Here is a 57,671-nt window from a genome sequence, read left to right as displayed (position 1 = left end):
GAATTGCTAAAAGCATTCTTCTTAAAATTAAACCTAAAGTTAGTTGACTTTAAAATAGAATTTGGTAAAGATTCAGAAGGAAACATAATATTGGCAGATGAAGTATCACCAGACACTTGTAGACTTTGGGATGTAAACACAAATGAAAAATTAGACAAAGACAGATTTAGAAGAGACCTTGGAGACCTTGTAGAAGGTTATACAGAAGTACTTTCGAGAATGAATAATAAATAGGAGGCAAATGTATGTGTGGAGTTTTAGGGATTTACTCTAATAAAGATGTAACTAAAGAACTATATTATTCTTTATATTCTATGCAACACAGAGGGCAGGAAAGCTGTGGTTTAGCTCTTTTAGATGATGGAGAAATTAAGTACAAAAAAGATATGGGATTAGTTGGAGATGTTTTTAAGGAAAGTGAATTATCTAAGTTAAAAGGAAATATAGGTATTGGACATGTTAGATATTCAACAGCTGGAGGAAGTCATGTTTCTAACTGTCAGCCTTTAGTTGGAAGTTGCAGAAAAAGACAATTAGCTATAGCTCATAATGGAAATCTAGTAAATGCAAATTATTTAAAAGATATGCTAGAAGAAGATGGATATATGTTCCAAACTAATTCAGATACAGAAGTAATTTTATATATACTTGCAAGATATTACAAAGGTGATATAGTAGAAAGTTTAAAAGTAACAATGGACTATATCAAAGGTGCATATGCTCTTGTAATAATGAGTCAAGATGAATTGGTTGCAGTTAGAGACCCACATGGATTTAGACCTCTTGTACTTGGTAAAAAGGGTGATGAATATATATTTGCATCAGAAAATTGTGCAATAGACATACTTGGCGGAGAAGTTGTAAGAGATGTAGAGCCAGGAGAAATAATAGTAGTTAAAGATGGCGAATTAAAATCATATTTTTACTCAGAAAATTATAAACCAGTTAAGAAAAGTTGTATATTTGAACACATATACTTTGCAAGAAATGATGCAACTATAGATAATGTAAATGCATATGAATTCAGAATTAAATGTGGGGAAAGATTAGCTCAAGATGAAAATGTAAAAGCAGATGTAGTAGTTCCAGTTCCTGATTCAGGTTGGCCAGGGGCTATTGGTTATGCAAATGCTAGTGGATTAAAAATAAGTGAAGGTCTAGTTAAAAATAGATATGTAGGAAGAACATTTATAAAACCTACACAAGAGGAAAGAGAAATAGCTGTAAAAATAAAACTAAATCCTCTTTCAACAGTAATAAAAGGAAAATCTATAATTTTAGTAGATGATTCAATAGTAAGAGGAACTACATCTAAACAGTTAGTAAAATCTTTAAGAGAAGCAGGAGCAAAAGAAATTCATCTTAGAATAACATCTCCTCCAGTCGCTTACTCTTGTTATTATGGAATAGATACTCCAAATCGCTCTAAGTTAATTGCATCAAGTAACAACGTAGAAGAAATGAGAGAATATATTGGATGTGATAGTTTAAAATTCCTAGATATAGAAGGAATGTTAGATGCAGCAGAACATAAGTCTACTTTCTGTAAAGCTTGTTTTGATGGAGAATACCCAGTTAAAAAAATTGATAAGGAGGAACTACTTTCATGTTAACATATAAAGAATCAGGTGTAGATATAGATGAAGGAAATAGAGCAGTAGACCTTATAAAAGGGAAAATTAAAGGAACTTATGATGGAAATGTAGTTGGAGATTTAGGAAACTTTAGTGGATTATACAGTTTAAAAGATTTTGTAGGAATGAAAGAACCAGTTTTGCTTGCATCTACAGATGGTGTTGGGACTAAGTTAAAAATAGCTCAAATGATGGACAAGCATGATACTGTTGGAATAGATTTAGTTGCAATGTGTGTAAATGATTTAATATGTCAAGGTGCTAAGCCATTATTTTTCCTTGATTATATAGCTCTTGGAAAATTAGTTCCTGAGCATATAGAAAAAGTAGTTGGCGGAATAGCAGATGGTTGTAAGATGTCTGGTTGTGCACTAATTGGTGGAGAAACTGCTGAAATGCCTGGAATGTATGGAGATGATGATTATGATTTAGCAGGATTCTCTGTAGGTATAGCAGACAAAGAAAAGATTGTTTCTGGAAATGATGTTAAATCAGGAGATGTATTAGTTGGTATATCTTCAAGTGGAGTACACAGTAATGGATTTTCTTTCATAAGAAAGATATTCTTAGAAACTTATGATTATAAGATGGAACAATATGTAGAAGAACTAGGAATGACCGTTGGGGAAGCACTTTTAACACCAACTAAAATATATGTTAAGTTAGCTTTAGATGTATTAGCTAAACATGATATAAAAGCTATAGCTCACATAACTGGTGGAGGGCTTATAGAAAATATAACAAGAGTTATACCTAAAGGATTAGGATTAGATATAAATAAAAAATCTTGGGAGAAACCTCCTATATTCAAAATGATAGAAGGTTTTAATGCTGTAGATGAGAGAGAACTTCATAAGAGTTTTAACATGGGTATTGGACTAGTTTTAATAGTAGATAAAGAAAATGCCAACGATGTTGTAAACTTTATAAATAATAGAGAAAATGACAATGCTTCTTATGTAGATAAAAAGTATAGTGAATTATTAGAAGATAAAGCATATATAATTGGTGAAGTAGTAGATAGTCATGAAGGTGTAGAATTATGCTAAATATAGGAGTTTTAATATCTGGTGGAGGAACAAATTTACAAGCAGTTATAGATGGTACTGAGTCTGGAAAGATAAAAGGTCAGGTTAAAGTAGTTATCTCAAGTAAGCAAGATGCTTATGGTTTAGAGAGAGCTAAAAATCATAACATAAAGGCAATTTGTGAAACTAATGAAGACAAGATAATAGAAATTCTTAAAGAAAATAAAATAGATTTAGTAGTTTTGGCTGGTTATTTAAAAATAATCAGCCCAAAGCTGGTTAATGAGTTTAGAAACAAAATGATAAACATACATCCATCATTAATTCCTTCATTTTGCGGAGCTGGATTCTATGGAGAAAGAGTCCATCAGGGAGTAATAGATTATGGGGCTAAAGTAACTGGTGCTACAGTTCATTTTGTGGATGAAGGTGCTGACACTGGACCAATAATAATGCAAGATGTAGTTAAGGTAAATCAAGATGATGATGCAAAAACACTTGCAAAAAGAGTGTTAGAAGTTGAACATAGGATTTTGGAAGAGAGTTTAAGTCTTTTTTGTGAAAATAAATTAAAACTTCAAGGTAGGAGAGTGTTTATAAATGAGTAAGAGAGCTTTAATAAGTGTAACTGACAAAACAGGTGTAGTTGAATTTGCTAAAGAATTAAATAAGCTAGACTATGAAATTATATCTACAGGAAATACTTTTAAGACATTAAAAGAAAATGGAGTTAATGTAATGCAAGTTGAAGATGTTACAAACTTCCCAGAAATATTGGATGGAAGAGTAAAAACATTAAATCCATATATACATGGTGGAATACTTTACAAAAGAGACAAAGAATCTCATGTAGAAACTGTAAATGAACATAAAATACATTCAATAGATTTAGTAGCTGTAAATCTATACGATTTTGAAGGAACTTTAAAAGCTGGAAAAAGCCACGATGAAATGATAGAAAATATAGATATCGGTGGACCATCTATGATACGTTCTGCTGCTAAAAACTATAAAGATGTAATAGTAGTAGTAGATATAAAAGATTATGATTCTATAATAGAAAAATTAAAAACAGACACAATGACATTAGAAGATAGAAAAAAATTATCATATAAAGCTTTCTCAACTACAGGAAGATATGATGCTTTAATATCTAGCTATTTTGCTGGAGAAGTAGGAGATACATATCCTGACATATTAAATTTAACTTTCCAAAAAGAACAAACTTTAAGATATGGAGAAAATCCACATCAAAATGGTTTCTTATATTCACAATCAAATGCAAAAAATCCAATCTTAAATTATGAACAACTAGGTGGTAAAGAACTTTCTTTCAACAACTTAAATGATTTACATGGTTGCTTAGAAGTTATGAGAGAATTTAAAGATAGTGAAGACGTAGTTTCAGTAGCTATAAAACATGCTAATTCATGTGGTGTAGGATTAGGAAAAGATGCTTTTGAAGCATATACAAAATGTTATGAAGCAGATAAAGTATCAATCTTTGGTGGAATAGTAGGAATAACTTCTACTATAGACAAAGCTACAGCAGAGAAATTAAATGAAATATTCTTAGAAATAGTAGTAGCATACGATTTTGAACCAGAAGCATTAGAGATACTTAAACAAAAGAAAAATCTAAGAATCTTAAAATTAGCTAAGATAGAAAATAGTTTACAACCATATGAAATGAAATACTTAGATGGAAAATTATTGATACAAGATAGAAATAATATATTAGCAGAAAAAAGCGAAAATGTAACAAAAGCAAAACCAACAGATGAACAACTTAAAGATATGGAATTTGGTATGAGAGTAGTAAAAAACATGAAATCAAATGCAATTGCAATAGTAAAAAATGGTCAAACTCTAGCTTTAGGTTGTGGACAAACATCAAGAATTTGGGCATTAAAAAATGCTCTTGAAAACAATAAAGATAAAGATTTTACAGGAGCTGTTTTAGCATCAGATGCATTTTTCCCATTTGATGATTGTGTAACATTAGCTCATGAATATGGAATATCAGCAGTAGTTCAGCCAGGTGGCTCTATAAAAGATAAAGATTCAATAGAAGCTTGTGATAAGTATGATATGGTTATGGTATTTACAGGAATAAGACACTTCAAACACTAAGGAGGATATTATGAAGATATTGGTTGTAGGCGGTGGCGGAAGAGAACATGCTATATGCTGGAAATTAAGCAATGAAAAAAATGTAGAAAAAGTTTATTGTGCGCCAGGTAATGCAGGAATCGCAAATGTAGCAGAATGTGTAAATATAGGTGATACTGATGTAGAAGGACTTTTAAAGTTTGCCAAGGATAACAACATAGGTCTAACAATAGTAGGTCCAGAAGTACCACTAGTTATGGGAATAGTAGATGAATTTGAAAAAGAAGGTTTAAGAGTATTTGGACCTAATAAAAAATGTGCTCAACTTGAAGGAAGTAAAGCTTTTTCAAAAGATTTTATGATAAAGCATAACATACCTACTGCAAAATATAAAGAATATACAAACTTAGAAGAAGCTATATCAGAAATAGATAGCTTTGGGTATCCAGTAGTAATAAAAGCGGACGGATTAGCTGCTGGAAAAGGTGTTGTAATACCTGAAAATAGAGAAGATGCTATAGCAACTTTAAAAGAAATGATGTCAGATAAGAAATTTGGAACTGCTGGAGATAAAATAGTAATTGAAGAATTTTTAAAAGGTATAGAAACTTCCATCTTGGCATTTGTAGACAATGATACAATAGTTCCTATGGCAAGTGCAAAAGACCATAAAAAGGTAAACAATTATGAACAAGGACCGAACACAGGTGGAATGGGAACTTTTTCACCTAGTGAAATCTATACAGAAGAATTAGCAAATAAAGTAAAAGAAACAGTACTAGAAAAAACATTAGAAGGATTCAAAAAAGATGGACTTAACTTTAAAGGTATTTTATTTGTTGGTCTTATGATAACTGATGATGGAGAGAAAGTACTTGAATATAATGTAAGATTTGGAGACCCTGAAACACAATCTGTTTTATTTAGATTAGAAACAGATTTACATGAAATAATGGAAGCTATACTTGACAACAAGTTAAAAGACATAGAAATAAATTATAGTGATGATGAAGCTGTATGTGTTATGCTTACATCAGGAGGGTATCCAGACAGTTATGAAAAAGGAAAAGTTATAACTGGTCTTGAAAATTTGGATGATGATATAGTAGTATTCCACAGTGGTACTAAGATGCTTGATGGTAATTTAGTTACTAATGGAGGAAGAGTAATTGGTATAACTGCAAAATCAACTACAGTTAAGGATGCAGCAGAAAAAGTTTATGAAAATATAAAGAAAGTAAACTTTGAAGGGATGCACTATAGAACAGACATAGGAAGATAATTTTTCTAAAATGGAGGATAAGGTATGTTGAATACTGAAAATAAAGACTCAATGGTTAGAAGAGTACTAGTTGAAAAAAGAGAAGGTTTTGACCTTGAGGCTAAAGCTTTAAAAAAGGATTTAGTGGAAAGTTTACACATAAGTAGTATAGAAGATTTAAGAATATTAAATAGATATGATGTAGAAGGAATATCAGAAGATGTTTACGAAAATGCAGCAAAGACAATCTTTTCTGAGCCAAATCTAGATGTAGTATACTATGAGGAAATACCAGAATTAAATGGAGAAAGAGTATTTGCAATAGAATTCCTACCTGGTCAATATGACCAAAGGGGTGACTGGGCAGCTCAATGTGTCCAAATAGTAAATCAAGGTATAAGACCTGCTATCAATACAGCAAAGGTTTATATATTATCAGGTAAAATAACTGATGAAGAATTTAGCAAAATAAAAGATTACTGCATAAATCCAGTGGATAGTAGAGAAGCATCTTTAGAAAAACCAGAAACATTAAAAATGGAAACTGAGATACCAACATCAGTTGAAATATTAGATGGATTTATAGATTTAAATGAAGATGGATTAAAATCATTTGTAAGTGACAAAGGGTTAGCAATGACTTTAGGAGACTTACAACATGTTCAAAAATACTTTAAAGATGCAGAAAAGAGAAACCCAACTATAACAGAAATAAAAGTTTTAGATACTTATTGGTCTGATCATTGTAGACATACTACTTTTATGACTGAAATAGAAAATGTAAAAATAGAAGATGGTAAGTTTAATGATATAGTAAAAGAAGCGTATCAAATGTATCTTAACTCAAGAGACAATGTATATGTAAACAGACACAAAGATATATGCTTAATGGATATAGCTACAGTTGCAGTAAAAGAATTAAAGAAAAATGGTAAGTTAAATGATTTAGACGAAAGTGAAGAAATAAATGCATGTAGTATAAATGTAGATGTTGAAGTTGATGGAAAGATGGAAAAATATTTAGTAATGTTTAAAAATGAAACTCATAACCATCCAACTGAAATAGAGCCATTTGGTGGAGCAGCTACTTGTTTAGGTGGAGCTATAAGAGACCCATTATCAGGAAGAAGCTATGTTTATCAAGCAATGCGTGTTACAGGAAGTGCTGACCCAAGAACAACTTTAGAGGACACTTTACCTGGAAAGCTTATGCAAAGAAAAATAACTACAGAAGCAGCTCATGGATATAGCTCATATGGTAACCAAATAGGTCTTACAACTGGACAAGTTGCAGAAGTATATGACGAAAACTTTGTTGCAAAGAGAATGGAAATAGGTGCGGTTATAGCAGCAGCACCAAAAGAAAATGTAGTAAGAGAAAGACCTGAAGCAGGAGATGTAATAGTTCTTCTTGGAGGAAAAACAGGAAGAGATGGCTGTGGAGGTGCAACTGGTTCATCTAAAGAACATAGTGAAGAGTCAATATTAACTTGTAGTGCGGAAGTTCAAAAAGGTGATGCTCCTAACGAAAGAAAAATACAAAGATTCTTTAGAAATAAAGAAGTTGCTCAAATGATAAAAAGATGTAATGACTTTGGAGCAGGAGGAGTTTGTGTTGCTATAGGTGAGATTGCTGATAGTTTAGATATAAATTTAGACTTAGTTCCTAAAAAATACGATGGACTTGATGGAACAGAACTTTCAATATCAGAATCACAAGAGCGTATGGCAGTAGCTATAAAAAAAGAAAATAAAGATAAATTTATACAATTAGCTGTAGAAGAAAACTTAGAAGCTACACATGTAGCTACAGTAACTGACACAGGATATTTAAGAATGTTCTGGAATGGAAAGGCAATTGTTGATATAAATAGAGAGTTTTTGGATACAAATGGAGTAAAACAAACTACTGATGTTCATGTTGCTAAAGTAGATGAAGAAAATACATTCTTTGCTTCTAATGAAATAGTAAAAGATGTTAAATCTGCAAGTATGAAAGATAAATTTACAAAAGTATTATCAGACCTTAACGTTTGTTCTCAAAAAGGATTAGTAGAGATGTTTGATAATACAATTGGTGGTAATACAGTACTTATGCCATTTGGTGGAAAGTACCAAGCTACTCCAACTCAAGGTATGGTTGCTAAGATACCAGTTCTTGGTGGAGAGACTAATACTTCTACAATAATGACTTATGGATATAATCCAAAAGTAGGAAAATGGAGTCCATTCCATGGAGCTTTATATGCAGTAGTAGAATCTGTATGTAAATTAGTTGCTATTGGAGGAAATTACAGCACAACAAGACTTACATTCCAAGAATACTTTGAAAAACTTGGTAACAATCCAGAAAAATGGGGGAAACCATTCTCAGCACTTTTAGGAGCATTTTATGCACAAAGTAAGTTTGAGATACCTGCTATAGGTGGGAAAGACAGTATGTCTGGTACATTTAAGGACATTGAAGTTCCACCAACATTAGTTTCATTTGCTGTTGATACAGTAGACGCTAAGAAAGTAGTATCTCCAGAATTTAAAAAAGCAGATTCAAAAGTAGTAATGTTATGTGTAAATAAATCAGAAAATGATGTTATAGACTTTGAAGAATTAAAGAAAAACTTAGATAAAGTAAGAGAACTTATACATGGAAATAAAGTTTTATCAACATATGCATTAGGATTTGCAGGTGTGGGAGAAGCAATAAGTAAAATGGCTTTTGGTAACAAAATAGGATTTAAGTTTAGTGAAGAAGCTGAAAAAGTATGTACAGATGATAAATTATTTGAAGCTAGTTATGGAAATATAGTACTTGAATTAGCAAATGATGATTTGAGCATGTTAGATGAATATAATTACATAGTGCTTGGAAGTACAGTTAAAGATGCTAGTATATTCATTAAAGGCGAAGAACTTTTATTAGATGAATTATATAAAGCGCATTGTAGTACTTTAGAGCCTATATTCCCAACTAAAACAGAAGAAGTAAAATCAAAAATAGAGACTATAAGCTATATATCACAAGGAGAGGCTAAAAAATCATCATTAAGTATAGCTACTCCAAGAGTATTTATACCAGCATTCCCTGGAACAAACTGTGAATACGATTCTGCAAGAGCATTTGAAAGAGCAGGGGCTAATGCAAATATAAGAGTATTTAAGAATTTAACTTATAAAGACATAGAAGATTCTATAGATACAATAGTGAATGAAATAAAATCTTCTCAAATAATAATGTTACCAGGAGGATTTAGTGCTGGTGATGAGCCAGATGGTTCTGGTAAATTTATAGCTACTGTATTTAGAAACCCTAGAGTTCAAGAAGCTATAAATGAGTTTTTAACTCAAAAAGATGGTCTAATGTTAGGTATCTGTAATGGATTCCAAGTGTTAATTAAGTTAGGTTTAGTTCCATATGGAGAAATAAGAGTTCCAAGTGAAAGTGCACCAACACTTACTTACAATAATATTGGCCGTCATCAAGCTAAGATTGCTAGAACTAGAATTTCATCTAATAAATCTCCTTGGTTAGCTCAAACTAATGTTGGAGATATTCACAATATAGCAATTTCTCATGGAGAAGGTAAATTTGTTGCTAGTGAAGATGTTATGAGAGAATTAATTGCTAATGGACAAGTAGCAACTCAGTATGTTGATTTTAATAATGAAGCTACTTATGATATTGAGTTTAATCCAAATGGTTCATTCTATGCTGTTGAAGGTATAACTAGTGCTGATGGTAGAGTGTTTGGTAAAATGGGACATTCTGAGAGAATTGGTGGGGAAGTATTTAAGAATATCATAGGTGAAAAAGACCAAAAGATATTTGAATCTGGAGTTAAGTATTTTAGATAGGATTCTGATAATTAATTGGTAATTAAAACATATATTTTAAATATTTAGACTTAGAGAGATGTAATAATATGATGATAATCATTTGATATTACATCTCTTTTTTACTTACATAAAAATATATTCTACGCAAGTCAAAATATAAGCTATGTTATAATTAATTATTAAGAGGAATTGAATATTTACTGGAGGATGAAAATAATTAATGAAAATATTAATAACAGGGTCTAATGGCCAATTAGGAAAAGAATTGGTCAACCAATTAAAATCAATCAATCAAAGTATGAATCAACCAAAATATACTATATTAGCTACAACAAGAGATGATTTGGATATATCTAATCAAATTAATGTAGATGATTTTATTTTATATAACAAACCTGATGTAGTTATAAACTGTGCAGCATACACGAAGGTTGATGTATGTGAAGATAATATAGAAATTGCATATAAAATAAACGCATTAGGAGCAAAAAATCTAGCAATCGCATCAGAAAGAGTTAATGCTAAACTTGTTCATATATCAACTGACTATGTATTCAATGGTTTTTCTAAATATCCATATAGAGAAGATAATAAAACTGAACCTAATTCTGTGTATGGAAAAAGTAAACTTATGGGAGAAAAATTTGTGGAACAATTCTCACATAAGTACTTTATATTGAGAACAGCATGGCTATATGGTGATGGGAATAATTTTGTAAAGACTATGATAAAACTTTCTTTAGAAAACAAAGAAGTTAATGTGGTTAATGACCAGTTTGGAAGTCCAACAAGTACAGTAGACTTAGCAAAGGTTATAATAAGAATCATGGAGACAGAGAATTATGGAGTTTATCATGCCACCTGTGAAGGTCAATGCAGTTGGTATGATTTTGCTAAAAAGATATTTGAATTAAAAAATATAGATATAAAAGTAAATCCAATTAAAAGTAGTGATTTTAAAAGTAAGGTTCAAAGGCCACAATACTCTGTACTAGATAATTTTATGTTAAAATTAATAGGATTAAATTCGTTTAGAGTATGGGAAGAGTCTATTGAAGAGTATCTAAAAGTATATGACATAGATAGGAAATAAATATACTGATTGTAGAAAATAAAATAAGATATTACATAAAATATAAATATTTCTTTTATTTATCCGATAATCATAATATGACAAAAACAATTTTAAGGATGGAATAAATATGAAGGGAATTATTTTAGCAGGAGGGTCTGGAACAAGACTATATCCTATAACAAAATGTATATCAAAACAAACACTTCCAATATATGATAAACCAATGATATATTATCCTATGTCAGTTCTTATGTTGGCAGGGATACAAGATATACTAATAATATCCACACCAAGAGATATAACAGCATTTGAGGAACTATTTGGAGATGGAAGTTCATTAGGACTTAAAATAACATATGCAACTCAGGAGAAACCAAATGGGATTGCAGAAGCATTTATAATAGGAGAAGAATTTATAGGAAATGATAGTGTATCTCTTGTATTAGGTGATAATATATTTTATGGGTATGGATTTAGTGAAAGATTAGAGAATGCAGTTAAAAGAACTGGAGCAACTATATTTGGATATCATGTTAGTAATCCAAATGCGTTTGGTGTTGTAGAATTTGATAAAGATTTTAATGTTTTATCAATAGAAGAAAAACCTAAAATACCTAAATCTAATTATGCTATACCAGGGTTATACTTTTATGACAATGATGTTGTAGAAATAGCAAAGCTTGTTGAACCATCAGATAGAGGTGAATTAGAAATAACTTCGATAAATAATGAATATTTAAGAAGAGGAAAATTAAAGGTAGAACTTCTAGGAAGAGGTATGGCTTGGCTTGATACTGGTACACATAAAGGTCTATTAGATGCTTCTAACTATGTAGAAGTGGTTCAAACAAGACAAGGATTGTACATAGCATGTCTAGAAGAGATTGCATATACAAAAGGATACATAAGTAGAGAACAATTAATGAAATTAGCCAAACCACTGATAAAAACTGAGTATGGTCAATATCTATTAAATTTGGCTAGTGAAGATATGTAATTATGGTAAATAAAATTTATTATAAATTTTATTAAGGGAGTTTGTTATAATGGGAAAATTTAATTTTATAAAGACAAAAATAGACGGATTATATATAGTCGAACCAAATGCGTTTTGTGATGAAAGAGGATATTTTATGGAAAGTTACAATAAGAAGGATTTTATGGAGCAGGGTCTTGATATGTGTTTTATTCAAGATAATGAGTCTAGCTCGAGAAAAGGTGTTTTAAGAGGAATGCATTTTCAAACTAAATATCCTCAAGGAAAATTAGTCAGAGTTACAGAGGGAGAAGTTTTCGATGTTGCAGTTGACCTAAGAAAAGATTCACAAACATTTGGAGAGTGGGAAGGAATAATACTGTCTGATAAAAATAAAAAGCAACTTTATATTCCAGAAGGATTTGCACATGGATTTTTAGTTTTATCAGAAAAAGCAGTATTTAGTTATAAGTGTACAAATTATTATTACCCAGAATTTGAGAGTGGTTTTATATGGAATGATAAGCAAATATCGATTGAGTGGCCTTTACAAGGAATTGAAGAACTATTCCTATCAGCAAAGGACAAAAAACAAAAAAGTTTTAAAGATATTTGTATAGAACGTTAATAAAATTTATTAGAATTAACATTTAGGAGAAAAATATGAAAAAAATACTAATAACTGGAGGAGCAGGATTTATTGGAAGTAATTTTGTACATTATATGCTTAATAAGTATGTAGATTATTTTATTGTTAATCTAGACTTGTTGACTTATGCTGGTAACTTGGAAACATTAAGAGAAATACAAGACAAGCCCAATTATAAATTTGTTAAGGGAGATATTTCAGATAGAGAACAGGTATATAATTTATTTGAAGAAGAAAAATTTGATATGGTTGTTAACTTTGCTGCTGAATCTCATGTGGATCGGTCAGTTGAAAATCCACAATTATTTATCCAAACAAATATTATAGGAACTCAAGTGCTTCTAGATGCATCTATGAAATATGGAGTAAAAAGGTATCATCAGATTTCTACAGATGAAGTCTATGGTGATTTACCAATTGATAGAAAGGATTTATTTTTTACAGAACAATCTACTATCAATCCAAGTTCTCCTTATTCAGCCTCTAAAGCATCAGCAGATTTATTGGTGAACTCTTACTATAGAACATATGGCTTGCCAACAACTATATCTAGATGTTCAAATAATTATGGACCATATCATTTCCCTGAAAAATTAATACCTATTATGATTTTAAATGCCTTAGAAGATAAAGATTTGCCAGTGTATGGTAATGGAGAAAATGTAAGAGATTGGTTATATGTATACGACCATTGTACTGCTATAGACTTAATAATACATAAAGGTAATATAGGTGAGGTTTATAATATAGGTGGTCATAATGAAAGAAGTAATATAGAAGTAGTAAAAACTATACTAAATCTTTTAGGTAAATCTGAGGATTTAATATCCTATGTAAATGATAGACCTGGTCATGATTTAAGATATGCTATTGATCCATCTAAAATAGAGAATGAGTTAGGTTGGAAGGCAAAATATGATTTTGATTCAGGTATAAAAGAAACAGTTAAATGGTATATAGAGCATGAATATTGGTGGAAATCTGTTCTATCAGTTTAGATTGGATGTTTATAAAATTTAGAAAGGGGAGTTTTATATTGAATGAGATAAGTTCATTAATTAATATATTGGCATTGACTCAATTATCTGGTAGCAACACTACAAATCAGTGTAACTGTACATATAATAATTCATCTGGATTTGATATGATTATGATGACATTGTTAAAAGGATTGTCACAAAATAATCAACAGACTTCTAATGGATATAATTTATTGTCTAATTCTGAAAATTTATTTAACGAGCTTGATAATGTAGTAAATAATACAGCTAGTAGGTTTATAGATGTTGATACAAAAGATAAAAATGTAAAGTCAAGAATTGAAAATGCTGTAGAGCAAGCATCAAATAAATATAATGTGGATGCGAATCTTATAAAAGCAATAATTAAAGTTGAATCGGATTTTAATCCAAATACTGTATCTTCTGCTGGTGCGAAGGGTCTTATGCAACTTATGCCAGAAAATTGCAGAGATTTGGGTGTTACAGACCCTTTTAATATAGAGCAAAATATAGATGCTGGAACTAGACACATTAAGGAATACATTGATATGTTTGGAGGGAGCATAGAAATGGGATTAATGGCATATAATGGTGGTCCTGGAAGGATGAAAAGTAGAGGGGTAGAATCAATTTCTGACTTGTATAAAATGCCAAAAGAAACACAAAATTATATTCCTAAGGTTATGAAATATTATAGAGGGTAGGCTTTATTATGGGTATAAATATAGATAAACTAAACATAAGTCCAAGTAGAAATATAGAGGTTAAGAAACTGAAAGAAAATAATAAATTTTCTGATAATTTAAACTCTGTAAAACAATCTTCTTCAATAGAAGATATAAAACGAAATCTGGAAAGTGTAAAAAAGGCAGGGGAAAGGCTTGTACTTACTCAAAACTATAGCGATATTAGTATATATAAAAATGCAGTAAAAGAATACCTAAAATCTGTTGTAGATAACATGTATTCACTTGATAAAAATAGTAGCTTTTGGGAGCATCAGTATTATAAGAATGTAAAGATTGTTGACAATAAACTTGAGGATATGACTAGTAAGTTACTTAGTGAAGAAAAAGAAAACATAGATATTGTTTCTACTGTTGATATGATACAAGGCTTGTTGATAGATATGTATAGATAAGGTTATACAAGGAGAAAAGTTTTATGAATAGCAAAAAAGAGGATATATATGAATTGAATTTTGGGCAACTAATAGAAGAAAAGACTGGTGTTATAGAAGAAAATCAAAATGTTTTTAATGCAAAAGTAAACGTAGCTGTTTCTATAGGAAACACAACAGAAACAATAAAAAAAATATTAGATTTAAAAGAAGGCTCTATAATAAAACTAAATAAGAATGTGGATGAAAAATTAGATATATATGCAAATGATAGATTGTTTGCTTATGGAGAAAGCATTATTACAAATGAGAAATTATCTGTAAGATTATCTAAAATAGAAGATTCAGATATAAATTAGCATTTTAAATAGTATCCCTTTAGGCTATTCTGTATGAGTTTAGCTAAGGGGATATTTTTATAAAAAATTTAAAATATGCTTGAATCATATAAATGTTTTTGTTTTCTGAGCGATAACTAAATTATAAGTATGTAATTTTGGAGGTGAAACTATGGATATTAAAAATGTAAGTTCAAATATTGTAGTGAATAATTATTTAAAGAATACATCAGGTGTAAAAAAAGTGGAAGAGGTTCAAAAAACTAGTAAAACAGACAAGATAGAGCTATCTAAATTTGCAAAGGAAATGGCAAGTGTATCAAATATGAGTGATGAGACTATTAGAAATAAAAAAATCGATGAAATAAAAAATGCATTGGAAAATGGAACTTACAAAATAAAACCAGAAGAAATTGCGAAAAAAATGATAGAGGATATGCGAGGATAAAGTCATGATTGCAGACTTAAAAGTTATAATATATGAAGAAAAAAAGATACTTAGTAATATGATGGAATTATTAAAAGAACAATTTGATTATATAGTTGTAAAAGATATAGAAAATTTAAATAGGTTAAATCCTAAGCTAGAAGATATTAGTAGAGAACTTGCATCTATAGAGATAAAGAGAAGACAACTTTTTAGTGATGATATTTCAATGAGTGAAGTTGTTGAAAATAGTAATGATGAATATTTAAAAGAAATATATACAGACTTAAAGCACATTATTGCTTTAGCTAAAAATCAACAAGAATCAAATGATTCTCTAATAAAGAAAGAACTTATTTTTACGAAAAAAATGATTAATTTTATAAAACCAGCTGATAAACAAATTACAACTTATAATTCTTATGGAAATATTAGAAAATAAATATTGGGAGGAGAAATATGGCAGGATTATTTTCCATTTTAAATACAGCTAATTCAGGAATGAATGCGCATCAAAAATCAATACAGACAATTTCTCATAATATAAGTAATCTAGATACAGAAGGTTATTCTAGGCAAAGGACAGAATTTGCCACAAATAGTCCGATGTATATGCCTAGTTTGAACAATGCAATTGGAAGAGGTCAATTAGGTACAGGTGTACATGTAACAAATGTAACAAGGGCTAGAAATAGTTTTTATGATTATCAATTTAGAGCAGAAGCTCATAAATATGGTAATACAGTTTCAAAGTATGACTATTATAATACTATAGAAACTATAATAAATGAACCATCAGATTATGGTATATCTGCAGGTATAGACGACTTTTTTAAAGGATGGGAATCATTAGCAAAAGATATCAATAGTGATAGTAAAAAAAGTCTAGTGGTAGAAAATGCATCAAATCTAGCAACTTTAATAAGTGAGAGTTATAAGAAACTTGATAAGTTAAAAGGAGATATAGATGATAATATAGACTCTGAGATAAAACAGATAAATGACATGTTAAAAAGTCTTGAAGATTTGAATAAATCTATTGATGTTATATCTGGTTCTGGCTCTACTCCAAATGATTTGCTTGATGAAAGAGATAGAATATTAGATGACTTAAGTTTTAAATTAGACCTTGAAAATGGTGATGTTAAAAGTATGCTTGCAGATGGTAAATTAGAACTTAATGAATTAAAAAATGCAGATGGAACTTGGAAAACAGGTGTATCAGGAACCTTACAAGGCTTGTTTGAGATGCATGGTAAGATTGATACATATAAAAGCGATTTAAAAGACGTATCTGATGGATTAGCTAAACAAATAAATGATGTTTATAATACATCTGCTGGAATAACAGTAACAGATTTTTTTATAACGTCAAATGTAGCTGGTGAAGATATCATAAAGGTAAATCCAGCTATAAAGAGTAACCCAAATGAATTAAAGCTTACTGCTGATGAGGCTTCAAAGATTGCTAAGCTAAAAGATGAAAAAATAGATATTGGGGCAGTTGGTGGAAAAGTAAGTACAATAAGTGACCACTATAAAGCTTTTGCAGAAGTAGTAGGTTTAGATTCTAAAAAGGTGAATCAAGATGAAGTGAATCAACGTAAAATTATAAATAATATTGATAGCTCACGAATGAGTGTTTCTGGTGTATCTTTGGATGAAGAAATGACAGAGCTTATAAAAGTACAACGTTCCTATCAAGCTAGTGCAAAAGTTATGTCAACAGCTGTGCAACTGTTGGATGTTGTAATAAATGGAATAATTTAATAGAAGGGGGAATTTATAATGAGAGTTAGTACAGGTATGATGTCTAGCAGTTATCTAAACTCGCTACAAGATAATCTACAAAGATTAGATAAGGTTAATAGACAAGTTAATACAACAAAAGAAATAAACAAACTATCCGATAATCCATATAAAGCAATAAAAATATTGAACTCAAAAAGTGAAATAAAAACTATGGAGACTTATGTTGAGAATTGTAAAGATACAGCAAGTTGGTTAGAGACTACTGATACTTCATTAGATCAGCTTGGAAAGTTGTTGTCAGATATAAAGAAAAATTTAGTAGCAAGTGGTGATGGTGCATATTCAGAGGATGAACTAAAGACTCTTAGCAACTCAACTAATGAAAAAATGAAAGAAATTGCAAATGCTTTAAATGCAACACATGAAGGAAAATACATATTTTCAGGTTCAAATACAGGTGTACCTCCTGTTGAATGTATAGATAATGCTGATGGTTCAGTGAGTTTAAAGTTTAATTCTAGTCTAAATCTTAATAAATTAAATGACTCTTTGAGTATGGATATAGCTCAAGGAATAAGTGTAGATTATAATGTTAAATTGAGTAGTCTTGGATTTGACCCAACACAGGCTGACCCCTTTAAAGAGTTAAATAATATATCAAAAAAATTAGCAAATCCAGATGCTGATGCTATAAAAGAGCTGACAACAACTTGTTTAGGTGACATGGAACAACTAATAGAAAATACAGTAAATGTTAGGTCTATATATGGTACAAAAGCAAATACAGTAGAGGCTATGAAGGAAAAAAATGATGATAGTTTGATACAATTGAAGGATATTTTATCGCAAAATGAAGAGATAGATTATGGAGAAAAGCTTGTTCAATTAAAGGCAGCAGAATTAACTTATCAAGCTTCTCTACAAACAGGAGGAAAGTTATTTAATGTATCTATATTAGATTACATATAGTAAAATAACGCATATATGATGAAAGTTACATTGAAAAAAGGTATACTAGGATTTGAAAATCTAAGAGAATATGAACTTTTAGATATAGAAAATAATGATATTTTAAAAGAGTTTAATTCTACTGAGGAAGATTGTATAGGATTTATTGTTGTATCACCATTTGAAATTATTAAAGAATATGAGATAGTCTTAAATCAAGATACAATTGAAAAACTAGAAGTGAAATCTCCAAATGATATTATGTTATTGAACATAATCACTCTTGGACAGACGCTTGAAGAATCAACTGTGAACATGAAAGCTCCTATAGTAATAAATGTAAGAAATAATTTTGGAATGCAAATAATTTTACAGGATGAGAAATATTCAATAAGGCATCCATTACTGAGAGGTGATGGTGGATGCTAGTCATTTCAAGGAAAAAAGATGAAGCAGTACTTATAGGAGAGAACATAGAAGTCAAAGTTGTAGGAGTAGATGGAAATAATGTCAAACTAGCCATATCAGCTCCTAACAATATAAATATACTAAGAAAAGAAATATATGAGAAAGTAAAGAGTGAAAATATAAAGGCTACAAATAAAAATATAAAAATTTTAAAATCATTAAAATAAAATTCTTGGAGGAAGTAATATATGTATGGAGAAAACCCTTATAGTTCTTATAAGCAAAATGCTGTTTTTATGGCATCAAAAGAACAATTGTTGCTTATGCTTGTTGATGGGGCAGTAAAATATACAAAAATAGCCAGAAGAGCTATTGTAGATAAAAATACACAAAGAGCACATAGAGAGCTTATAAGAGTACAGGATATATTTACAGAATTAATGGTTACATTGGACCAAAATGCAGGACAATGGGCAAAAGATATGTACAAAGTTTATGATTTTGTAAGATATGAACTTTCAAGAGCCAATATTAGAAAAGACATTCAGATAATAGATAATGTGTTACCTGTAATAGAGCAAATTAAAGATACATGGCATGAAGCTGATAAAAAAAGTAAAGAAGAAAGAAGTAGGTATAAATAATGGATTTAAATTTAGATAAACTAAATGAGTTATCAAAAGAAGAACTACTATTAATGCTTGTAGATGCTACAGTAGAATATACTAATATATCAAGAGTAGCACTTTTAAATAAGGATTATTTGAAAGCACATAGTGAACTTGTGAGAGTTCAAAATATATTTACAGAATTAATGACTACATTAGACCAAAATGTAGGACAATGGGCAAAGGATATGTATAAGGTTTATGAATTTATAAAAGCTGAATTAATAAGAGCTGATGTAAATAAAGATATTAAAATAATTGATGACATATTGCCAATAGTAGAACAGATTAGAGATACATGGCATGAAGTTTATAGTAAATTAGAAGTATAATTATGGATGGGGGGATAAATATATGTCAAGTATAAGTCCTATAAGAGTTACAGGCCTTTCAGGAAATTTTGATATGGAAGGTATAATAGAAGCTAGTATGATTAGAGATAAGGAAAAAGTTGATAAAGCAAAACAGGCTCAACAAATCGTTAAATGGAAACAAGAAATATATAGAAATGTTATACAAGAATCAAGAGATCTTTATGCTAAGTATCTAAATATAGATTCTCCTAACAGTATAATAAATAAAAACTCATATTCTGCTACAAGAATAAATAGTTCTGATGAAAGTATTATAGTAGCAAAAGGCTCAGCTGGTGCAAATAAAATAAATTACCAATTTGCAGTTTCTCAAATGGCTGAACCAGCAAAAGTGACTATTAAATTAAACGCAAGTACTCCTCTTGTTCAACAGTTTCCACCAAATGCTAATGGAGCTAGTTCTTTAACTATAGGAGACGTAAATATACCAATATCTGAACAAGATACTACAAGTACTATTGTAAGTAAGATAAACTCACTTTGTGCAGATAATGATATAAAGGCTTCTTATAGTGAGATGACAGGTGAACTGATTATTTCAAGAAAACAGACTGGTTCGTCATCAAACATTGATTTAAAAGTAAATGGAAATGACAATTTAGCTCAGCAAATAGCTAATGATAATGGTATCACATTTGCAACTGATGCTGGTGGGAATAAAGTGGCAAGTGTATATGGAAAAAATCTAGAAGCTGATGTAACTGATGAACATGGAAGAGTAACACATATAAGTAAAGAACAGAATTCATTTAATATAGATAATATTGACTATAATGTAAATTCAAAAGGAACTGCAAAGCTGACTTCTGTTACTGATACTGAAGAAGCCACTAAAAATATGAAGGCATTTGTGGATGATTATAATAAATTGATGGACAAGGTCTATAGTTTAGTTACTACCAAAAAACCAAAAGATTATCCGCCTCTTACAGATGACCAAAAAGAAGATATGACAACTGAAGAAATAGAAAAATGGGAAAAGAAAGCTAAAGAAGGTATACTTAGAAATGATGATGAGTTAAGAGCTTTTGTTGAAGATATTAGGTCTGCATTTTTTGGAGATGGAAAAAATATTACTACTTTAAGAAAACTAGGAATCAATGAAAGTGAAAATTACAACAAAAAAGGTCAAATATCATTTGATGCAGATGCTTTTTCAAAGGCTCTTATAGATGATAGTGATAAAGTATACAAGACACTAGCGGGTTATTCTTCAAATTATGATGATAAAGGAATGTTTGAAAAGCTGAAAGATATTGTATATGATTATACTGGAAGTTCAGTTTCTAAATTGACTAAAAAAGCAGGTATAGAGAAAACTGCTTCTGCTAGTGAAAATGTATATTCAAAACAAATTGCAGAACAGGAAAGAAATATAAATAGACTAGTTGACAAAATGAATGATAAAGAGAAAAGACTTTATGCTAAATATTCAGCTTTGGAGTCTTTATTAAATCAATATAATTCTCAAATGAACTATTTCTCACAAGCACAAGGTAATTAGTTATGGATAAATTAGAAGAAAAAATAAATTTATATAAAGATATATCTTTACAGATTATAAAATTGATTGAAAAAGAGGAGTATAAAAATATAAGTAATAGATTAAATGAGAGACACAATATTATAAACAGTATAAGTGAAGTGGATAAAAATGATTTCATACAACTTTATAATGATATGGAATTAATTGCAATTGATGATAGAATAAGAAACTCTTTACAAGAACAATTGTCAGAAGTAAAAAAAGAGTTACATGAGTACAAGCTTACTAAGCAAGTAAACACAATGTATTATAGCTTAAATAGAGAAAAAGTAAATATTTTTAATAAAAAAGTATAAAGTTATAGGTTAACTTGTCCGATTATATAAATGAAGAATTAATATAAAAAGTTAAAAGTAGAAATGACAAGGATGTCAACTATACTAAGGAGGGTAAAATAATGAGAGTTAATACAAATGTAAGTGCTTTAATAGCAAACAATCAAATGGGAAGAAACGTAAGTGCACAAAGTAAATCTATGGAGAAGTTATCTTCTGGAGTTAGAATAAAGAGAGCTGCTGATGATGCTGCAGGACTTGCAATATCTGAGAAAATGAGAGCTCAAATAAAAGGTCTAGACCAAGCAGGAAGAAACGTTCAAGATGGTATATCTGTTGTACAAACAGCAGAGGGTGCATTAGAAGAAACTGGAAACATATTACAAAGAATGAGAACTTTATCATTACAATCTTCAAATGAAACTAATACTGTTGAAGAAAGACAAAAGATAGCAGATGAGTTATCACAATTAAAAGACGAAGTTGAAAGAATATCAAGTGCAATAGAGTTTAATGGTAAGAAGTTACTTGATGGAAGTTCAACAGAGATAAGATTACAAGTTGGAGCTAATTATGGAACAAACGTTTCAGGTACAACTAATAACAACAATGAAATAAAAGTTGCATTAGTAAATACTGCAAGTATAATGAGCAAAGCTGGAATAACAAGTTCTACAATAGCAAGTATGAATGTGGATGGAACTTCTGGAACAGATGCAGCTAAACAAATGGTATCTAGCTTAGATGTAGCTCTTAAAGATCTAAATACATCAAGAGCAAAATTAGGGGCACAACAAAACAGACTAGAATCAACTCAAAATAACTTAAATAATACTGTAGAAAATGTTACAGCAGCTGAATCAAGAATAAGAGATACAGATGTTGCTTCAGAGATGGTTAACTTATCTAAAATGAATATATTAGTTCAAGCATCACAATCAATGCTTGCTCAAGCTAATCAACAGCCACAAGGAGTTTTACAATTATTAGGATAAAATAATTTTGTATATTGGATAGAGAAGAAGAGTAGGGCTTTGCTTTACTCTTTTCTTTTTTAGAAAATATAGCTTTGAAAGGAAAATATATATGTTACTTAGTATAGTTATGATTGTCAAAAATGAAGAAAAGATACTTGAAAAAACTTTAAAATCATTAACCAAATTAAGAGATTCTATAGATAGTGAACTTATAATAATTGATACAGGTTCTACAGATGATACTATAAAAATATCTAGAAAATACACAGAGAATGTATATTTTCATAATTGGAATAATGATTTTTCTAGTATGAGAAACATATCAATATCCTATGCCAAGGGTGAATGGTTACTTATATTAGATGCAGATGAAATATTAATTGATTCTTCAACTATTGTAAGATTTTTTAAAGATGGACTTGATAAAAAATTTAACTCTGCCTCTATACAATTAAAAAATCTTTACTCATATGATAAAAAATCATATGGATATTGTTCAGTACTGAGACTTTTTAAAAATGTTGATTTTAAATACCATGGTAAAGTGCATGAACAACCAATGTACAAAAATCCTATATTTAATAATGTTGCGGACTTTGAACATTATGGATATTTGTTTGAAGATGAAGAAATAAGGTTAAACAAAGTAAAAAGAAATGAAAAATTATTATTTGAAGAGTTAAAAGAGAATGAGAGCTCTCCATATATAAATTATCAATTAGGAAAAAATTTTATTATATTAGGAAAATATCAAGAGGCTTTAGATTATCTTGAGAAGTCTTATGAATTATACTCTAAACTAGAATCGGCACCTGGTTACTTGATAACAAGCCTTGTAAAAACATATTTATATTTAGGAAAACATAAGAAGTGTGAAAAATTATGTTTAAAGTATATTAAAAAAGACATGAATAATATTGATATATATTATTATATTGCACAAGCACAAGTGGATTTAGGTAAATATGAGAATAGTATAGATTCGTATAAAAGATATCTTTATTTATTAGATAATTATGAAATAAGTACACAAGCAAATAGTTTATTTTCTGATACTGATACTGTAGGGCTTAGAGATGAAGCTGTTATCACACTGATAAAGGTCTATTATAAACTTGAAAAATATGAGTCTCTAGTTTCAGAATACAATAATATTGAAGATATAGAAAAAAAGAAGAATGTGTATTTTAGCTTATTTATGTCCTTATATAAATTGAATAGATTTGAAGATATAAAAAACTATTATAAGGAAATTTCAAATTCTAAAGTTGAAAGAAATAGTTTTTATAGAAACATAGAAGAATTTATAAATAATATAAAAGATGATGAAAAAGAGGCTGTATATAAAAGCTTTTGTGATATTGAAGGTAATTATGGACTTTTAAATCAGATAAGAACAAATAAACATGTATCTGTAGATACATGCAAAGAAATACTAAATGAAGAGAAAGAAATAATTTATGCATGTATTATAAAAATAGCTTTTGAAGAAGAAATTGATTTACTAGATATTTTTTATGATATGGAATATGTTTGGATAGAGAAATATCTAAAATATCTTTTAGCATTGGAAAGAAGTTTTAATTTAGAATTATATAAGTACATAATTAGTCGTCCAAACACATCAGAAATAGAAAAGATAAGAGTATATAAAGTTATATCGAAAGTAGTTTTAGAAAATATTAGTTTAAGTGATGAAAAGTATAAGGATATTTTTTATCTTTATATAATGTACTCTTATAAATACATAAAATACATATATAGTAATCTAAGTGATTTTGAATTAATAAAGTTTGTGTGTAATGATTTAGATAAATTTACTATAGAATTTAAGAATCTACTTGATACTAAGAATAAAATAAATGATGCTAATGAAAAATTAGAATATATAAATAATATGAGTAAATTACTAAATGAATATCCTTTTTATAACAAAATAATAAAAATACTTATAAATGAATTAGAAGAAAATATAAAAGAAAGTCAAGAATTTAAAGAATTAAAAGATAGCTTTATTATTAGTATAGAAAATATGATTGAAAATGGCAAAATAAATGATGCGAAATTATTGGTAGAAGACTATTCAAAAACATTTGTAGATGATGTCAAAATTTTAAATATAAAAGGGATTTTATATATGCTTGAAAATAAACTTGAGAAAGCTGATTTTATGTTAAAAAAGGCGTTATCATTAGATGTAGAAAATGAAGATACCATATATAATATAGAATACCTAAAAAATTTAAAAATAGGAGACTTAGAGAATGAGCATACCAATAACAGTTAATGAAAAATCTAAAAATACAATAAAAGATTGGCAATATACATGTGCAAATGAAGATATAAAATTTACAAGCATAATAATATTGACATATAATCAAATAGAATATACCAAATTATGTATTGAAAGTATTAGAAAATTTACCCCAAAGAATAAATATGAAATAATAATAATTGACAATAACTCTTCTGATGGAACAGTGGATTGGCTAAAGGAACAATCGGATATAAAATCTGTATATAATAATAAAAACTTAGGGTTTCCAAAAGGGTGCAACCAAGGTATTGAGTTAGCTAAGGGTGAAAACATATTATTATTAAATAATGATGTAATAGTTACTCCTAATTGGCTTTATAATTTGAACAAAGCTTTATGGTCACAAGATAATATAGGAGCTGTGGGTCCAATAACAAATGCATGCTCATATTATCAACAAATTGATGTGGATTACAAATCAATTGAGGATATGTTTATATTTGCTCAAGAAATAAATAAATCTAACATCAATTCATGGAAATATAGAGTTAAATTAGTTGGTTTTTGTATGTTAATAAAGAAATCTGTAGTAGATAATGTAGGTGTTTTAGATGAGCTATTTACACCTGGAAATTTTGAAGATGATGATTTATCTTTTAGAATGTTAGAAGAAGGATACAAATTATTATTATGCCAGGATACTTTTATACACCATTTTGGAAGTGTATCTTTTAAAGAAAATCGTAATAAATACACAGATATAATGGATATTAATAGAAGAAAATTTGAGACTAAATGGGGCTTTAATCCAGAATACAGTGGAATGATACGAACTGACTTAATTTCTGAAATAGATTGTAATGTAGAGAAAAATATTAATGTTTTAGAAATAGGTTGTGGTGTAGGAGCTACTCTTTTAGAAATAAAAAATATATATAAAAATTCATCCATATATGGAATAGAAATAAGTGAGTCAGCAGGTAAATTAGCAAAAAATACTGGAGAGGTACTGATAGCAGATATAGAAAAAGTACAATTAGATTATAATAAAAATTTCTTCGATTATATAATATTGGGAGATGTACTTGAACATTTAGTTAATCCATGGAAGATAGTCAATGACCTAAAGAGATATCTAAAGAAGGATGGTTATTTGATATCAAGTATACCAAATATTATGCATGTATCCGTTTTAAGAAACATTGTACAAGGTAATTTTACATATACTGATTCAGGAATTTTGGATAGGACTCACTTAAGATTTTTTACATTAAATGAGATAATAAGAATGTTTAATGATAGTAATTACACAATAGATAGTGTTTGTGCTACTAGAATGAGGATTTCAGAGGATGACAATAGATTCATCGATACAATGTGTAAAGAAAGCCATGAAAATATGAGAGAACAATATGAGTGTTATCAATATATAGTAAAAGCTTCTAATTGTGTAGATACTAGAAGATATTCTAGCGTTAGTATGGTTAATTTAAAATATGCTTTAATGAGAATTGATAATGAGTTAGATGTGGATGATAATTTAAGTTATATATTTGATAATTATAATATAACTGAACAATGTTTTATTGATGATATTGAATATTTAGTTGATATGTTTTCAATAAATAAGACAACTATACTAAATAGATTGGGTGCTGAGGCATTTAATAGAGGTCTGGGTGATTTTAGTATAAGTATGTTTATGATGGCTTTAAATATAGATAGAGATAATATTGACACAATATACAATATAACTACTGTATTGTGTGATTTAAAAGAATTTGAAATTGCCTATGACTTAATTAAGAATAGTAGTGAGAAAGTACAGAGTGAAAGTGATATACAAGATATACTTTATTTTATTGAAGGAAGAAAGAAATATGAATAATGAAAAGATATGTTTTATAACCTGTGTAAATGATGAAAGACTTTATGAGGAATGCCTTGTATATATAAATAGTTTAGATATTCCAAAAGATTTTAGTATAGAAACAATTGCTTTGAGAGGAGCTAATTCAATTGCATCTGCTTATAATAAAGCTATGAGAGAAGTAGATGCTAAATATAAGGTATATTTACATCAAGATACATTTATAATTAATAAAAACTTTATATATGATATTTTAGATATATTTAATAAAAATATTGATGTAGGAATGATTGGTGTAGCTGGAGTGAAAGACATACCTGTAAGTGGAGTTTGGTGGGATTCTGATAATAAAGTGGGAAAAGTATATGATAGTCATACAGGTAGAATGGATATTTATGAATTTAATAGCTTTGAAGGAGATTTTGATACAGTCATGGCTATAGATGGATTAATTATGATTACTCAGTATGATATATTATGGCGAGAAGATAAATTTGATGGATGGCATTTTTATGATTTGTCACAAAGTATGGAATTCAATCAAAATAACTATAAAGTTATTATACCAAAGCAAGATAAACCTTGGTGTATGCATGATTCTGGAATAGCAAATATAAGTAATGGCTATGATGAATATAGGATAAAATTTGTAAAAGAGTACATAGAACTTGATTTACATAGAGAAAATTTTTATGAATTTGATAAGAATAAAGCAAGTACCATACTTAAGAGTAATAAGTATGTAGTGGATTGTATGAAAGATGAACTTGAGAGAGAATTAAAACTAAAGAATTATAGAACTGTTTTAGACATTGTTTCTAAAGTTGCTCGTTTTTCTGTTTTTAATCACACTGGTTTGTATTCTTGTGAAAAATGTGAAAAGGCATTATTAGAATGTGCCAATAATTTACCAAAAGTAAATAATATAAAATTATTTAAGAAAAAAGATTTCAAAAGAAAGAGAGTATTACATGTTTTAAGTGAAGTATACTCAACAGGTGGTCATACAAAAGTAGTTAAAAATTGGATCAATAGTGATAAAGATTCTGTTCATTCAATTGTAACTACATGGCAATCAAAGACATTGCCAGATTGGTTATTAAAATCAGTAAATGATAGTGGTGGTGAAATTATATCTTTGGATTCAATTTCAGATGACTATTTAGAAAGGGCTGTAGCTTTAAGAACAATAGCTTACGATTGGGCTGATATAGTTATTTTATATATTCATATGTGGGACACAATACCTGTTCTAGCTTTTGGAATTGATGGGAAAATACCTATTTTATATGTTAACCATTATGATAGTGCTTTTTGGCTAGGTGCAAGTATTGCGGATGTTGTTATTGATTTTAGTGAAGTTAGTCAATTAGTTACATTGAATAAAAGAGGTATAGAGAAGTCTGAAATATTACCAATTCCACTAAAAGAAAAAGAATTGTTTTCAAAATCTGAAATTAGAAAGCAGTATGATTTGGATGATGATGTAACAATAATTTTAACTATTGCTAGTGAAAGAAAGTATAATAGTGTAAATGATATTAATTATTTTAAAATTGCTAAAATGATAATCGAAAATACGGATGACACGATTATTATTGTTGTAGGAGTTGATACAAATAATATCTATTGGAAAACATTAAATAGTGTTACAAATGATAGAGTTTTATGCTTTGGAACTATGGAAGAGATAGATGATTTTTATAAAATCTCAGATATATATCTAGAATCTTTTATGGTAGGAAGTCATATTTCAAAATTAGATGCAATTTTATATGATTTAATTCCTGTTAAATTCAAAAACGAAGTTTCACCAATTTTTACAAATATGTGGGATTTTATAGATAAGTTTGATTATAATAATATCAAAGAGGTTATAGATATGATAAAAAGATATAACACTAATGAATTTGATAGGAATGAGCTAAAAGAAAAACAATCAGAAATAAAACATTTTGTTATAGATAAACACTGTGTTGAAATAAAAAGTTATATAGACAAAATATATAATGAAGCTAATTATCATAAGGTTAAGTATAATTTACATAAAAATGATGAAATTGAAAACTATCAATTATTTGTAGCCTTATATGGTCATATAGTAGAAAATAAAAAGAGTTATAGGTGATAAAATGTACAATATCTGTATCAAACAATTTGAAAATTTTTTTCAGGAGGATTGGGATTATTTTGTAGAAAATAAATCTATAAATGGGACATTCCTTCAAACTCGAAATTTCATTAATTATCATAAAGAAGACAAATTTTCTGACCATTCACTAATGATATATAAAGGTAAAGAGATAATAGCAGTTGTACCTGCATGTGAAGTTTATGAAAATGATGAAAAAATATTTTTTTCTCATTTAGGTAGCACCTTTGGTGGTATTTTAATAGGTCATGATTTCAATGATATAAAGCATGTAAAAGCTATTACAAGTACAGTAGAATTATATTTACAAGAAGAAAATTTTAATAAAGTATTTCTAAAAAATGCATCGAGAATATTTTGGAAAGAGGATGCTTCATTGTTAGAGTATTTTCTATTTAAGAATGGTTATATGTTTTATGATGAATTAAGTATGTTTTTAGAACTAAATAAGTATAAAGAAGATATATTAAGTAACTTTAGTTATAGTAAAAGAAGAGATTTTAAATATTCTTTAAAGAACAATCTTATTTTTAAGAGAGTGTATGATGATAAAGATGTAATCTCTTTTTTTGAATTATTATCTAACTGTTTAGATAGAAAAGGGGCTAAATTGATACATTCAATAGAAGAACTATTGGACTTTAAAAATAATAGATTAAAAGACATTGTAGAATTTTATGCAGTATATATTGGTGATATTATGATTTGTGGTAGTATGGTATTTAACTTTCAAGGAAGAGTTTACCATACTCAATACTTAGCATCAAATTCAGCATATAATAAATATTATCCAATGATATTTTTAAACTATAATCTGATTAAAAATGCCTCAGATAGAAACTTTAAATATTTTTCATTTGGAATTAGTACTCTAAATAGAGGAAAATATTTAGATGAAGGTTTGGCTATATTTAAAGAAGGTTTTGGTTCAAGTGCTGTTTGCAATAGGACATATTATAAAAATATAAATAAGTAATACTTATACTTTATAGAATTTCTTGATTGTAGTAAATCTATAGTATTTTAACTTTTACAGAAAAATAATTAACTTATAAAGAAGGTTTGTATATGAAAAGATTAATGATTTTAGGCTCAATTAAGTATTTTGAGAATATTGTTATGTCAGCTAAAAAAGAAGGAATATACACAATTGTTTGTGATAATAGAATTGATACTCCTGCAAAAGAAGTTTGTGATGAAGCAATAGATGTTGATGTATTTGATTTTGATGAAATAAAAAATATAGCCATAGATAAAAAGATAGATGGAATTTTGACTGGATTTACAGATTCTTTAATGAAACCATATGTTTATATTGCAAATGAATTAAATTTACCATGTGTGATTTCTTGCAATCAACTTGAGTCTGTAACTAATAAGGCTGTTATGAAAAAATATTTTAAAAACAATGGAATACCTACAACTGATTATTGTATTCTTGAAAGTTTAAAAGATTTAGAAAAAATACAAGGGTTAAATTTTCCGCTTGTAATAAAACCTGTTGATGGTTATGGTTCAAGAGGTGTATATTTTGTATCAAATGTGGAGGAGTTAATAGAAAAATTTGAATATTCTAGGGAAATCTCACAAAATGGACAAGTAATAATTGAGGAATTTTATGAAAGTGAGGAAATACAAGGACTAGCTTGGGTTTACAATGGAGAGTCACATGTATTTTATATCGGAGATAGAGAGCTTGTAAATATACATGTAGGGAGAGCTGGAAAACCAGACAGATTACTATATCCATCAAAGTATTGTTTTCAGTATGAAGAAGAAATAAAGTCGATATATCAAAAGATAACAGAGGCTTTTAATATAAAGAATGGACCATTTTATGTTCAGATGCTAGTGGGTGCAGATGGAATAAAGGTGTCTGAAGTTATGCCAAGATTACCTGGAGGATGTGATTATTTGGCAATTTCACATATAACAGATCTAGATATAGGAAGGCTATTTGCAAATTTTAGTGTGAATAATGACATCGATTTTAATGAAATAAAAAAATATAATATGCATTTATCAAAGTGTGTATACGCATTACCAATATACATAAGACCTGGAACAATAAAGAAGATAAATAATATAGATAAAATAGAAAACTTAGATTATGTAACTCAAATTTTGTTGCTTGTAAAAGAGGGAGATACAATAGAGTTATATGAAGACGAGAGGCAAGATTGTGGAAGGATTTATGGAATAGCAAATAATATATTTGATGCCAATATAAAGAAAAAATATATTCATGAAATGATAGAAATACTTGATGAGAATAATGAGAATATGATAGAAAATTTTTAAATAAGGGAGCATGGTATATATGAAGTTAATAACTCATGAGCAAATTATGTCATTAAATATCTCTCAAAGGCAAGGATATGAGTGGATAAAAGAATCATTTCTGACAAAAAAAGATTGTCAATTACCACCAAAAATAAGTATGGTAGAACAAGGGCATGTATTTTACAATGTAATGCCATCTTTAAATCATAATCATATGATTGGTGGAATAAAAATGGTTACAAGATTGCCAGGAAGAAATCCAAGTTTAAATTCAGATATATTTCTATATGATATGAACAATGCTAAACTAAAAGCCATTTTAGATGGTAATTATATTACAGCCTTTAGAACTGCTGCTGTGGCTGCTTTAGCGATTGATACTTTTGCTAAAAAAGACTTTAAGACTATTGCTATTATGGGGCTAGGAGTAACTGCTTCTTCTATAATGAATATGCTTTTATATACCCTTAAAAATAGGAATATAAATATAAAGTTGCTTAGATATAAAGACCAGGCAGAGTTGTTTGTACAAAAATATAAGGATAATGACCAGTTTAGTTTTAATATATGTGATACACATAAAGAACTTATTGTAGATTCAGATGTGGTAATTTCAACTGTTACATATACAGATGAATATCTTTCAGAATTTGAATGGTTTAAAAAAGGTGCATTACTATTACCTGTACATGTTATGGGTTTTGGAAATGTAGATTATTTATTTGATAAAGTATATTTAGATGATTATAATCATTTGAAACATCTAGAAAATATAGATAAATACAAGTATTCATGTGAGTTTTATGATGTTTTAAGTAAACAATCACAAGGAAGAGAAAATGATGATGAAAGAATAGTATCTTACAATATAGGTTTATCAATACATGATATATTATTTGCAAGTAAAATCTATGAACTATGTGAAACTCTGAATTGTGAGGATATAGACTTAAAAGAACCAAAGGAAAAATATTGGATGTAGTATATTTTTTTATTAACAAGAATTTATTGTAAATTAAAATATGAAGTAATATCTTATTAAAAAGTTATTATAAACAGGGTAGGGAGATTTATGGAAAAGTACAATTTAATTAAGTTTGAATCTATTGGAAGTGAGGACGTAGGAAGTTTAATTGCATTAGAATCAAATAAGGTTATACCTTTTGATATAAAGAGAGTGTATTACATATATGGGGTACCACATGGTGTAAAGAGAGGTTTTCATGCTCATAAAACTTTAGAGCAAGTGTTAGTTTGCCTAAATGGAAGTGTTAAGATAAAATGTTATGATGGTGTTAGAGATACAACCATTGTTCTAAACAAAAATGATGTGGGACTGTATATAGGACCTGGGGTATGGCGTGAAATGTTTGATTTTGATGAGAAAACTGTTTTAATTTCAATAGCTTCTGAACATTATAATGAAGATGAGTATATCAGAGATTATGAAGAGTTTTTAAAATATATAGATATTATCTAGTTACTATGCAGACAGATATTTTCTTAATTAAATAAATTTAGCATAGATAATAGATAGGTAAGGATGTAACTTTATGTTAGTTAAGTTTAATAATTTATTAGAACAATTTAAAATCCATAAAGAAGAATATGAAAAAAAGGTTATGGATGTAATGGAAAGTGGATATTATATCCTTGGAAATGAAGTAAAGTACTTTGAAGAAGAATTTGCTAGATATGTAGGTAGCAAATATTGTGTAGGTTTAGCTAGTGGTTTAGATTCACTGATAATTGCATTTAGAGCATTAGGGATAGGTAAAGGCGATGAAGTAATAGTGCAATCAAATACATATATTGCTAGTGTTATGGGAATTAGTATAAATGGAGCAAATCCAGTATTTGTAGAACCAAATGAGTATTATAATATAGATTCATCTAAGATAGAAAAAAAGATAAACAGTAAGACAAAAGCTATATTAGTAGTACATTTATATGGTCAGGCAAGTAAAATGAAAGAGATACAAGAATTATGTAAAAAATATAATTTGTATTTAATTGAAGATTGTGCTCAATCTCATGGAGCTAAATATGATGGAAAAATGACAGGGACATTTGGAGACGTAGGATGTTTTAGCTTTTATCCAAGTAAAAATTTAGGTGCATTTGGAGATGCAGGTGCTATAGTAACGAGTAATAAAGAAATAGCTGATAAAGTGAAAGTGCTTAGAAATTATGGTTCGGAAAAGAGATATCATAATAAATTTGTTGGATATAATTCAAGATTGGATGAAATTCAGGCAGGTTTGTTAAGAGTAAAACTTAAATATATTAATGAAATTGAAAATGAAAAGTCAAAAATCGTACATAGATATCTTAATGAAATTAACAATTCAAAAGTTATACTTCCAAAAATAGAAAAGAACTGTACACATGTATGGCATTTATTTGTTTTACAAGTTGAAAAACGAGAGACATTTATGGAATACTTAAAGAAAAATGGTATAGAGTCTATAATACATTATCCTATACCGCCTCATCTATCTGAAGCATATGCTTATTTGGGATATAAAAAGGGTAGTTTTAATATAGCTGAAAATTATTCAAATAAAGTTGTTAGTATACCTTTATTTGTCGGCATGAAAGATGAAGAAGTTAGTTATGTAATTAAAATTATAAATGAATATTAAATTAATTGTAATAATACCATAAATAAATTTTTTATGTATAGTTTATTTAAGATTCGTTAATTGATATTTTTAGATACTGATAGATTACATAAATAAAATTGAAATATATGGAAAAATATAGAATGAAGATGAGATTTGTCTTATATTTTTCTAAAATAAAAATATTTTCAGACAATTTATTATAAAATTGTAAAATATAGTATTTATAATCTGTATAATTAATAATAACTAAGTTTTTAAAATAAAATATTTAAGTATACATAAAAAAAATATTTAAAAAAATTGTTATTTATTGTATACTTAAATTAAAACTAAATAGGCAAAACTAGATAAATCTAGTGACGCAAAGCTATAGGGGCTAAGGTTTGTATATACGAACTATGTCAGCCAGTTGCCAAAAAGAATCCTAAGTATACTGTATACGCAGAATTAGTCGAAAATGACTGCCTTTTTGGCAGTCATTTTGTTGCTAAAGTTCACTTTATTACAGTAGAAAATACAAATGATAACATATTTTACCAACTATAAGTAAAAATAAAGATAGACTATCTAGAAAAGTCGCTATTTTACAAAATATAGTAACTTCAATTTTAATCACTAAATATAGTAGATAAATATATTTTGAGGAGGAGTGAGTATGAATACATATGACATTATAAAAATGGGATTAGATGCAACTAATTTAAGAAGTCAGGCAATAGCAAATAATATAGCAAATATAAATACTGAAGGCTATAAGAAACACTATGTAACTTTTGAAGAAACATTAAATGATGCCATGCCTAAAATAGAAGAAAAAACAGACAATTCTAAAGGTTTAAGAGTGGATGGCAATAATGTGGATATAGAAGAAGAAAAAGTAAACCAAGCAATGACAACATTACAATATAATGCTTTGATAGGTTTTGCAAATGGTAAAATAGCAATGACCAAATCAATAATAAGTGGGAGGTAATTAGAAGATGAGTGTGTTCAGTGGGATGAGAATCTCTGCTAGTGGATTAACAGCAGAAAGTTTGAAAATGGATATCATATCATCAAATGTAGCTAATATAAATGCTACAAGAGGTCCAAATGGAGAAGCATATAGAAGAAAAATTGTATCATTTGAAGAAAATTATGATAATAAATTAGGTATGTTAGGAGTAAAAGTCACATCTGTTGAAGATGACAAATCACCTCTTAAAGAAGTATACGACCCATCTCACCCAGATGCAAAGCCAAATGGATATGTAGAATATCCAAACGTAAATATATTAGTTGAGATGACAGATTTAATAACTGCTTCACGAGCATATGAGTCTAATATAGATACATTAAATGCTCAGAAGTCTATGATAGCAAAAGCACTGGAAATAGGAAAGTAGGGATAAATTATGCCAATTACACAGATTAACAACCTAGTGCAAGGAGCACAGTTAGAGAACTTAATTGGAGAAACTAAACCATTAAATACTAATAATAAAGAAGAAAAAAAGAATTTTGAAGATGTAATAAAAGATACTATTGATAAAGTTAATTTTCAACAAGTGACAGCAGATGATATGAAAGAAAAATTTATAAAAGGCGAAGATGTTTCTATGCATGAAGTTATGTTAATAGGTCAAGAAGCACAACTATCTATGCAATATCTAATAGAAGTTAGAAATAAGATTCATGATGCATATCAAGAAATGAATAAAGTACAAATTTAGCCTTTTGAACAGGAGTAATAATCAATGATAGCCAGTTTTAAAAATAAGATTAAAGAGCAAGTTGCTAAATCTAGGACAAAAATAGGTTCTCTAAAAAAGGGTACTAAGATAGCATTAGGGATAGGGATTGTTGCTATATGTTTAGCACTAGTATTTACAGCAATATCTGCAAGCAAAAATAAGTATGCAGTCTTATTTTCAGAACTAGATGTTCAAGATGCTGCAGATATATCAGCAGAATTAGAGTCTAGAAAGATAGATACCAAGGTAAAAGGAAGTACAATTTATGTTCCTAGAACAGAAGTTGATAAGTTGAGATTAGAGTTAGCTCCAAGTTTGACAAGTGGTTCTAAAGGATTTGCACTTATGGATGATAGTTCATCAATAGGTCTTACCGATGAAGAGTTTCAAATTAAGAAGCAACGAATGATACAAGGAGAAATAGAAAAAACAATCAAGAGTTTTCCTCAGGTGGAAGATACTAGAGTACATATAACATTTGGTGAGTCTTCTGTATTTGAGAAGGAAGCTGTTCCAGGAAGCGCTGCAGTTTATTTGATGCTAAAGCCAGGAACTACTTTAGAGAAAAATCAAATAAAATCTGTTATGGCACTTGTATCAGGAAGTGTTACAAATATACCAGAGAAAAATGTTCAAGTTATTGATAACAAAATGAACTTATTATCTGAAGGCATCTTAGACGATGAAGAAGTTGATGAAAACAATCAACCGATAAATGGTGCTATTAGTATTGATAAAAATAAGGCATCTGAGCAAGCACTGAATAAACAATTAGAAAAATCTATTTTAGACATGTTAGAACCAATATTTGGTACAGGAAAAGTAAAAGCTACAGTAAATGCTGATTTGAGTTTTGATACAGCTGAAAAAACTGAAATAAAAATTGACCCTGACAAAGTTGCTATAAAGGAAACAAGGTCAAAAAATTCATCTAAATCTGCGACAAATAATGTCCAAGGTGTAGATGCTAATATGAATAACCAAGGGAATAAAAATGGTACTAATACAGAAGATAGTTTGGATGAGAGTTTTGAATATGAAACAGGTAAGATTGAAACTCATACTATAGTTGCGCCTGGAGAACTTAAAAGATTGACAGCTTCTGTTGCTATAGACGGGAAAATAGCTAAAGGTGTTCAAGCTGATGTGGAAGATATTGTTAATAATGCTATAGGTATGGATGGAGCGAGGGGAGATACACTTAGCGTTGTTTCAATGGTATTTGACCCTAAGGGTAAGGCAGAAGCTAAACAAGAAATGGAAGATATTAAAAAAGAAGGATTCAAGAACAATATAATAAAAGCGGTTGTTGGAGTAGTAGCAGTTGTTGCAGTAGGTGTTATTGGATACTTAATATATAAAAAGAGAAGTGAACAAGAAGATATGGATTATGAAGATGAAGTTTATAGTACTAATTCTAATTCTATTGATAAGAAAGACAATCCTCTGTTAGGGGATGACCCAGAATTGACATTAGAAGAAGCTGTTAAAATGTATGCAGAAGAAAAACCAGACCAAGTCACAGAGATAATAAAAACTTGGTTAAATGAGTAAGGGGGATAGAAAGTGTCCGCGGAAATTACAAATGTTAGTGCGTTTGATTTAAGTGATATAAGTGAAAATGATAAGAAAGAAAAGGTAGAAGGTGAAGGTTTAAAAAAAGCTGCTGTATTGTTAATGACATTAGGTCCAACTGTGGCTAGTGATATAATAAAAAGTCTACCAGATAAACAAGTTCAAAAAATAGGTCTGGAAATTGCAAATATTTCTTCAATAGCTTCAAAAGAAAGAAGAGAAATATTAAAAGAGTTTGTAGAAATAAATAAAGCGAAAGATTATGTTATAGAAGGCGGGCTTGAATATGCAAAAGAATTGTTAAGTAATGCCTTGGGAAATGCCAAAGCAAGTAAATTACTTGAGGGTATATCAATAGATACAAGTACAAAACCTTTTAAACATATTATAAAACTAGATGTAAAGAAGATATTAGAAGTACTTAGAAATGAAAGTGCACAGACTATAGCCATTTTACTTGCACATATGGAACCTGAAAATGGTGCAGAAGTTTTAGCTTATTTAGATTTTGATTTACAAAATGAGGTAGCTATGAGAATAAGTTCAATGGGTTCAATATCTCCAGAAGTTATAAGTGTAATTGAAAGCTCATTAGAGGATAAATTGCATTCAATAAGTGGTGAAGAGTTTAAAGATTATGGAGGAATAGCTACTCTAGTTCAAATATTACTTAATTCTGATAGAAAAACAGAAAAGAATATTTTGAATACTATTGAAGAAAAAGACCCAGCTTTAGCAGCTCAAATTAAATCTAATATATTTGTATTTGAAGATATTGTCAAGTTAGATGATATAAGCATACAGAAAGTACTGAAAGAAGTAACTATGAAGGATTTAGTATATGCTTTAAAAGGTGTGGATGATGAAATATCAGATGCTATATATAGAAATCAATCCTCTAGGGCAGCAGAAGCACTTAAAGAAGAGATGGAAATGGTTGGTGTCATAAAGGTTACTCAGGTTGAAGGTGCTCAACAAAAAATAGTAAGTATTGTAAGAAAACTTGAAAGAGAAGGTGCCATAACTATTGTAAGGAATTTTGGTGATGACTTTGTTGAATAATAAAATTATTAAAAGTGAGAAAGCATCATATAAAGGAGTACTGGACTTATCTATAATAGATAAAGCTAGAGTGGGAGAATCAAATATAAACGAAGATAATGATTGTAGATTTAGAGATGAAGTAATAAAAGAAGCTATAGAATCTGCTGAGATAAAAAAGAATGAGATATTGGAAGAAGCAAAAATAAATGCACAAAATATAGAAAAGCAAGCATATGAAAAAGGGTATAGTCAAGGTCAGAAAAATGGATATGAGGATGGATATAAAGAGTCATATAATGAGTATACCCAAAAAGCTAAAGATGAAGCAGATTCTATAAGAAATCAGGCAAATTTAATCTTATTACAAGCTAATGAGAAAATGACTGAGTACATAAAGGAAAAAAATAAAGAGATTATAAGACTTGCTATTAATATGGCTAGTTCTGTTCTAAAAAAGCACTTTGAAGATGAAGAATCTATGAGTGATTTGTTAAAGCAAATTATTCAAGATTATGAAGGAAGTAGTTCATTCATAGTAAGATGTAATTCTTTCTATAAAGATAATATAGAGAAAGAGTTTGAATTATTTAAAGAAGAAACATCATTAAAATCAAGTGTATTTGTTATTGCAGATGATAGCATAGATAAAGGAAATGCTATTATACAAAAGGAAAATGGAAGAATAATAGTTGGTATTGATTGTGCTATGGAAAAACTAAAAGAAGAATTGCTTGGTGAATAAAGTATGTATAAAACTGATATATCTATAGATTTTGACAAAATAAATAAGAAAATAGAAAATTTAGAACTTACTATATCAGAAGGTAGAGTTAAGAAGATAATAGGGCTTACTGTAGAAGTTGAAGGGATAAAAGCTTTTGTTGGAGAGCTATGTGTTATATACAATCAAGTCAACAAAACAGTGAATTGTGAAGTAGTAGGTTTTAAAGATAAAGAAGTAATATTAATGGCATTAGGAGAGTTAACATTAATAGCACCTGGTTGTAAAGTTATTTCTAAGGGGATACCTTTAAGTGTTATGTGTAGCGATAATTTACTAGGTAAAGTACTTGATGGTCTTGGAAATCCTATAGACAACTCAGAAGTTGTTTTAGGGGACAGATACAACTTGAATAATGAACCTCCTGACCCAATGAAGAGAAAAAAGATACGCAATATAATGGAAACAGGTGTAAGAGCAATAGATGCATTTACTACTTGTGGTGAAGGACAGAGAATAGGAATATTTGCAGGAAGTGGAGTAGGTAAGAGTACAACTCTAGGCATGATTGCTAGAAATGCAAAAGCAGATGTAAATGTAATTGCCCTTGTTGGAGAAAGAGGAAGAGAAGTATTAGATTTTATTGATAAAGACTTAGGTGAAGAGGGAATGAAAAAATCTGTTGTTGTATGTGCGACATCAGATAAAGCACCATTAGTTAGACTTAAAGGTGCCCTTACAGCCACTGCAATAGCCGAATACTTTAGAGACCAAGGGAAAAAAGTAATACTTATGATGGATTCTGTGACTAGATTTGCTATGGCACAAAGAGAAGTTGGAATAGCCATAGGAGAGCCACCAGCACAAAAAGGATATACACCATCTGTATTTGCCATTTTACCAAAACTCATGGAGAGAACAGGGACATCAGATAAAGGCTCTATCACTGCATTTTATACAGTATTAGTTGATGGAGATGACTTTAATGAGCCAATAGCAGATACTACAAGAGGGATACTGGATGGTCATATAGTTCTATCTAGAGATTTGGCAAATAAGAACCATTATCCTTCCATAGATGTCTTGAATAGTTTAAGTAGACTTATGAATGAGATTGCTTCAAAAGAAGATATAAAAATAGCATCATTTGCAAGAGATATGCTCTCTGAATATAGAGAAGCAGAAGATTTGATAAATATAGGTGCATATGCTTCAGGTACCAATAAAAAAATAGATGAAGCAATCTATTATCATGAGCATATTATCAATTTTTTAAAACAAGGCATAAATGAAAAGAGCTCTTTTAACGAAACTATAAGTAGCTTGAAAAGAATATTTGAATAAATAACTTAAAAAAATATTTGAAGAGGTTGTGATGGAATTGGATAAAAACTTTAAGTTTAGATTACAGAAAGTCTTAGACTTAAAAATGAAAGATGAAGAAAAAATAAAAATGGAGTTTGCTAAAATTCAACAAAAAAAAATAGATATAGAGAATAATTTAGAAAACTTAGAAAGTAATTATAATAAATATTCTATAAGTAAAGATAACGATAGTATTCAAAATCAAAAAATAACTATTAACTATTTGTTGGCTCTAAATAACTCTATAATGGATTTATCAGAGGAACTGGATAAGTCGACAAATGAACTTGAAAAAGCTAGAAAACAGCTTATAGACAAACAGATAGAAAGAAAATCATTAGAAAAACTAAAAGAGAAAAAGTATGGACAGTATTATAGAGAAGAAAATTTAAAGGAACAAAAAACTAATGATGAGTTTGCAAGTATGAGTTATTTGAGAAATAGACAAGTTCTATAAGAATAGTAGGAAGTGAGGATATTATTGTATGAAGATACAAGCAGATTCTTATAATGTTATTAAAGATATTGTGGATAAAAAAAGTTCATCTAAGAATAAAGATGTAAAAAAGAATAAATTTGAAGATAATTTGTATAAGGCAACAGACAATAAACCAGTTAAAGATAGAAAAGAAACAAGCAATCAAAATGTTAGCTCAGATAAACCAGAAGATAGTGATAATGAGTGTCATTTAGATGAAGATAAAAGTAATCACTTAGAAGATAAAAGTACATATGAAAAAGATTGCAGTAAGATTAATGAGATTTTACAACAATTACTAAATATTTTAAAAAATAATGATAAAAAGGATAAAGATATAGATTCTATATTAAATGATATAGAAAAGCTAAATGTATCAGATGAATTGAAACAAGAAATTAAACTTAATAAAAATATGTTGAATAAGATTGCAAACCAAAATGCAGAATTAAATAAAGCTAATGTGAATAAATCTGATGAAGCGCAAAATTTAGACATGATGAAGTTAAGAGAACTTTTAGAAAATAATGCTAAAGGAAACTTTGAAGTAATTAGTAAAACTACAGAGGATGATAATAAAAGCATAGATTTATACAACTTTGATAGTAATAGAATGGACAATCTTAACTCAAATAAGCAAAGAGATGATAGTTCTGATATTTTGGAAAAACTAGCAGGGGTTAATGGAAATAAAAACGGAAATTTGGGTCAGGTAATAAATAAAAGCATGGATATAAACAAAACTAAAAGCGATAATGTTAATTTAAAACATATAGAATCAAACGTCATGGATGATTCGATTAAGGCTATTAAACATATGAAAACAAATGATATACAAGAGTTAACAATTAAATTAAGACCAAAAGAATTGGGAGATATGAACATACAATTATTGAAAGATAATGAGAGTATGAAAGCTGTTGTAACTGTTTTTAATAAAGACGTATTTGATTCTATAAATAAAAATATAACAGATTTAAAGCAACATCTTGAACTTACGAATGTAAATATAAAAGATGTATCAGTGCAAATGCATAGTGATAATAGAAGTACATCAGATACTTTTGATAAAGCATTTGAACAACAGAACAGACAAAATAACCAAGAAAATATGAATAAGCAGGATACAAATAATAAGCGTAACAATATAGTCATAGAAGATGATATTAAAGAAAATCTTATTGATGATGAAAGAGTAGATTTATTAGCGTAATAAGGGGGTAATACTGTATGTATGGAGTGGCAACAGCTTTAGCAGGGGCTCAAGGAAACTATAGGTCAAATAACTTAAGCCAACTTGAAAGAAATATTAATGATATTGCGAATAAACAAGTTAGAAGTAAAGGAAATCAGACAGTAACAGACAACGGAACTCCAATTATAGGGCAGGGTGACGATGCTGATAAAGACTTGTTTATGAAAATACTTGTAGCACAAATGGGTAATCAAGACCCAATGAATCCACAAGACCCAACAGAGTATGTATCACAATTAGCTCAGTTTGCAACTTTAGAAAAGATGTCAGCTATGAACGACAAGCTAGATATACTCTTAGCTTTAAGTAACTCTACTCTAATAAACTCTGCTTTGAGTATGGCAACGTCATTAATTGGTAAAGAAGTAGAAGTATCTGGAGAAGAGAAGGAAGATGAAAACATTGTAGGTGTAGTAAAGTCCACATATATAAAAGATGGAGAGGTACACTTAGAACTGAAAGTAGATGGTAGTGATAAAACTGTAGATGTTAAATATGAAAAATTACTTAAAATAGGAGAAGTAGATACAACTTCAGGAGAAGAAAATAACCCTCCAGAGCAAGAATCTCCAGAACAAGAATAATATTAAATTAGAAAAGAGGTAAATTCATGATAAAAGCAATGTATTCAGGTGTAAGTGGAATGAAAGCAAATCAAACAAAACTAGATGTAATAGGTAACAATGTAGCAAATGCTGGGACTACTGCTTTTAAGAAAAGTTCAGCTAGAATAACAGATTCATTTTATCAAACTGTACTATATGCAAGTGCTCCAACAGCTGCGTTAGGGGGAACAAACTTAGGACAAGTAGGTGTAGGTAGTAAGATATCAAGTATAAATAAAGATATGACACAAGGAAATGTACAGCCAACTAATAGACCATCAGATTTGATGATAGATGGCGATGGGTATCTTCCAGTAGTGAGACAAGGTACAGTTATGTATACAAGAGATGGTTCTTTTAACTTAGATACAGGATTTAAAGCAGCAGCTGGACCTTTGCAAAATATCAAAGGTGGAAGACTTGTAAATGGTGATGGGTATATGTTACAAGGCGAGGTTTATAAGGGTACGTATGATGCTACTACTGGTGAATTTACTAAAAATGCTACTGCAGAAGGAAAAGAACCTATTGTAATACCACTTCAAAGCGTAAGTCCTAAAGATGGAACAGTCCAAAATGTACTAGAGTACAATATATCAAAGGATGGTACTGTAGAATTTTTATTAAGTGATGGTCAAAGAACACAGTTTGTATATCCTATACCTGATGGTAAAAAAGTAGGAGATGCATCTGGTTTAAATATTAATGATGGTAAGATTCAAAAAGTACAAACATATGCATTCCAAAATCCAGCAGGACTAGACGCAGAAGGAGGAAACCTATACAAGCCATCAGCAAACTCAGGAGACCCACAAGTAGCAGGAGCTACAGGAACAATAATACAAGGAGCAATAGAAGCTTCCAATGTAGATATAGCAGAAGAATTTACAGAAATGATAATAGCAAGTAGGTCTTTCCAAGCAAACAGTAAAATAATATCTACATCAGATGAGATACTTCAAGAAATAATAAGTCTTAAGAGATAGTAGGTACATAGTATGATAAGAGTAACGGATTTAAACGGAAGAAGCTACATATTAAACTCAGACCTTATAGTAAGAATTGACTCAGTGCCAGAAAGTAGAATATTACTCACAACAGGAGAAAAAAATCTTGTAAAAGAGTCTGTAGACGAGATAGTAGATAAAGTAATAAAATATAAAAGGAAAATAAATGTAGGTTATATTAGGAGCGAAAAGTAATGAAAAAAACAGATTCACTGACATTCATTGGACTAATATTATCTACAGTATTAGTTTTATTTGGAGCAGTAAAAGGAAGTAGTTCAGGATTAAAAAGTTTTTTTGATTTTGCATCTATATTAATAACAGTATTTGGGTCATTTGGAGCATTGATGATTACATTTACTATTGATGACATGAAACTTATAAAAAATGCACTACAATACTCATTTAAAACAACGAGTATATCAAGATTAGACTTATTAAATCAATTTAAAACACTTTCAAAAAAAGCGAGAAGAGAAGGTCTTTTATCAATAGAAAGTGATGTAATGAAAATACAAGACCCATTTATGAAAAAAGGATTAGAGCTATGTATTGATGGTCTGGAAGTCAATGAAATAAGGTCTATATTAGAATTAGAGATAGATTCTGTTGAAGATACAAATAACAGATACTCAAAGATATTTAAAACTTGGGGAACATTTGCACCTGCATTTGGAATGTTGGGGACTCTAATAGGTCTTATACAAATGTTATCTGACCTTACATCACCAGATTTGATTGCTTCTGGTATGGGAAAAGCATTAATCACAACATTTTATGGTTCTCTACTTGCAAATATTGCTTTAAATCCAATTGCATATAACATAGATGAAAAAACGGAAAAAGAAGTTTACATAAAAGAAATGATGCTGGAAGGTATAATAAGTATACAATCTGGCGAAAGCAGTATAGTAGTTGAAGAACGATTAGCAACATATCTTTCAAGAAGTGAAAGACTAGAGTTCTTGAAATCTAATAAAAATACAGAAAGAGTAATTAGTAATGGCGCGTAAAAAAAATAAAAAAAAAGATGAGATAAATCCAGATGCATGGTTGGCCACTTATGCAGACACAATAACTCTAATTCTTACTTTTTTCGTATTGCTATATGCAACATCAGTTGTAGACATGGAAAAATTTAAAAATATATCGAATGCATTAAAAGGTCAGTTTTCTGGAGTAAGTATGTTTAACACAGGTTCAAGTACAAGTGCGAAGTCTCCAATAGATAGTGTTTTAGTGGATAAAAATGATAAGTCAGATTTAGAACAAGATTTAAAAGATAAGGTTAATAATTCTAACTTACAAAATAGTGTAACAGTTAAGGATGATAGTAGAGGGATTTTATTAGAGTTAGATGACTCAATCTTATTTGACTCTGGGATTTCGGAGTTAAAAGTTGATAGTAAAGCTACTCTAAATAAAGTATATGACATGATAAAAATGATGAAAAATAAGATAGTTATAGAAGGTCATACTGATAATGTACCTGTAAAATCAAGTACACATGAGTCCAATTGGGATTTATCTTCTAGTAGAGCAGTAAGTGTTGTAAGATACTTTGTAGAAGAAAAGGGCATGGACCCTAAACTATTTTCAGCAACAGGATGTGGAGAGTATCAACCTTTGGTTTCAAATGATACAGCAAAGGGAAGAGCTGAAAATAGAAGAGTTAATATACTTATAACTATCGACTAGGAGGAAGAGTTTTGTTCAAAAATAAAAAAATTATTCTAATTATTTTGATACTGATTGTTTTCTCAGCAGGAGCAGGGTTTTTTATATTAGGTAAAGGTGGAAGTGGACAAATTGATAAGATTATAGGTTTGTTTATTCCAACAGGAAAAGGTAAAGATGAAATAAAAACAGAAAATCTTGATTTAGAAGAAATGGTATTGAAGCTAGCTGATGAAGGTGTAAGATATTTAAAGGTATCAATAACTGTTTCTTATGATGCTTCATATAAAGATATAGAAAAGAATACACCTCTAATTAGAGATAATATCATAAATTGCCTAATGGCAAAAAGAGCAGATGATTTTGTTGCTGAGAATTTAGATAATATAAAAGATGAAATAAAAAATACTTTAAATACAAATTTAGGTGGAAATGTAATACAAAACATATATTTCACAAATATAGTAGTACAATAAAAGGATGGTAAGACATGATACTTTATTTATTAAAGATATTAATATGTATTCCAATAATTTTAATATTGATAGTCTTATCTTTAAAAATTAGCCAGGGAACTTTATTAAAAAAATACAATGATAAATATGTAAAAATACTAGACATTGTAAGTATAAATAAAAACAATAGCATAATAATTTTAAAAATAGGTGAAGAAGGATGTATTATTGCATCTTCTTCAGCTAGTATGAATAAGATAAAAGATTTGACCAAAGAAGAAATATCAAAAATAGAAGAGGACATTAAAGAAAGAAATTTTAAAATCCAAGACTTTAAAATGGAAAAAATCAAAGCAAAATATGATTTCAGTAGATATATTGGAAAATTTACAAAAAAGGAAGATAAGTAAATGGAACTATTATCAAAATTACCTTTGGCTGACGTACCATATACAAGTTCAATGCAATTGTTTTTATTTCTAACTGCATTAATGTTTTTACCATTTGTAATGTTCATGATGACAAGCTTTGTTAGAATAGTCATAAGTTTATCATTTTTGAAATCAGCATTAGGAGCACAACAAGCAATTCCAAGTCAAGTTTTGGTAGGGCTTGCAATAGTATTGACAATATTTATAATGAGACCAGTATTAAATGAAATAAACGAAAAGGCATTACAACCATATATTAAAGAAGAAATCACTATGGAAAAAGCTATGAAGGAAGCAGAAGTACCTATTAAAGAGTTTTTATTAAAGCAAACTAGACAAACTGACTTAGATTTATTTGTAGAACAGGCAGGGTTAAAAGAAAAAAAATTAACTCGTGAAAATATACCCTTATCTGTTGTAGTTCCAGCTTTTGCGATAAGTGAGTTAAAAACTGCTTTTCAAATAGGTTTTTTAATATACATACCATTTTTGATAATAGACCTTGTTGTGGCAAGTGTTTTGATGTCTATGGGAATGTTTATGTTGCCTCCAGTCATGATATCATTACCATTTAAGTTGTTATTATTTGTAATGGTAGATGGATGGAACTTGATAGTAAAAACATTGATATTGGGATTTGGATAGGAGAAAAATAGTATGAGTGAATTTATGATAATGAGTGTTCTTAAAAATGGCATGTTTACAGGAGCTATGATTGCAGCTCCAGTACTAATTGTTTCTCTTGTAGTTGGACTTTTAATAAGTGTGTTTCAAGCTACAACTCAAATCCAGGAGCAAACATTGACTTTTGTACCAAAACTAATAGCAATTCTTTTAGTAGTAGCTATTGGTGGAAGCTGGATGTTACATACTCTTATTAATTTTACTTCTGAGATATTCAATATGATATCTCTTATAACTAAGTAGGTAGGGTGCATATGATTTTTGTATTTATTAGAATAGTAGCCTTCTTCGGAACATTGAGAATACTATTTCCAGCTGGTACACCTGCTTTATTTAAGTCACTTTTTGCAATCATTATATCAATATTGATTTCAAGTACTATGCAAATTGAATATGCAACAAATGTAGATAATATTGTAATGTTTACGTTATATGGTATAAATGAGACGATAACAGGGATTATTCTCGGATATATAACTAATCTATGTTTTTATAGTATCAGAATGGCAGGTTCTATGATGGACCAACAGATGGGATTATCAATGATTAATATGTTTGACCCAAATTCAATGGCTCAAACAACTTTAATTGATAATCTTATGAACTGGACAGCAATAATGATATTTTTTAGCATGGATGGGCATCATGTTTTAATTCGAGGTATAAGGTATAGTTTTGAGTTAATTCCAATAGGAAAATCATTTGTAGATAATAATATAGATTATATAATAAACATATTTGTGCAGTGCTTTATAACTGGATTCAAAATAGCAATACCTATTGTACTTTGTCTGCTTATGGCAGATTTTATATTAGGTCTTATATCAAGAAGTGTACCTCAACTAAACGTAATGATAGTTGGTATGCCATTAAAAATATTGGTTGGTATAGCACTATTTATCATATCAATACCTTTAATTGTCAACCAAATAAGTCACTTATTGAGTCAGATACCAAAGATGTATGAGGGAACTTTTGCACTAGCCCCCATGTTTTTTATGGGTTCAGCAGATAAAACAGAAGAAGCCACTCCAAAGAAAAAGGGAGAACAAAGAAAAAAAGGTAATATAGCAAAAAGTAGAGAATTACCCGTTGCAATGACTCTATTTGCATTCACTTTATTAGTCCCTACATTATTTTCATATGTAGTGGATACACTTAAATCTTCACTTAATCATTTTTTAAGTGTGAATTTTTATATGGACATAAATTATTCAAATCTAGAAAACTTAGTTATAGTGGGATTAATGGATTTTTTTAAGATATTTTTGCCAATAGCTATTCCATTCTTGGTTTTAGGTATAGTAGCTAACCTGTTTCAAGTGGGAATATTGTTTACTGGGGAAACTTTGAAACCAAATCTATCAAAATTAAATCCAGTTAGTGGATTCAAAAATATGTTTTCCATGAGAAGTTTATCAACTTTAATAAAGGATGTAGCGATTATATCTGTCTTAGCATACATAGGATATAAATTCTTTCAAGATAATTATTTAGATATCTTAAAGCTAGGTAATATATATCTTCCAACTTTAATGTATACAATTAAAGACTTAGTATATTCTATATTAAGTAAAATTTGCATAGCTATGATAGTTATAGCAGCTGCAGACTATTTTTATCAAAGATATAGTCATAAAAAGCAACTTAGAATGACAAAACAAGAAATTAAAGATGAATATAAAAACTCAGAAGGGGACCCAGAAATAAAAGCTAAAATAAAACAAAAACAAAGACAAATCTCATCTCAAAGGACTATGCAAGCAGTACCAAGCGCTACTGTAATAGTAACCAATCCAACTCACTTATCTATAGCAGTGAGATATGAAAAAGGAAAGGACCAAGCTCCAGTAGTAGTGGCAAAAGGTGCAGATTATTTAGCTTTTAAAATAAGGGAAATCGCAAAGGGAAATGATATCCCAATAATAGAAAATAAACCTATCGCTAGGTTGTTATATAAGCAAGTAGAAATAGACCAAGAAATTCCAGAGGACATGTATCAAGCTTTTGCAGAGATATTAGTAGCAGTATATAAAATCAAAAATAGATACAAAGTCCCAAAAAGGTAGGATAAGTAATGAATAAGTTTAATCTAAAGGAACATATGGACGTAATAGTGGCTTTTGGTGTCGTAGGAATTGTTCTTATGATGATAGTGCCATTACCTACATTTATATTAGATATTTTACTGGCAATTAACATAAGTTTATCTGTGCTAATTTTATTAATGACATTATTTACAACAAATGTACTTGATTTATCTATATTTCCAACAGTGTTACTTGTTACAACACTATTTAGATTGGGATTAAATCTTTCATCAACTAGATTGATTTTAACTCAAGGATATGCAGGTGAAGTTATAGAGGCATTTGGAAGTTTTGTTGTAGGTGGAAATTACGTAGTAGGTATAATTATATTCCTAATTATATTAATTGTTCAATTTGTCGTTATAACTAATGGTTCTGGAAGAGTATCTGAAGTAACAGCTAGATTTACGTTAGATGCCATGCCAGGGAAGCAGATGAGTATAGATGCAGATTTAAATGCAGGAGTTATAGATGACAAAACCGCTAGAAAAAGAAGAAAAGAACTCCAACAAGAAGCTGATTTTTATGGATCTATGGATGGTGCAAATAAGTTTGTAAAAGGAGATGCTATAGCAGGTCTTATAGTAACAGCAATAAACATAATAGGAGGAATTGTAATAGGAGCTGTAATGCTAAACATGACTCTTATGGGTGCAGCTCAGACTTATGTAAGACTTACTATAGGTGATGGACTTGTAAGCCAGATACCAGCTCTACTAATATCTACATCAGCTGGTATAATCGTAACAAGAGCTTCGACTGATGAAAACTTTGGTGACTTAGTAGGTAAGCAATTAACAGCAATACCAAAAGCAATAATGATGACTGGATGTGTTTTAATTGTACTTGGTATGATGCCTGGATTACCTAAACCAGCGTTTTTTTCACTGGGAATAGGTGCAATAGCAGCAGGTTACTTCTTAGGAAGAGAAAAGAAGGATACCTTAGAAGATTTAGATTTTGAAAAACCTGATATGGTAAATCCAGACAAAAACGAAGTAGAAGATGTAACAAACTTAATAAATGTAGAAGCTATAGAAGTAGAAATTGGATATGGCTTAATATCTCTAGCTGATGAATCAGCAGGAGGAGATTTACTTCAGAGAATAGCATCAATAAGAAGACAATGTGCCATAGACATGGGTATCGTTGTACAACCTATAAGAATAAGAGATAATTTACAATTAAATCCGAACCAATACAATATAAAGATAAAAGGTAATGTAGTTGGTGGATATGAGATAATGCCTAATATGGTTTTATGTATGGACCCTATGAATCAAGGTTTTAATATATTTGGAATAAAGACAATTGAGCCTACTTTTGGAATAGAGGCACTTTGGATAGAAAGTGATAAGGTAGAAGATGCAGAGTTAAAAGGTTATACAGTTGTAGATTCATCCACAATACTTATAACCCATTTACTAGATATAATAAAATCCAATGCACATGAATTGCTGGGAAGACAAGAAGTTAAGACTATTATAGATGCAGCAAGAGAAAATTATAGTGCTGTAGTTGATGAATTGATACCAGATTTAATGACACTTGGTGAGGTTCAAAAAGTACTTAAAAATCTGTTGAGAGAAAAAGTAAATATAAAGGATAGGGTTACAATACTTGAAACACTTGCAGACCAGTCTCGAAATACAAAAGACATAGAGCTTCTTACTGAATATGTGAGAATAGCTTTAGCTAGAAGTATTTGTACGAATTTGGTGGATGAAGATAAGTCAATTGTAGTGGCTACATTATCTCCAGAAACTGAGGAATTAGTATCCAATAATTTACAAAGGTCTGTAAATGGAACTTATCCAGCCGTTGACCCAGAAAATACAAACAAAATATTTGAGAGTATACAAGATGTAATAGGTAATGTATATTTCAATCATAATATACCAGTAATAGTAGTATCACCAAAGATAAGAGCACCATTTAGAAAACTAGTTGAGATTGTATATCCTAATTTGACGGTACTATCATTAAATGAAATACCTAATGATGTTAAAATCAAAGCAGAAGGTGTGGTGAGCATATATGATGACGAAAAAGTATACAGCTGATACAATTCAGGATGCTATGAATCTAGCCAAAATGGAATTGGGTGATAATATTACATTAATAGATAAAAAAGAGGTAAGAAAATCTGGAATACGAGGTATTTTTTCTAAGAGAGATATCGAATTAACTGTCGGATGGGAAAAGAGAGATAATGTAGAACAAAATGACTTGAAACGAGAGGTAGAACAATTAAAGTCAATTATAAGTAATATGGGGTTTGATAATAAGAATGACAATGATATAGATAAAATATGTAAGAACCTACTAAATCTAGAGTTAAATGAAGAAATTGTAGAGTCCATAAGAACTGACTTACAAGAAATGAAGTTCAATGGAATTGATACAAGTAAAAATTTAGTGGAAAGTCTAAAGAAAAAGATTAAAATAGAAAATCCAACGATAAATGGGAAAATCGCTCTAGTTGGACCACCAGGAGTAGGTAAGACAACTACAATAGCAAAGTTAGCTGCAAAATTAGTATTTGAGGAAAATAAAAAAGTAGGTGTAATAACTATAGATACCTATAGAATTGGCGCTGTAGAGCAGTTAAAGATATATACTGACATAATGAATATTCCTTTTAAAGGAGTAATAAGCCCTGATGAGATGGAGTTGGCACTTGATGAGATGAAAGATTGTGATGTTGTATTAATAGATACCACAGGTAGAGGATATAAAAATTCTATGCAAATACTAGAAATCAAAAATCTCATAGATAAAGCTGAAACTGATAATATACACTTAGTTTTGAATTGCACAACAAGAGAAAATGATACAAAAGCAATTATAGATTCATATAAAAATGTGAACTTTAAAAGTTTAATAATTACAAAGCTAGATGAAACAATCACATATGGTTCCATCTTTAACATAGTGAATTATGCACAAAAACCAATATCATATATTACAATAGGGCAAAATGTTCCTGATGATATTATAAAACCTAATGAAGATAAGATTATAAGATTACTATTAGGAGTTGAAAGTATATGATTGACCAAGCTCAAATCTTGAGAAAGATGGCAATAGAAAAAAAAGGACTTGATGAATTTATAGTAGATAATGGGAATGCACCTAAGATAATTACAATAGCTTCTGGGAAAGGTGGTGTTGGAAAGAGTAATCTTGCTACAAATTTGTCTATCTGCTTGACTAGGCTTAATAAAAAAGTTCTTATATTAGATGCAGATATAGGAATGTCAAATATAGATATAATAATGGGTGTAAATGTAAAAGGTACGATAATTGATGTAATTAATGGAGAAAAAAATATAGAAGATATAATTTCACAAACTAAATATGGTGTGAATATAATTTCTGGAGGTTCTGCACTTAATCATATAGAAGATTTTACAGAAGCTCAAAGAAATAAGTTTATACATAGCATAGAACAGATTCATGATGTCGATTTTATAATAATTGATACAGGAGCTGGTATGAGTAAAAGTCTATTGTCATTTATATATTGTAGTACTGAATTTTTCTTAATAACAACTCCAGAGCCAACATCATTGACTGATGCATATAGCTTACTAAAGGCTATAAGTAATTTCGGTATAAAGAGAAGTGCAAACATAATAATCAACAGAGTAATAAATTTAGAAGAGGCAAAATCTACATACAACAGAATAAAGATGGTTGTAGACAAATTTTTAAATCTTAATTTAGAGCTATATGGATATATAATAGATGATAAAAAAGTAGGAATATGTGTAAAAAAGCAGATACCATTTATTCTGGAATATCCTACAAGTAGCGCTTCAAAGTGTATTATATCTATAGCAAAGAGAATGGTAAGTCAGTCAAGAGAAGATATTGATGAGAATAAGGGTCTACTAAGAAAAATGTTTAGTATATTTAAAAGCTAAGGAGGCGTAGTTAATGAATAGAGAAGAATTAATAAAAGAGAATATGCCTCTTGTAAAGAGTATAGCAAGAAAATTTTTTATACCTGGGAAAGGCTTTGAATATCAAGATTTAGTAAATAGTGGAGTTATTGGATTGATTGATGCAATAAATAAATTTGATGTTGAAAAAGGAGCAAAATTTTCTAGTTACTCTTATATAAAAATAAAATCAGCTATATTAGATGAAATTAGAAATCAAAGTCCAATCTCTAAGCACAATTTAACTAAAGTAAATAAATATAATAGAGTAGTAGAAAAATTACAGGCTGAGTTATTAAGAGAGCCAACTTCATATGAAATTGCAAATGAATTAAATATTTCAGAAAAGGAACTTTATGATATTGAAAATAATATAGATATGCTAAATATTGTGTCATTAAACCATGTAATCTTTGAAGATACAAATGAAACTGTACAAGATACAATAAGTGACAGAGAGGAAGATATTCCAGCAAATGTAATAGAGGAAGAAGAAAAACTAGAAATTTTATCTCAAGCAATTTGTAATTTAAGGGAAAAGGAAAAATTGATACTTTCACTGTACTATTATGAAGATTTAAATCTAAAGGAAATAGGGAAAGTGCTGGGTGTTTCAGAATCAAGAGTTTCACAACTCCACAGAAAATCAATAAGAAACCTAAGAAACAAAATAAAAGAACTTAAATATTCTATATAGATGGTGATTGATGTGATGATACAAATTATATTAATAGTAGTGTCTATTTTGATAATAGTAACTATAATTGCAAATTTACATAATGAATCAAAAAATAAAGATAACAGGTACTTTGATAAAATATTTGAACAGGAATATGAGGCAAATGATAGATTGATAGTTGCAGAAAAAAGAAGATTTTTTTTAGATAAAGTACTTGCTGAAATAAGAAGTAATAATCATATAAAAATTTATGAAAATTATAGCTTAATGAAAACCAATGAAGAAAAAAAAGAAGATATATTTATAGAATCAAAACAGGAAATAAAACAAGAAAATGAGCTATCTCTTAAAGTGAAACATCTTATAAATTCTGGTTATGATGATGTGGAAATATGCAAGATGCTAGATATTGGAAAGGGTGAACTGTCATTAATAAGGAGTTGTTACAAAATATAAGAATGTTATTATTTGATAAAAAAGTATTTTTAGGAATAGGGATTGGTATATTAATATCAACTTTATGTATAATGCTTTTTAGTAATAATGATATGAGTAAAGCAGAGATAGAAAAAAAGGCCAGAGCACTAGGTATGAAATATGCAAGTGAGATGAAAGTTTTAGAATAAATAGTCTTGTTGAACAATTTACAAAAAAGGAGGTCATAATGTGATAAGAGGATTATATACAGCAGTTTCTGCTATGATAACAAATCAACAAAAGCAAAATGTTGTTGTCAATAACCTAGCCAACATGGATACTAATGGCTATAAAAGTAAACAGCTTTTAACCAAAAGTTTTGATGAATTGAAATTAGAAGGTTACAATAATTATGCAAATGGAACTAAACAAAAGCAAGAGATAGGAAAAATAAGTCCAGGTGTTTCTATGGATGAAACTATTACAGATTTTAACCAAGGTCCTATAAAACAGACTGATAATAAAATGGATGTAGCTATTCAAGGTAAGGGGTTCTTTTTGGTTAGTGATGCAGCTGGGAATCAGTTTTATACTAGAAATGGGAATTTTAGGACAGATAATCAAGGAGACCTTATAACTAGTGAAGGATACTATGTTCTTGGAACAAATACTGTAACTGGTGCTGTGGGTCATATAAATGTAGGAAATAAAAAGTTTGAAGTAGCAAAGGATAATACAATATCACTGGACGGAAATGCTATGTACAAATTTAATATGGTAGATTTTAATGACTATAATAAGCTAAAAAAAGAAGGCGATAACCTGTATTCTGGAGAAGGAGCTATAAAAGCAAATAATGCATATACAATACAAAATGCTATAGAGTCATCTAATGTGGATATGGTATCTGAAATCAACAATATGATGACAATTTCAAGAGAATATGAAGCAAATCAAAAGATAATTCAAGCTATGGATTCTAAATTAGCAAAAATAGCAAGCGAGATTGGTTCAGTAAGATAAATAATAGGAGGTGAATTTTTATGTACACAATGTTTTATACTAGTAAAACAGCTTTATCAGCAAATCAAAGTAAACTAGATATAATATCTAATAACATAGCAAATAATGATTCCACAGGATATAAAAAGCTAAATATAGAATATTCTGATTTAGTAGATGAAGTATTAAATAGACCATCATATCCCACAAATGGTAAAGATATATCAACTGGAACTGGTTCTAAAGTCTCAGCTCCTATGAGAAATTATGAACAAGGAGCATTAGCTCCAACAAATAGTAAAAGCGACTTGGCAATAGATGGAGAAGGATTTTTTAGAGTAATAAGAAATGGTGGTACATATGCATATACAAGAAATGGTGGATTTAATGTAGATGCTTTAGGTAAGATTGTAGATGATAATGGAAATATATTAGATGTTCAATTTGATGCAGGTTATAACTATAATAATACAAATATAAATAATACAAACTTAACAGTTTCAAGAAATGGAGATTTATCTGTAGATAATAAGAAAATAGGAAAGATAAACTTATATGAACCTATAGGAACTCAAAATTTTATATCTGAAGGAGATAGCCTATTTGTTGCAACTGATGCAGGACAAGTCAAACAAGTTGGAAAGGTGGATATAGTTCAGGGCTACAGAGAAAGGTCAAATGTTTCTTTACAAGACGAATTTGTTGACTTGATAGCTACTCAAAGAGCATTTCAAATGAATTCAAAAGGCATAAAGACAGCAGATGAAATGTGGCAAATAGCTAATAATTTAAGAGCTAAATAATTATGTAAGGTGAGGAATATTCATGTATGATATGAAAGATTATGATTTCGGCAAACCTCAGAGTTATTCAAGAGAAAATTTAACTTGTTTAAATTTTTTATTAGCTGAATTCTGTAAAAAATATAAAAACTATATAGTTTATGAACTTAAGTGTAATTCTAGTATGGTGGTTGAGAATATAGACCAAGTAAATTATCAAACTTTTTTAGATAGGGTAACATCTTCATGTTTAGTAGTACAAAATTCGATGGAACCTATTATGAAAAACTTTTCTTTTAGAATAGATAGAAGTGTAGCTGATATGTGGATTGATATAACATCTGGAGGAAATGGAGTTATAATAGATACTAAAAGAGAACTTACAGAACTTGATAAGAAAGTGCTTTTACATCTTATGGAGGATTTAGTAAGAAATATGCATTTATTTGAAGGCTTTGAAAACATACAAGTATTAGATACACACACACATATTAATTTACCACAATTGTGTTCACCAACTGCACCTGTATGTGTTGTAGATTTAAAAGTGCTAAATGATAATGAGTATATTGGTACGGTTTCACTTTGTTTCCCATACAATGGTTTAGAGGCCATGTTGGAAAATATTTCTGTAGTAGAATTTTTAGATATGGATGCAGGAGATAATTCAGAAGAATTCACTAAGAAAATCTATGATAGTGTATCTAATATAGAATTATCAGTTATTGCAGAGATAGGTAAAGTATCAATTAATGTTGAGGATTTACTTAAACTAGAAGTTGGAGATGTAATAGTAACAAATAAAAAGATAAATGATTATATAGATGTATATGTAGAAAATTCAAAATCATACACAGCAACACCAGGATTTATATCAAGTAAAAAGGGTGTTAAAATAAATGATGCTGTCAAAAAAGAGGTGTAGTCATGGATAATAGTAATCTTATTTCAGATGAAGAAGCAAAAATGTTATTGAATGATAAAAGTGAAAAAGAAATTGGTGGAGATGATGAATTAGCTTTAGAAATTTCTGAAACTAATAGAAATAATATAGAGAGAATACTTGACCTTAAGTTAGAGTTATCTGTAGTTATAGGAAGAACTAAGATGAGTTTGAGAGATATTTTAAATTTAAATAAAGGTTCTCTTATTGAACTTGATACTTTAGCAGACCAAGATGTAGAAATACTAATAGACAATAAAGTACTGGCTTATGGAAAAGTGGTAGTGGTAGACCTAAACTTTGGTGTAAAAGTAACAAGTATAGTAAGTGAAGAGGACATGGTAAAATCTCTTGTTTAGAAACAAAATCAATTAATACTTATGGCATGAGGTGGTATTTATTTTAAACTTAAATGATGTAAAGAAAGATATATTAAAACTCAATAAAAAAGACTCATGTGCTCTATATAATGAATCTATTGATAATATAAATAATAATTGTATATCAAGTGGATTAAAATTTTTAAAAGAAGCAAGAGATTTAAGCCCAAATGATGTAGATATTTTAAATCTTATAGGTCTTATAAACCTACTAAAATGTAATTTTGATGAGGCTGTAGAAAGTTTCTATAAGAGTTCCATTTGTGAAAAAACTGCTCTGTGTGAAAAGTATATAAATATGCTTACATCTGAGGAGTTTTTAATTTTCTTTGAAAAATATAATCAGCTTATAAGATTCATAAACAAAGGAATGTACAAAGAAGCTATACAAGGTTTTAAATTTATAACTGAACAATACAGCGATTTAATAGAGCCTTATGAGTTGCTTGCTTTGATTTATGATAAAGAAGAAGAGTACATAAAATTTGATGAATGTTTAGAAGTGTTAAAAAGGATTGATAAAGAAAATCATTTATTAAACCAAGAGAATAATATATTAGATACATATAATAAACAAATCAAAAGTAATGCAGATGTAGATATTGATGAGAGTGAATTTTTACATAGAAATATTAAACACTCTAAATTTGATGAAACTAAAGATGTAGTTAAGAAAGATAATAGAACTGAAAAACAGAAAAATTTAACTTCTAATAAGAAAAAAAGTATTAAAAAAAATAAATATCTACATTTAGCAATAATATTAGGTATATTATTAATAGGACAAAATATATATAGTTCTTATAAGA

Annotated in this window: 62 protein-coding genes, 1 pseudogene and 1 riboswitch (1 of these 64 running past the window's edge); all 63 genes and pseudogenes read left to right on the top strand. The window is 29.0% G+C overall.

The genetic code is table 11. The features are described 5' to 3' along the window. Positions 1 to 234: the final stretch of a phosphoribosylaminoimidazolesuccinocarboxamide synthase gene (gene purC, locus KGF52_RS04920; protein ID WP_227452069.1), read on the top strand. 465 nt of this gene lie to the left of the window's left edge; 234 of the gene's 699 nt are visible here — the last part of the coding sequence; its start codon lies beyond the left edge, outside the window; it ends in the stop codon at positions 232 to 234. Positions 235 to 245: 11 nt separating this feature from the next. Further along, positions 246 to 1,613, top strand: a complete 1,368-nt coding sequence (gene purF, locus KGF52_RS04915; RefSeq protein ID WP_227827803.1) for an amidophosphoribosyltransferase — start codon at positions 246 to 248, stop codon at positions 1,611 to 1,613. After that, positions 1,607 to 2,683 carry a phosphoribosylformylglycinamidine cyclo-ligase gene (purM, locus tag KGF52_RS04910; RefSeq protein ID WP_227839325.1) on the top strand — a complete coding sequence of 359 codons (1,077 nt, stop codon included), beginning with the start codon at positions 1,607 to 1,609 and terminating at the stop codon, positions 2,681 to 2,683. Before purF ends, purM begins: the two co-directional genes overlap by 7 nt. Beyond that, positions 2,677 to 3,270 (top strand): phosphoribosylglycinamide formyltransferase, encoded by a 594-nt coding sequence (gene purN / locus KGF52_RS04905; protein ID WP_227434636.1) that lies wholly within the window; start codon positions 2,677 to 2,679, stop codon positions 3,268 to 3,270. The genes purM and purN overlap by 7 nt, the downstream gene beginning before the upstream one ends. Continuing rightward, entirely contained in the window at positions 3,263 to 4,795 is a 1,533-nt protein-coding gene (gene purH / locus KGF52_RS04900; RefSeq protein ID WP_227839324.1) for a bifunctional phosphoribosylaminoimidazolecarboxamide formyltransferase/IMP cyclohydrolase, read from the top strand. Before purN ends, purH begins: the two co-directional genes overlap by 8 nt. Before the next feature lie 10 nt (positions 4,796 to 4,805). After that, positions 4,806 to 6,056 carry a phosphoribosylamine--glycine ligase gene (purD, locus tag KGF52_RS04895; protein WP_227827800.1) on the top strand — a complete coding sequence of 417 codons (1,251 nt, stop codon included), beginning with the start codon at positions 4,806 to 4,808 and terminating at the stop codon, positions 6,054 to 6,056. Between the two features lie 24 nt (positions 6,057 to 6,080). After that, a complete protein-coding gene (locus KGF52_RS04890) occupies positions 6,081 to 9,887 on the top strand; it encodes a phosphoribosylformylglycinamidine synthase (RefSeq protein WP_227839323.1) in 3,807 nt (1,268 codons plus the stop codon). Positions 9,888 to 10,089: 202 nt separating this feature from the next. Next, positions 10,090 to 10,962: a dTDP-4-dehydrorhamnose reductase gene (gene rfbD / locus KGF52_RS04885; protein ID WP_227839322.1), complete on the top strand. Its 873-nt coding sequence runs from the start codon at positions 10,090 to 10,092 to the stop codon at positions 10,960 to 10,962. Positions 10,963 to 11,071: 109 nt separating this feature from the next. Then, a complete protein-coding gene (gene rfbA, locus KGF52_RS04880) occupies positions 11,072 to 11,941 on the top strand; it encodes a glucose-1-phosphate thymidylyltransferase RfbA (RefSeq protein WP_227839321.1) in 870 nt (289 codons plus the stop codon). Positions 11,942 to 11,990: 49 nt separating this feature from the next. Then, complete coding sequence (gene rfbC, locus KGF52_RS04875) at positions 11,991 to 12,548, top strand: dTDP-4-dehydrorhamnose 3,5-epimerase (protein WP_227839320.1); 558 nt, start codon at positions 11,991 to 11,993, stop codon at positions 12,546 to 12,548. Between the two features lie 35 nt (positions 12,549 to 12,583). After that, entirely contained in the window at positions 12,584 to 13,567 is a 984-nt protein-coding gene (rfbB, locus tag KGF52_RS04870) for a dTDP-glucose 4,6-dehydratase (protein WP_227839319.1), read from the top strand. 38 nt (positions 13,568 to 13,605) lie between these two features. Beyond that, positions 13,606 to 14,274 (top strand): lytic transglycosylase domain-containing protein, encoded by a 669-nt coding sequence (locus KGF52_RS04865; protein WP_227839318.1) that lies wholly within the window; start codon positions 13,606 to 13,608, stop codon positions 14,272 to 14,274. A gap of 8 nt (positions 14,275 to 14,282) precedes the next feature. Beyond that, positions 14,283 to 14,711: a YaaR family protein gene (locus KGF52_RS04860; protein WP_227839317.1), complete on the top strand. Its 429-nt coding sequence runs from the start codon at positions 14,283 to 14,285 to the stop codon at positions 14,709 to 14,711. 23 nt (positions 14,712 to 14,734) lie between these two features. After that, the gene (locus tag KGF52_RS04855) at positions 14,735 to 15,049 is read left to right on the top strand and encodes a FliM/FliN family flagellar motor switch protein (RefSeq protein ID WP_227452094.1); all 315 of its coding nucleotides are present in this window, start codon (positions 14,735 to 14,737) and stop codon (positions 15,047 to 15,049) included. Positions 15,050 to 15,200: 151 nt separating this feature from the next. Continuing rightward, a complete protein-coding gene (flgM, locus tag KGF52_RS04850) occupies positions 15,201 to 15,476 on the top strand; it encodes a flagellar biosynthesis anti-sigma factor FlgM (protein ID WP_227839316.1) in 276 nt (91 codons plus the stop codon). Between the two features lie 4 nt (positions 15,477 to 15,480). Then, the gene (locus KGF52_RS04845; RefSeq protein ID WP_227839315.1) at positions 15,481 to 15,897 is read left to right on the top strand and encodes a flagellar protein FlgN; all 417 of its coding nucleotides are present in this window, start codon (positions 15,481 to 15,483) and stop codon (positions 15,895 to 15,897) included. Between the two features lie 17 nt (positions 15,898 to 15,914). Then, complete coding sequence (flgK, locus tag KGF52_RS04840; RefSeq protein WP_227839314.1) at positions 15,915 to 17,225, top strand: flagellar hook-associated protein FlgK; 1,311 nt, start codon at positions 15,915 to 15,917, stop codon at positions 17,223 to 17,225. 18 nt (positions 17,226 to 17,243) lie between these two features. Then, positions 17,244 to 18,176 carry a flagellar hook-associated protein 3 gene (locus KGF52_RS04835; protein ID WP_227839313.1) on the top strand — a complete coding sequence of 311 codons (933 nt, stop codon included), beginning with the start codon at positions 17,244 to 17,246 and terminating at the stop codon, positions 18,174 to 18,176. A gap of 15 nt (positions 18,177 to 18,191) precedes the next feature. Next, entirely contained in the window at positions 18,192 to 18,584 is a 393-nt protein-coding gene (gene fliW, locus KGF52_RS04830; protein WP_227839312.1) for a flagellar assembly protein FliW, read from the top strand. Further along, complete coding sequence (gene csrA, locus KGF52_RS04825) at positions 18,578 to 18,790, top strand: carbon storage regulator CsrA (RefSeq protein ID WP_095892764.1); 213 nt, start codon at positions 18,578 to 18,580, stop codon at positions 18,788 to 18,790. The genes fliW and csrA overlap by 7 nt, the downstream gene beginning before the upstream one ends. 21 nt (positions 18,791 to 18,811) lie before the next feature. Beyond that, on the top strand, positions 18,812 to 19,207 hold the full coding sequence (gene fliS, locus KGF52_RS04820; RefSeq protein WP_227839311.1) for a flagellar export chaperone FliS: 396 nt from the start codon (positions 18,812 to 18,814) through the stop codon (positions 19,205 to 19,207). Continuing rightward, a complete protein-coding gene (gene fliS, locus KGF52_RS04815) occupies positions 19,207 to 19,563 on the top strand; it encodes a flagellar export chaperone FliS (RefSeq protein ID WP_227839310.1) in 357 nt (118 codons plus the stop codon). The genes fliS (KGF52_RS04820) and fliS (KGF52_RS04815) overlap by 1 nt, the downstream gene beginning before the upstream one ends. Positions 19,564 to 19,585: 22 nt before the next feature. Continuing rightward, positions 19,586 to 21,109, top strand: a complete 1,524-nt coding sequence (gene fliD / locus KGF52_RS04810; protein WP_227839309.1) for a flagellar filament capping protein FliD — start codon at positions 19,586 to 19,588, stop codon at positions 21,107 to 21,109. A gap of 2 nt (positions 21,110 to 21,111) precedes the next feature. Further along, positions 21,112 to 21,447, top strand: coding sequence for a flagellar protein FliT (locus KGF52_RS04805; RefSeq protein WP_227839308.1), 336 nt, complete (start codon positions 21,112 to 21,114; stop codon positions 21,445 to 21,447). A 101-nt stretch (positions 21,448 to 21,548) separates the two neighbouring features. After that, complete coding sequence (locus tag KGF52_RS04800; RefSeq protein WP_227839307.1) at positions 21,549 to 22,421, top strand: flagellin; 873 nt, start codon at positions 21,549 to 21,551, stop codon at positions 22,419 to 22,421. Positions 22,422 to 22,512: 91 nt separating this feature from the next. Then, on the top strand, positions 22,513 to 24,690 hold the full coding sequence (locus tag KGF52_RS04795) for a glycosyltransferase (protein ID WP_227839306.1): 2,178 nt from the start codon (positions 22,513 to 22,515) through the stop codon (positions 24,688 to 24,690). Beyond that, positions 24,668 to 26,548 (top strand): bifunctional glycosyltransferase family 2 protein/class I SAM-dependent methyltransferase, encoded by a 1,881-nt coding sequence (locus KGF52_RS04790; protein ID WP_227839305.1) that lies wholly within the window; start codon positions 24,668 to 24,670, stop codon positions 26,546 to 26,548. The genes KGF52_RS04795 and KGF52_RS04790 overlap by 23 nt, the downstream gene beginning before the upstream one ends. Further along, positions 26,541 to 28,658, top strand: coding sequence for a glycosyltransferase family protein (locus KGF52_RS04785; protein WP_227839304.1), 2,118 nt, complete (start codon positions 26,541 to 26,543; stop codon positions 28,656 to 28,658). The genes KGF52_RS04790 and KGF52_RS04785 overlap by 8 nt, the downstream gene beginning before the upstream one ends. Positions 28,659 to 28,662: 4 nt before the next feature. Beyond that, on the top strand, positions 28,663 to 29,658 hold the full coding sequence (locus tag KGF52_RS04780; RefSeq protein WP_227839303.1) for a peptidoglycan bridge formation glycyltransferase FemA/FemB family protein: 996 nt from the start codon (positions 28,663 to 28,665) through the stop codon (positions 29,656 to 29,658). 92 nt (positions 29,659 to 29,750) lie between these two features. Next, positions 29,751 to 30,983, top strand: coding sequence for an ATP-grasp domain-containing protein (locus KGF52_RS04775; protein WP_227839302.1), 1,233 nt, complete (start codon positions 29,751 to 29,753; stop codon positions 30,981 to 30,983). A gap of 19 nt (positions 30,984 to 31,002) precedes the next feature. After that, a complete protein-coding gene (locus KGF52_RS04770; RefSeq protein ID WP_227839301.1) occupies positions 31,003 to 31,947 on the top strand; it encodes an ornithine cyclodeaminase in 945 nt (314 codons plus the stop codon). Between the two features lie 90 nt (positions 31,948 to 32,037). Then, positions 32,038 to 32,445, top strand: coding sequence for a sugar 3,4-ketoisomerase (locus KGF52_RS04765; protein ID WP_227839300.1), 408 nt, complete (start codon positions 32,038 to 32,040; stop codon positions 32,443 to 32,445). 73 nt (positions 32,446 to 32,518) lie between these two features. Then, a complete protein-coding gene (locus KGF52_RS04760) occupies positions 32,519 to 33,610 on the top strand; it encodes a DegT/DnrJ/EryC1/StrS family aminotransferase (protein WP_227839299.1) in 1,092 nt (363 codons plus the stop codon). Positions 33,611 to 33,918: 308 nt separating this feature from the next. Next, a riboswitch (cyclic di-GMP riboswitch) is annotated at positions 33,919 to 34,009 on the top strand. Positions 34,010 to 34,247: 238 nt separating this feature from the next. Beyond that, entirely contained in the window at positions 34,248 to 34,565 is a 318-nt protein-coding gene (gene flgB, locus KGF52_RS04755) for a flagellar basal body rod protein FlgB (protein WP_227434666.1), read from the top strand. A 7-nt stretch (positions 34,566 to 34,572) separates the two neighbouring features. Beyond that, positions 34,573 to 34,977: a flagellar basal body rod protein FlgC gene (flgC, locus tag KGF52_RS04750; RefSeq protein WP_227839298.1), complete on the top strand. Its 405-nt coding sequence runs from the start codon at positions 34,573 to 34,575 to the stop codon at positions 34,975 to 34,977. Positions 34,978 to 34,986: 9 nt separating this feature from the next. After that, entirely contained in the window at positions 34,987 to 35,304 is a 318-nt protein-coding gene (gene fliE / locus KGF52_RS04745; protein WP_227827776.1) for a flagellar hook-basal body complex protein FliE, read from the top strand. A 24-nt stretch (positions 35,305 to 35,328) separates the two neighbouring features. Further along, positions 35,329 to 36,879, top strand: coding sequence for a flagellar basal-body MS-ring/collar protein FliF (gene fliF / locus KGF52_RS04740; RefSeq protein WP_227839297.1), 1,551 nt, complete (start codon positions 35,329 to 35,331; stop codon positions 36,877 to 36,879). Positions 36,880 to 36,891: 12 nt separating this feature from the next. Beyond that, complete coding sequence (fliG, locus tag KGF52_RS04735; protein WP_227839296.1) at positions 36,892 to 37,962, top strand: flagellar motor switch protein FliG; 1,071 nt, start codon at positions 36,892 to 36,894, stop codon at positions 37,960 to 37,962. Next, entirely contained in the window at positions 37,946 to 38,686 is a 741-nt protein-coding gene (locus tag KGF52_RS04730) for a FliH/SctL family protein (protein ID WP_227827773.1), read from the top strand. Before fliG ends, KGF52_RS04730 begins: the two co-directional genes overlap by 17 nt. 3 nt (positions 38,687 to 38,689) lie before the next feature. Continuing rightward, positions 38,690 to 40,009: a flagellar protein export ATPase FliI gene (fliI, locus tag KGF52_RS04725; RefSeq protein ID WP_227827772.1), complete on the top strand. Its 1,320-nt coding sequence runs from the start codon at positions 38,690 to 38,692 to the stop codon at positions 40,007 to 40,009. A 31-nt stretch (positions 40,010 to 40,040) separates the two neighbouring features. Then, positions 40,041 to 40,487 (top strand): flagellar export protein FliJ, encoded by a 447-nt coding sequence (gene fliJ / locus KGF52_RS04720; RefSeq protein WP_227839295.1) that lies wholly within the window; start codon positions 40,041 to 40,043, stop codon positions 40,485 to 40,487. Positions 40,488 to 40,515: 28 nt separating this feature from the next. Next, on the top strand, positions 40,516 to 41,721 hold the full coding sequence (locus tag KGF52_RS04715; protein ID WP_227839294.1) for a flagellar hook-length control protein FliK: 1,206 nt from the start codon (positions 40,516 to 40,518) through the stop codon (positions 41,719 to 41,721). A 17-nt stretch (positions 41,722 to 41,738) separates the two neighbouring features. Continuing rightward, positions 41,739 to 42,347: a flagellar hook assembly protein FlgD gene (locus KGF52_RS04710; protein ID WP_227827769.1), complete on the top strand. Its 609-nt coding sequence runs from the start codon at positions 41,739 to 41,741 to the stop codon at positions 42,345 to 42,347. Between the two features lie 26 nt (positions 42,348 to 42,373). After that, positions 42,374 to 43,354 carry a flagellar hook-basal body complex protein gene (locus tag KGF52_RS04705; RefSeq protein ID WP_227827768.1) on the top strand — a complete coding sequence of 327 codons (981 nt, stop codon included), beginning with the start codon at positions 42,374 to 42,376 and terminating at the stop codon, positions 43,352 to 43,354. Positions 43,355 to 43,366: 12 nt separating this feature from the next. Next, positions 43,367 to 43,570 carry a flagellar FlbD family protein gene (locus KGF52_RS04700; RefSeq protein ID WP_054268815.1) on the top strand — a complete coding sequence of 68 codons (204 nt, stop codon included), beginning with the start codon at positions 43,367 to 43,369 and terminating at the stop codon, positions 43,568 to 43,570. Next, on the top strand, positions 43,570 to 44,388 hold the full coding sequence (locus KGF52_RS04695) for a MotA/TolQ/ExbB proton channel family protein (protein WP_227839293.1): 819 nt from the start codon (positions 43,570 to 43,572) through the stop codon (positions 44,386 to 44,388). The genes KGF52_RS04700 and KGF52_RS04695 overlap by 1 nt, the downstream gene beginning before the upstream one ends. After that, entirely contained in the window at positions 44,378 to 45,073 is a 696-nt protein-coding gene (locus KGF52_RS04690; RefSeq protein ID WP_227839292.1) for an OmpA family protein, read from the top strand. The genes KGF52_RS04695 and KGF52_RS04690 overlap by 11 nt, the downstream gene beginning before the upstream one ends. An 11-nt stretch (positions 45,074 to 45,084) precedes the next feature. Beyond that, positions 45,085 to 45,528, top strand: a complete 444-nt coding sequence (gene fliL, locus KGF52_RS04685) for a flagellar basal body-associated FliL family protein (protein ID WP_227839291.1) — start codon at positions 45,085 to 45,087, stop codon at positions 45,526 to 45,528. Positions 45,529 to 45,542: 14 nt separating this feature from the next. Continuing rightward, the gene (locus tag KGF52_RS04680) at positions 45,543 to 45,917 is read left to right on the top strand and encodes a flagellar biosynthetic protein FliO (protein ID WP_227839290.1); all 375 of its coding nucleotides are present in this window, start codon (positions 45,543 to 45,545) and stop codon (positions 45,915 to 45,917) included. Next, positions 45,918 to 46,583 carry a flagellar type III secretion system pore protein FliP gene (gene fliP, locus KGF52_RS04675; RefSeq protein WP_227827763.1) on the top strand — a complete coding sequence of 222 codons (666 nt, stop codon included), beginning with the start codon at positions 45,918 to 45,920 and terminating at the stop codon, positions 46,581 to 46,583. 12 nt (positions 46,584 to 46,595) lie between these two features. Continuing rightward, a complete protein-coding gene (gene fliQ / locus KGF52_RS04670) occupies positions 46,596 to 46,865 on the top strand; it encodes a flagellar biosynthesis protein FliQ (protein ID WP_227827762.1) in 270 nt (89 codons plus the stop codon). Between the two features lie 11 nt (positions 46,866 to 46,876). Then, complete coding sequence (locus tag KGF52_RS04665) at positions 46,877 to 48,691, top strand: fused FliR family export protein/FlhB family type III secretion system protein (protein WP_227839289.1); 1,815 nt, start codon at positions 46,877 to 46,879, stop codon at positions 48,689 to 48,691. A gap of 8 nt (positions 48,692 to 48,699) precedes the next feature. After that, entirely contained in the window at positions 48,700 to 50,775 is a 2,076-nt protein-coding gene (gene flhA, locus KGF52_RS04660; protein WP_227827760.1) for a flagellar biosynthesis protein FlhA, read from the top strand. Next, positions 50,753 to 51,766, top strand: coding sequence for a flagellar biosynthesis protein FlhF (gene flhF / locus KGF52_RS04655; protein WP_227839288.1), 1,014 nt, complete (start codon positions 50,753 to 50,755; stop codon positions 51,764 to 51,766). Before flhA ends, flhF begins: the two co-directional genes overlap by 23 nt. Then, positions 51,763 to 52,641, top strand: a complete 879-nt coding sequence (locus KGF52_RS04650; protein WP_227839287.1) for a MinD/ParA family protein — start codon at positions 51,763 to 51,765, stop codon at positions 52,639 to 52,641. The genes flhF and KGF52_RS04650 overlap by 4 nt, the downstream gene beginning before the upstream one ends. A 13-nt stretch (positions 52,642 to 52,654) precedes the next feature. Then, on the top strand, positions 52,655 to 53,356 hold the full coding sequence (locus tag KGF52_RS04645; protein WP_227827757.1) for a sigma-70 family RNA polymerase sigma factor: 702 nt from the start codon (positions 52,655 to 52,657) through the stop codon (positions 53,354 to 53,356). A gap of 15 nt (positions 53,357 to 53,371) precedes the next feature. Continuing rightward, a complete protein-coding gene (locus KGF52_RS04640) occupies positions 53,372 to 53,794 on the top strand; it encodes a DUF6115 domain-containing protein (protein ID WP_227839286.1) in 423 nt (140 codons plus the stop codon). After that, positions 53,779 to 53,964, top strand: a complete 186-nt coding sequence (locus KGF52_RS04635) for a flagellar protein (RefSeq protein ID WP_227839285.1) — start codon at positions 53,779 to 53,781, stop codon at positions 53,962 to 53,964. The genes KGF52_RS04640 and KGF52_RS04635 overlap by 16 nt, the downstream gene beginning before the upstream one ends. Positions 53,965 to 54,004: 40 nt before the next feature. Continuing rightward, complete coding sequence (locus KGF52_RS21590; RefSeq protein WP_227827754.1) at positions 54,005 to 54,778, top strand: flagellar hook-basal body complex protein; 774 nt, start codon at positions 54,005 to 54,007, stop codon at positions 54,776 to 54,778. Positions 54,779 to 54,798: 20 nt separating this feature from the next. Next, complete coding sequence (locus tag KGF52_RS04625; RefSeq protein WP_227839284.1) at positions 54,799 to 55,560, top strand: flagellar hook-basal body complex protein; 762 nt, start codon at positions 54,799 to 54,801, stop codon at positions 55,558 to 55,560. A gap of 22 nt (positions 55,561 to 55,582) precedes the next feature. Further along, the gene (locus KGF52_RS04620) at positions 55,583 to 56,464 is read left to right on the top strand and encodes a FliM/FliN family flagellar motor switch protein (protein WP_227839283.1); all 882 of its coding nucleotides are present in this window, start codon (positions 55,583 to 55,585) and stop codon (positions 56,462 to 56,464) included. Positions 56,465 to 56,466: 2 nt separating this feature from the next. Beyond that, entirely contained in the window at positions 56,467 to 56,841 is a 375-nt protein-coding gene (locus KGF52_RS04615) for a FliM/FliN family flagellar motor switch protein (protein ID WP_227827751.1), read from the top strand. 31 nt (positions 56,842 to 56,872) lie between these two features. Continuing rightward, positions 56,873 to 57,671, top strand: a pseudogene (locus tag KGF52_RS04610) (hypothetical protein); the annotation flags it as partial.

This window comes from Clostridioides sp. ZZV15-6597 (assembly GCF_020657815.1).
GTDB lineage: Bacteria > Bacillota > Clostridia > Peptostreptococcales > Peptostreptococcaceae > Clostridioides.
The sequence above is the reverse complement of the archived record's forward strand: the minus strand, read 5'-3'. Positions and strand labels throughout refer to the sequence as shown.

What these genes read in the sequence shown, in the direction of transcription:
- purF (WP_227827803.1), top strand. Translation starts at nt 246, where the DNA reads ATGTGTGGAGTTTTAGGGATTTACTCTAATAAAGATGTAACTAAAGAA.
- purM (WP_227839325.1), top strand. Translation starts at nt 1,607, where the DNA reads ATGTTAACATATAAAGAATCAGGTGTAGATATAGATGAAGGAAATAGA.
- purN (WP_227434636.1), top strand. Translation starts at nt 2,677, where the DNA reads ATGCTAAATATAGGAGTTTTAATATCTGGTGGAGGAACAAATTTACAA.
- purH (WP_227839324.1), top strand. Translation starts at nt 3,263, where the DNA reads ATGAGTAAGAGAGCTTTAATAAGTGTAACTGACAAAACAGGTGTAGTT.
- purD (WP_227827800.1), top strand. Translation starts at nt 4,806, where the DNA reads ATGAAGATATTGGTTGTAGGCGGTGGCGGAAGAGAACATGCTATATGC.
- KGF52_RS04890 (WP_227839323.1), top strand. Translation starts at nt 6,081, where the DNA reads ATGTTGAATACTGAAAATAAAGACTCAATGGTTAGAAGAGTACTAGTT.
- rfbD (WP_227839322.1), top strand. Translation starts at nt 10,090, where the DNA reads ATGAAAATATTAATAACAGGGTCTAATGGCCAATTAGGAAAAGAATTG.
- rfbA (WP_227839321.1), top strand. Translation starts at nt 11,072, where the DNA reads ATGAAGGGAATTATTTTAGCAGGAGGGTCTGGAACAAGACTATATCCT.
- rfbC (WP_227839320.1), top strand. Translation starts at nt 11,991, where the DNA reads ATGGGAAAATTTAATTTTATAAAGACAAAAATAGACGGATTATATATA.
- rfbB (WP_227839319.1), top strand. Translation starts at nt 12,584, where the DNA reads ATGAAAAAAATACTAATAACTGGAGGAGCAGGATTTATTGGAAGTAAT.
- KGF52_RS04860 (WP_227839317.1), top strand. Translation starts at nt 14,283, where the DNA reads ATGGGTATAAATATAGATAAACTAAACATAAGTCCAAGTAGAAATATA.
- KGF52_RS04855 (WP_227452094.1), top strand. Translation starts at nt 14,735, where the DNA reads ATGAATAGCAAAAAAGAGGATATATATGAATTGAATTTTGGGCAACTA.
- flgM (WP_227839316.1), top strand. Translation starts at nt 15,201, where the DNA reads ATGGATATTAAAAATGTAAGTTCAAATATTGTAGTGAATAATTATTTA.
- KGF52_RS04845 (WP_227839315.1), top strand. Translation starts at nt 15,481, where the DNA reads ATGATTGCAGACTTAAAAGTTATAATATATGAAGAAAAAAAGATACTT.
- flgK (WP_227839314.1), top strand. Translation starts at nt 15,915, where the DNA reads ATGGCAGGATTATTTTCCATTTTAAATACAGCTAATTCAGGAATGAAT.
- KGF52_RS04835 (WP_227839313.1), top strand. Translation starts at nt 17,244, where the DNA reads ATGAGAGTTAGTACAGGTATGATGTCTAGCAGTTATCTAAACTCGCTA.
- fliW (WP_227839312.1), top strand. Translation starts at nt 18,192, where the DNA reads ATGATGAAAGTTACATTGAAAAAAGGTATACTAGGATTTGAAAATCTA.
- csrA (WP_095892764.1), top strand. Translation starts at nt 18,578, where the DNA reads ATGCTAGTCATTTCAAGGAAAAAAGATGAAGCAGTACTTATAGGAGAG.
- fliS (WP_227839311.1), top strand. Translation starts at nt 18,812, where the DNA reads ATGTATGGAGAAAACCCTTATAGTTCTTATAAGCAAAATGCTGTTTTT.
- fliS (WP_227839310.1), top strand. Translation starts at nt 19,207, where the DNA reads ATGGATTTAAATTTAGATAAACTAAATGAGTTATCAAAAGAAGAACTA.
- fliD (WP_227839309.1), top strand. Translation starts at nt 19,586, where the DNA reads ATGTCAAGTATAAGTCCTATAAGAGTTACAGGCCTTTCAGGAAATTTT.
- KGF52_RS04805 (WP_227839308.1), top strand. Translation starts at nt 21,112, where the DNA reads ATGGATAAATTAGAAGAAAAAATAAATTTATATAAAGATATATCTTTA.
- KGF52_RS04800 (WP_227839307.1), top strand. Translation starts at nt 21,549, where the DNA reads ATGAGAGTTAATACAAATGTAAGTGCTTTAATAGCAAACAATCAAATG.
- KGF52_RS04795 (WP_227839306.1), top strand. Translation starts at nt 22,513, where the DNA reads ATGTTACTTAGTATAGTTATGATTGTCAAAAATGAAGAAAAGATACTT.
- KGF52_RS04790 (WP_227839305.1), top strand. Translation starts at nt 24,668, where the DNA reads ATGAGCATACCAATAACAGTTAATGAAAAATCTAAAAATACAATAAAA.
- KGF52_RS04785 (WP_227839304.1), top strand. Translation starts at nt 26,541, where the DNA reads ATGAATAATGAAAAGATATGTTTTATAACCTGTGTAAATGATGAAAGA.
- KGF52_RS04780 (WP_227839303.1), top strand. Translation starts at nt 28,663, where the DNA reads ATGTACAATATCTGTATCAAACAATTTGAAAATTTTTTTCAGGAGGAT.
- KGF52_RS04775 (WP_227839302.1), top strand. Translation starts at nt 29,751, where the DNA reads ATGAAAAGATTAATGATTTTAGGCTCAATTAAGTATTTTGAGAATATT.
- KGF52_RS04770 (WP_227839301.1), top strand. Translation starts at nt 31,003, where the DNA reads ATGAAGTTAATAACTCATGAGCAAATTATGTCATTAAATATCTCTCAA.
- KGF52_RS04765 (WP_227839300.1), top strand. Translation starts at nt 32,038, where the DNA reads ATGGAAAAGTACAATTTAATTAAGTTTGAATCTATTGGAAGTGAGGAC.
- KGF52_RS04760 (WP_227839299.1), top strand. Translation starts at nt 32,519, where the DNA reads ATGTTAGTTAAGTTTAATAATTTATTAGAACAATTTAAAATCCATAAA.
- flgB (WP_227434666.1), top strand. Translation starts at nt 34,248, where the DNA reads ATGAATACATATGACATTATAAAAATGGGATTAGATGCAACTAATTTA.
- flgC (WP_227839298.1), top strand. Translation starts at nt 34,573, where the DNA reads ATGAGTGTGTTCAGTGGGATGAGAATCTCTGCTAGTGGATTAACAGCA.
- fliE (WP_227827776.1), top strand. Translation starts at nt 34,987, where the DNA reads ATGCCAATTACACAGATTAACAACCTAGTGCAAGGAGCACAGTTAGAG.
- fliF (WP_227839297.1), top strand. Translation starts at nt 35,329, where the DNA reads ATGATAGCCAGTTTTAAAAATAAGATTAAAGAGCAAGTTGCTAAATCT.
- KGF52_RS04730 (WP_227827773.1), top strand. Translation starts at nt 37,946, where the DNA reads ATGACTTTGTTGAATAATAAAATTATTAAAAGTGAGAAAGCATCATAT.
- fliI (WP_227827772.1), top strand. Translation starts at nt 38,690, where the DNA reads ATGTATAAAACTGATATATCTATAGATTTTGACAAAATAAATAAGAAA.
- fliJ (WP_227839295.1), top strand. Translation starts at nt 40,041, where the DNA reads ATGGAATTGGATAAAAACTTTAAGTTTAGATTACAGAAAGTCTTAGAC.
- KGF52_RS04715 (WP_227839294.1), top strand. Translation starts at nt 40,516, where the DNA reads ATGAAGATACAAGCAGATTCTTATAATGTTATTAAAGATATTGTGGAT.
- KGF52_RS04710 (WP_227827769.1), top strand. Translation starts at nt 41,739, where the DNA reads ATGTATGGAGTGGCAACAGCTTTAGCAGGGGCTCAAGGAAACTATAGG.
- KGF52_RS04705 (WP_227827768.1), top strand. Translation starts at nt 42,374, where the DNA reads ATGATAAAAGCAATGTATTCAGGTGTAAGTGGAATGAAAGCAAATCAA.
- KGF52_RS04700 (WP_054268815.1), top strand. Translation starts at nt 43,367, where the DNA reads ATGATAAGAGTAACGGATTTAAACGGAAGAAGCTACATATTAAACTCA.
- KGF52_RS04695 (WP_227839293.1), top strand. Translation starts at nt 43,570, where the DNA reads ATGAAAAAAACAGATTCACTGACATTCATTGGACTAATATTATCTACA.
- KGF52_RS04690 (WP_227839292.1), top strand. Translation starts at nt 44,378, where the DNA reads ATGGCGCGTAAAAAAAATAAAAAAAAAGATGAGATAAATCCAGATGCA.
- KGF52_RS04680 (WP_227839290.1), top strand. Translation starts at nt 45,543, where the DNA reads ATGATACTTTATTTATTAAAGATATTAATATGTATTCCAATAATTTTA.
- fliP (WP_227827763.1), top strand. Translation starts at nt 45,918, where the DNA reads ATGGAACTATTATCAAAATTACCTTTGGCTGACGTACCATATACAAGT.
- fliQ (WP_227827762.1), top strand. Translation starts at nt 46,596, where the DNA reads ATGAGTGAATTTATGATAATGAGTGTTCTTAAAAATGGCATGTTTACA.
- KGF52_RS04665 (WP_227839289.1), top strand. Translation starts at nt 46,877, where the DNA reads ATGATTTTTGTATTTATTAGAATAGTAGCCTTCTTCGGAACATTGAGA.
- flhA (WP_227827760.1), top strand. Translation starts at nt 48,700, where the DNA reads ATGAATAAGTTTAATCTAAAGGAACATATGGACGTAATAGTGGCTTTT.
- flhF (WP_227839288.1), top strand. Translation starts at nt 50,753, where the DNA reads ATGACGAAAAAGTATACAGCTGATACAATTCAGGATGCTATGAATCTA.
- KGF52_RS04650 (WP_227839287.1), top strand. Translation starts at nt 51,763, where the DNA reads ATGATTGACCAAGCTCAAATCTTGAGAAAGATGGCAATAGAAAAAAAA.
- KGF52_RS04645 (WP_227827757.1), top strand. Translation starts at nt 52,655, where the DNA reads ATGAATAGAGAAGAATTAATAAAAGAGAATATGCCTCTTGTAAAGAGT.
- KGF52_RS04640 (WP_227839286.1), top strand. Translation starts at nt 53,372, where the DNA reads ATGATACAAATTATATTAATAGTAGTGTCTATTTTGATAATAGTAACT.
- KGF52_RS04625 (WP_227839284.1), top strand. Translation starts at nt 54,799, where the DNA reads ATGTACACAATGTTTTATACTAGTAAAACAGCTTTATCAGCAAATCAA.
- KGF52_RS04620 (WP_227839283.1), top strand. Translation starts at nt 55,583, where the DNA reads ATGTATGATATGAAAGATTATGATTTCGGCAAACCTCAGAGTTATTCA.
- KGF52_RS04615 (WP_227827751.1), top strand. Translation starts at nt 56,467, where the DNA reads ATGGATAATAGTAATCTTATTTCAGATGAAGAAGCAAAAATGTTATTG.